Origin of the sequence: Streptomyces sp. 8N706 (assembly GCF_052245415.1) — a bacterium.
GTDB lineage: Bacteria > Actinomycetota > Actinomycetes > Streptomycetales > Streptomycetaceae > Streptomyces.
Genome location: NZ_JBQQBW010000043.1, coordinates 1 through 57,556, shown reverse-complemented (window position 1 = coordinate 57,556; position 57,556 = coordinate 1). Strand labels below are relative to the sequence as shown.

Below are 57,556 nucleotides of genomic sequence, written 5' to 3'. Positions count from 1 at the left end.
ATAGACCTGCTGCTCGGGGCACATGACGACGTCGTGGCCTGCCCGCGCTGCGGCGACCCCGCCCGCGTAGCCACGCCAGGAGGAGACCGCCGCCCCGTCGGCAAGCCCGCCCTGCAGGATCTCGTCCCAGCCGATGAGCCGGCGGCCGCGGTCGGCGAGCCAGCGGTCGAAGTGCCGGATGAACCAGCTCTGCAGCCCGTCCTCGTCCCTCAGCCCCAGCTCCTCGATACGGGCGCGGGCGGCCGGAGATGCCTTCCACTGGTCCTGGGGGCACTCGTCGCCGCCGAGGTGGACGAAGCGGCTGGGGAAGAGGTCGAGGACCTCCTCCAGGACGCCCTCGAAGAAACGGAGGGTGTCGTCGGTGGGGGCGAGGACGTTCGGATTGATGCCCCAGGTCGTCCAGACGCCGGAGGGCGGGGGCGAGGACGCGGCGGGGACATCGACGTTCCCCAGCTCCGGGTAGGCCGCGATGGCCGCCTGCGAGTGGCCGGGAATGTCGATCTCCGGGACGACGGTGACATGCCGCTCGGCGGCGTACGCGACGATCTCCCGGATGTCGTCGTGGGTGTAGTAGCCGCCGTGCGGGCGCTCGTCCCAGAGCGGCGAGGCCCGGTGCCCGTACCGGGTGCGCTCCCGCCAGGCACCGACCTCGGTGAGCCTCGGGTGGCGCCGGATCTCGATCCGCCAGCCCTGGTCGTCGGTGAGGTGCAGGTGCAGCACGTTGAGCTTGTGCGCGGCGAGCAGGTCGACATAGCGCAGCACGCCGTCCTTCGGCATGAAGTGCCGGGCCACATCCAGCATCAGCCCGCGCCAGGCGAAGCGGGGGCTGTCCTCGATCGCCACGCACGGTACGGACCAGCCGCGCCCGGGACGGAGCGGCGCCCGCCGGAAGGCGTCCGCTCCCGGTGAGATCAGCTGACGCAGCGTCTGGGCTCCCCAGAACGCACCGGCCGCGTCGGCGGCCGCGATCTCGACGCGGATGCCGTCCACGCTGAGCCGGTAGCTCTCCGGCCCCAGGTCCCGCGCCACGCGGGGATCGAGGCCCAGCACGATACGGCGGTCGTCCGCACCGCCCGGCAGGAGCGGCAGGCCGGTCGCGGCCCCGACGGTGGACCGCAGCCAGCGGGCGGTCCCTTCCGTGCCGGGCCGGGCCTCGACACACGTCCGGTCGTCGAGGGGGTACGGGGTGCCGGCGGGCCCGTCGTGCACCCGGCGGGGCCGTGGGATCAGCTGCATGCGTTCAGTCCTTCACCGCGCCGCCGAGGCCGGAAACCAGGCGGCGCTGTATGAGGACGAAGAAGACCAGGACGGGCAGGGTCATCACGGTCGACGCCGCCATGATCCCGCCCCAGTCGTTCTCGTCGGGTTTGAAGAAGACGAGCAGGGCCATCGGCAGGGTGGAATTCTCCGTGGCGCTGATGATGAAGGATTTCGCGAACAGGAAGTCGTTCCAGGCGGAGATGAAGGAGAAGACACTCGTCGCCACGAGCCCCGGGAAGACCAGGGGGAAGAGGATCTGCCACAGGAAGCGGGCTCGGCTCGCGCCGTCGAGACAGGCCGCCTCCTCCAATGCCTCGGGCACCGCCTTCACAAAACCGCGGAGCATCCAGATCGCGAAGGGCAGCGAGAAGGCGATATGCGGCAGGATCAGCGAGCCCAGGGTGTTGAGGCCGATGCCCGGCACCGTGCCGCCCAGGTCCCGCATCAGGAAGAACAGCGGAATGGTCAGCGCCTCGACGGGCACCGTCTGGGCGACGAGAAACATGATCAGAAGTGTGGTGCGGAACCGGAAGCGGAAACGCGTCACGGCGGTCGCGGCCAGGAAGGCGATCAGCGCGGAGACGATGACGACCGTGCCCGCGACGGCCAGGCTGTTGAGGAAGTAGCGCCCGAAGTCCTGCTGTTCCAGGACGCGCCGGAAGGCGTCCAGGGAGGGGTGGAGGGTCCAGGGCCGGGGCTCGGCGGACCGCACCTCACCAGCGGGTTTGAACGCCGAGAGGACCATCCAGTAGAGCGGGAAGGCGACCGCGGCGGCGACCAGCAGCGCGGTGGCGTCGGCGGCCGCCCGCCACGGCCGGTGGATCCGCCCGCCTGCCCGCCTCCGTATCGTCCTCCCTGCTTCCGTTCCCCGGTCCGGACCGGTTCCGGAGCCCGTCCTCGGCTGCTCCGGCCCCGTTACGGCCCGCGCCGGCGGCGAGAAGGTCATAGGTCCTCTCCCTGTCGTCGCAGAAGCCGCAGATAAACCAGCGTCACCGCCAGCAGGATCAGCAGCATGACGACGCCGATCGCCGATCCGAGGCTGTACTGCGAGGACGCGAACGCCTTTTGGTAGGCGTAGACATTGAGCACGAGGTTCTGTCCGGCGATACCGCCGCCGTTGGTCATCACATAGATCTGGGTGAAGACCTTGAAGTCCCAGATGATCGACTGGATGGTGACCACGACCAGGATCGGGCGCAGCATCGGTGCCATGACACCGCGCCAGATCCGCCACGCCGAGGCGCCGTCGAGCGAGGCGGCCTCCAGCACCTCACCCGGAATGGCCCTGATGCCCGCGTAGAGCGTCACCATCACGAACGGGAAGGAACACCAGACGACTTCGAGCAGTACGAGCAGAAAGGCGCTGTAGCGGTCGTAGGTCCACGCGTAGCCGTCGAATCCGCTCAGCCCGACAGAGCTCAGGACCTTGTCCACCGGTCCGAAGTCCGGGTCGAAGAGAAACACCCAGACGGTGGAACCGGTGACGGCGGGCATGGCCCAGGCCCCCAGCGCCGCGAGCAGCAGAGCCAGCCGGGGTACGGCCCGTACGCGCGTGAGCAGTACGGCGAGCGCGCAGCCGACGGCGAGGGTCGAGACCACGCAGGCCGCGGCGAACAGCACGGTCGCCAGGAGCACCTGCCAGAACTGTCCGTCGCCGAAGAGCTCCGCGTAGTTGCCCAGGCCGCGGAAGGTGGTCGGTTCACCGCCGCTGACCTGGGCCTGGGTGTACTCGAGAAAGGAGATCAGCCCGAGTTGGTAGATCGGGTAGACCAGCAGCCCGCCCAGGACCACCAGCGCGGGGGCGAGATAGAGCCAGGGCGTCCACCCGCCCCCGCCCGTGACACCGGTTCCGGTACGGGGTGCGGTGGCCGCTGCGGTACGGAGTGCGGACCTCACCGCTGGAAGGCCTCGTCCATCTTCCGGGCCGCGTCCCGTGCGGCCGGTCCCACCTGTTCGTCGCCCCGGACGATCTCCTGGAACATCGTCGGCAGCACCAGCGAGCTGTCGATCTCCGCCCAGCCCGGTGAGGCGGGGACGAACTTCGTACCCGCGTCAAGGGTCTTCACAAAGGGGGCGACGAACGGCTCCTTCCGCGCGACCGCTTCCCGGACATCGGTGAAGGTGGGCAGCGTGCCCATCGCCTCGAAGAGCTTTTCCTGCGTCCTCTTCCCGGCCAGGGTCTTCATCAGGTCCACGGCCAGGGTGCGGTGCGAACTGCTCTTGAGGACGCCGAGGTTGTTGCCGCCGGCGAAGGCGGGAGCGATCTCGCCCGCCGTGACGCCCGGCAGTGGCACGACCGCGTACGTGCCCTTGACCTTGCCGTCCTCCATGGCCTGGTGGCTGAAATCGCCGCCGATCGCCATGGCCGCCTTGCCGGAGGCGAAGGCGGTGACCGTGTCGTTGCCGCCCATCCCCGCACACTTCGCCGCCGGGCAGTTGTCGTCACCGAAGAGCGACGTGTAGGCCTTGATGCCCTTCCGGGCGGCCGGGCTGTCGAGGGCGGACCCGTACGAACCGCCCTTCCGGCGGGCGAGTTCGCCCCCATGGGCCCAGATGAAGGGCAGCGCGCCGTAGGTGTAGGCACCGCCGACCGCGAGTCCGTAGAGCTCGGGCCGCTTCGCGCGGACGGTCCGGGCCGTCTCCGCAAGTCCGGTCAGGGTCGTGGGCGGCTCGAGGCCGAGCTCCTGGAAGACGTCCGTGCGGTAGTACAGCGCCCGTACGCCGACGAACAGCGGGGCGCCGTAGATCTTGCCGCCGACGGTGACCGACTCCCTTGCCGTCGGGTCGGTGTCCTTGGTCTCGGCCCAGTCGCCGAACTCCCCGGTCACGTCCGCGAGTCCGCCGTCCCGGACGTATCCGGCGGTGTCGGTGTTGCCGTACTCGATCAGGTCGGGCGCGCTCTTCGGATCGTTGAAGGCCGCTTTGATCTTCTGGGCGCGGGTGTCGACGGGTATGTACGTGACCTGGACGTCGACGCCCGGGTGCTTTCTGCCGAAGGCGGCGACGGCCTCGTCGACGACCCGCTCCTTCGGTGCGTTGCCGACCTCCTGGAAGAGCCAGACACGCAGGGTGCCGATCTTCTCGTCCCGCTCGGCGCTGTTGTCGGCGGTGGACGGCGCGCAGCCGGTGGCGCTGAGCGCGGCGAGGGTGAGTACCGCCGTCAGGGCGGCGACACGGACGGAGAGCTTCACGAAGGGACTCCCGCGAGTTGGCGTTGCACCTTGCGCAACGAACGTTTCGTGATGCACAACAGGCAGGAGGCTAGGGAGGGTTCACCCCGGCCGACAAGAGGTCTCCACCAGTTCGTGACAGGCGGACGCGGCCCGTGCAACACGAACGGCCCCCGGGACGCGCGTCGCGCACCTCCCAGGGGCCGTTGAAGCACCGCGGCGGACCGGCGCCCCGGCACGGCGCGGCGCGCACGGCCGGACCCGGCGTCACCGCAAGCTACGGCGCGCACGGCCCGACCCAGCGTCATCGCACGGCGAGGCCGGTCCCGACCGGCGAACACGAGCCAAAACACGGCGTGGTCGCCGCCACGATCACGGCCACGCGCCACCGCCCACCAGCACCGATGCGCCGTGGATGCCGTGCTCCGGCGTCGCCGCGGACCGCGGCTGCACCCGGGGGCCGCTGAGTGGCGGCGCCCCCTTGCGCTCCCGGGACGGAAGTGCGGTTCGACGCGCGCCGGCGAGGCGCACCCCAAGCCGGTGCGGCCGCCTGCCGATCGGCGGCCGCGGGCCCACCGAGGCGCTGCCGGCGCTGCGTACGGCCGGGCAGAAGGCCGGACGGGGCCTGCGACGCGGGTGTCCGTCGACACGGACGCCGCCGGCACATCGCCGGCTTCCCGCGGCAACCGGGAGAGGCCGTGCCGGCTCTCTCCCCCGGTTGCGGTCACTTGATCAGGAGCGGGGAAGCCCGTCGACGAGCACGACCAGCGGCCTGGCGGTGTCTCCGCCCTTCCGCGCGTAGAGGGCCCGCTGCTCGCCCCGTACGTCGTACGTGGTCACCAGGCCGCCGTCGAGGAAGGCCGAGGCGGCGGTGACGGCCTCGGTGACCAGGCCGCCGGAGCCCGATCTACCGACGGCGTCCGGACATGTCTCCCCGCAGGGGACCGGCCCTGCGGGGAGAGGGGGCTACTTCTTGTCGCCGCCCTTGCCGCTCTTGTCCTTGTCCTTGTCGCCACCGGCGCCCATGGACTCGTAGATCTCCTTGCACATCGGGCAGACCGGGTACTTCTTGGGGTCGCGCCCGGGGACCCAGACCTTGCCGCACAAAGCGACGACGGGCGTGCCTTCCAGCGCGCTCGCCATGATCTTGTCCTTCTGTACGTAATGGGCGAAGCGCTCGTGGTCGCCGTCGCCGTTCGACACCTGCGGCGTCGGCTCCACAAGGGTGCCGGTCCCTGCCCCGCGCTCGGGCTCAAGAGTGCTCATAACGGCAAGGGTACTCAAACCGCTTGCGCTCAGTTGAGACTCGGGTCGTCCGGATAGGTCGCTACCATCGCCAGCTCATTGCGCTGCCGCCGCAGTACGGCCCGCCACAGCTGCTCGGGATCCGGCGACGACACGTCCCCGGGCTCCGACTCCACCACGTACCACGCACCCTCGACCAGCTCGTCCTCCAGCTGGCCCGGCCCCCAGCCCGCGTAACCGGCGAAGATCCGCAGCGATCCGACCGCCGCCGCCAGCAGCTCCGGCGGCGCCTCCAGGTCCACCAGGCCGATCGCCCCGTGCACCCGCCGCCAGCCCAGCGGCGCCTCTCCCACGACCGTCCCCGTGTCGCCGGGCACCACCGCGACGCCCAGCGCCGAGTCCAGCGACACCGGGCCGCCCTGGAAGACCACCCCCGGTTCCCCGGCCAGCCCGGCCCAGGACTCGAGGATGTCGCCGACCCCCACGGGGGTCGGCCGGTTCAGCACGACGCCCAGCGAGCCCTCCTCGTCGTGGTCGAGGAGCAGCACCACCGCGCGGTCGAAGTTCGGGTCGGCCAGCGCCGGTGTCGCGACTAGCAGCCGTCCTGTGAGGGAGGACACCTCGGTCATGACGACATGATCCCGCACCTTCGCCTTCCGCGGGGAGTCAACAGGACGACACGGCTGATGGCAGCACGGGGCGTACGGCGGCAGCGGGGGCGCGCCGCGGTGACCCTGCGGTGCCCCGGAGCGACGCAGCGTGGCATCACGCACCCACGACGTGCCCGTGGAGCACTCGCCCTTACGGCGGGGGGCCACCCGGCCCGTACCATTTGCTCTGGCCCCTGCCCATCTCCAGGAACGCGAGATCCATGACCGGCACCGACGATGTCCTGCTTGTCCACGGCGGCACCCCGCTCGAGGGCGAGATCCGTGTCCGCGGCGCGAAGAACCTCGTACCCAAGGCCATGGTCGCGGCGCTGCTGGGCAGTGAGCCCAGCCGGCTGCGCAATGTGCCCGACATCCGCGACGTACGGGTCGTGCGCGGGCTGCTGCAACTGCACGGCGTCACCGTCCGGCCCGGCGACGAGCCGGGCGAGCTGATCCTCGATCCGTCCCGCGTCGAGAGCGCCAATGTCGCCGACATCGACGCACACGCCGGTTCCTCCCGTATCCCGATCCTCTTCTGCGGCCCGCTGCTGCACCGTCTGGGCCACGCCTTCATCCCCGGCCTGGGCGGCTGCGACATCGGCGGCCGGCCGGTCGACTTCCACTTCGACGTGCTCCGCCAGTTCGGCGCCATCATCGAGAAGCGGGCCGACGGGCAGTATCTGGAGGCGCCGCACCGGCTGCGCGGCTGCAGGATCCGGCTCCCGTACCCCTCGGTGGGCTCGACCGAGCAGGTGCTGCTGACGGCCGTGCTGGCCGAGGGCGTCACGGAGCTGTCGAACGCGGCCGTGGAGCCGGAGATCGAGGACCTCATCTGCGTGCTGCAGAAGATGGGCGCGATCATCTCCATGGACACCGACCGGACGATCCGGATCACCGGTGTCGAGAAACTGGGCGGCTACAACCACCGCGCGCTGCCGGACCGTCTGGAGGCGGCCTCCTGGGCGAGCGCGGCGCTGGCGACCGAGGGCAACATCTATGTGCGGGGCGCGCAGCAGCGCTCGATGATGACCTTCCTCAACACCTTCCGGAAGGTCGGCGGCGCCTTCGAGATCGGCGACGAGGGCATCCGCTTCTGGCACCCCGGCGGCCCGCTGAACGCGATCGCCCTGGAGACGGACGTCCACCCCGGTTTCCAGACCGACTGGCAGCAGCCCCTGGTGGTGGCCCTGACCCAGGCGTCCGGGCTCTCCATCGTGCACGAGACGGTGTACGAGTCGCGGCTCGGCTTCACCTCCGCGCTGAACCAGATGGGCGCCCACATCCAGCTCTACCGCGAGTGCCTGGGCGGCTCGGCGTGCCGCTTCGGCCAGCGGAACTTCCTGCACTCGGCGGTCGTCTCCGGCCCGACGAAGCTCCAGGGCTCCGACCTGGTGATTCCGGACCTCCGGGGCGGCTTCTCGTATCTGATCGCGGCCCTGGCGGCCCAGGGCACGTCCCGGGTCCACGGCATCGACCTGATCAACCGCGGCTACGAGAACTTCATGAGCAAGCTGGTGGAGCTCGGCGCCAAGGTCGAACTCCCCAACGGCTCGCTGCGCGGCTGACCCGCCGCCGCGGCATGCGGCCATGTGCGGGCCCGGGGCACACCCCGGGCCCGCCGGGCGTGGACGGGCCGCCGGCGAACCGCGGCGGGCGACCCCCGTACGACGAAGGGCGGCCGCCCTCCCGGGGGAGGGCGGCCGCCCTTCGTCGACTGCTGTGGTCCTCTTACTTGCCCTTGGCGGCTTCCTTGAGCTTGGAGCCCGCGGAGACCTTCACGCTGTAGCCGGCCGGGATCTGGATGGGGTCACCGGTCTGCGGGTTGCGCGCGGTACGAGCGGCACGGTGAGTGCGCTCAAAGGTCAGGAAGCCGGGAATGGTGACCTTCTCGTCGCCCTTGGCGACGACCTCACCGATGGTCTCGGCGAGGGCGGCCAGGACGGCGTCCGCGTCCTTGCGGGTCACCTCGGCGCGCTCGGAAAGAGCGGCCACCAGCTCACTGCGGTTCATAGTTACTCCCGTGTTCATCTTGCCAATGAGGCGTGAGATCGAAGCCGATGCTGCCAGGGCCCTCGGACAGTCCCCGGACCCGGGTCTGATGCCAGACCCTCGCGCCCGCGATACGCATCCTGCCCCCACCTGTGGCGGGAAAGCCAATCCGGCACCCTTGCGAGTCACACGAAAAGCGCCACTGCCTCGTTGTGGTGACGCTCCGTCCACACCCGGCAGCACACCGCAGGACTCGCCTCGGGGTTTGCGGCACGTTTTTCTGCCCGTCACCCTATGGGGGGTGTCAGTGCCCCGCGCCCCGCGACGCGCCGTGCCTAGTCCTCCGTAGCCCCTGTCACAGCAGGCCCCGCGGCCTTTGCCGCGTCGCGGACCGCACCGGCGACAGCGCCCGCGACCTTGTCGTTGAAGACGCTGGGGATGATGTAGTTCGGATTGATCTCGTCCTCGGTGACGACATCCGCGATGGCGGCCGCCGCCGCCAGCATCATGTCGGTGTTCACCGTCCGTGACTGGGCGTCCAGCAGACCGCGGAAGACGCCCGGGAAGACGAGTACGTTGTTGATCTGGTTCGGGAAATCGCTACGGCCGGTGGCGACCACGGCGGCGGTCTGCCGGGCCACGGCCGGATCCACCTCGGGGTCCGGGTTGGCGAGAGCGAAGACGATGGCGCCGTCCGCCATCGCCGCGATGTCCTCGCCGTCGAGGACGTTCGGGGCCGAGACGCCGATGAAGACATCCGCGCCCGTCACGGCCTGCTTGAGAGTGCCGGTGACACCTTCGGGGTTGGTGTTGTCGGCGATCCAGCGGAGCGTGGACTCCGGATCGGCGGAGACCAGGTCCGTACGGCCGGCGTGCACGACGCCGTGAATATCGGCGACCACCGCGTGCTTCACGCCGGCGGCGATCAGCAGCTTGAGGATCGCCGTACCGGCCGCGCCCGCGCCGGACATCACGACGCGTACGTCGCCGATGGCCTTGCCGACGACCCGCAGCGCGTTGGTGAGCGCCGCGAGGACGACGATGGCGGTGCCGTGCTGGTCGTCGTGGAACACCGGGATGTCGAGGGCTTCCCGCAGGCGGGCCTCGATCTCGAAGCAGCGCGGTGCGGAGATGTCCTCCAGGTTGATGCCCGCGAATCCGGGCGCGATCGCCTTCACGATCTCGACGATGGCGTCGGTGTCCTGGGTGTCCAGACAGAGCGGCCAGGCGTCGATACCGGCGAACCGCTTGAAGAGGGCCGCTTTGCCCTCCATGACGGGCAGGGCGGCCTTGGGGCCGATGTTGCCCAGGCCCAGCACCGCGGAGCCGTCCGTGACCACGGCGACGGAGTTGCGCTTGATGGTGAGGCGGCGCGCGTCCTCGGGGTTCTCGGCGATCGCCATGCACACCCGGGCGACGCCCGGGGTGTAGATCATGGAGAGGTCGTCACGGTTGCGGATGGGGTGCTTGGACGCCATCTCGATCTTGCCGCCGAGATGCATCAGGAACGTACGGTCGGAGACCTTGCCCAGGTGTACACCCTCGATGCCCCGCAGCTCCGCGACGATCTGGTCGGCGTGCGCGGTGGAGGTCGCACCGACGGTGACGTCGATCCGCAGCTTCTCGTGGCCCGACGCGGTGACGTCGAGACCGATCACCGAGCCGCCGGAGGATTCCACGGCGGTGGTGAGCTGACTGACGGCCGTGCCACTCGCCGGAACCTCCAGCCGGACCGTCATCGAGTAGGAGACGCTGGGCGCCGTTGCCATGGCGGACTTCCTCTGCTTTCCCTTGTTCGCGTTGCGCGCGACCACAGGGTTGCCGGGACGCGCTGTCCGATCGTCGCACCTACCAGCCGGTACACGGTAACCAGGCCCACGTATCGGAAAAGCGCTTTCACTCAGCGAGAGGCCCGGAGGTTCGCATCGCCGCCGGCCCCGAACGCACGAGGGGCGCCCCTCTCCGCTGAGAGGGGCGCCCGTCGTCATCGTCTGGACGGCACCGACCCGCCATGCTCGCCTCGCGGCAAGTGGTCGCTCGAAGCGACTGAGGTTGGGCCCGGGGGCTTGGATCGGGCCGGTGCCACACTCAGGCTAACAAAGAGTCCCCGAAAGTCATTCCTGGTGCGCCAGTTGATCCGACAAGGGCCCCGATCAGCCGCACCTCCGGTCCTTGATCAGCCCTTGTTCCTCGTTGAACCGTCCTTGATCAGCCCATGATCAGCGGTTGCCTGGTCCGGGCATGCTTGATCGGTCCTTGCATGCCGTGATCAGTCCCTGAGCAGATCCGGGACCCCGTGCGCGTCCGGAGCGTCCCGCTCCCCGGAGAGGACCGTCAGACGCTGAGTGGCCCGGGTCAGCGCCACGTACAGCACCCGCAGGCCCGCCGGGGACTCGTCCGCGATCTCGGCGGGCGCGACCACGACCGTCGCGTCGTACTCCAGCCCCTTGGCCTCCAGGCTGCCCAGCGCCACCACTCGCTCACCGAGACCGGACAGCCACCGCCGGGCCTGCTCGCGCCGGTCCATCGCCACGACCACGCCGACCGTCCCGTCCACCTCGTCCAGCAGCCGCTGGGCCTCCTCGCGTACAGCCGTGCCGAGGTCGTCGTCCGCGGCCCCGCCGCGCTTCGCCGCCGCGCCCCGGCTGCCGTTCGCCACCGGGCCCCGGCCGCCGTTCGTTCCCGGGCGCTGTCCCTGGACGGCCACGGCGCGCTGCCCGTTGCCCGTCACGGCGAAGCGGGGCACGGTGCCGGTCGACCGGACCGCCTCCGGGGATTCCATGCCCGGCATGGCCAGAGCGAGGACCTTCGCCGCGACCTCGGCGATCTCGGCCGGGTTGCGGTAGTTCACCGTCAGGGTGAACCGGCGGCGCGGGCGGTGGCCGAGCGCCTCGTCCCGGGCCTCGGCCGCCTCCCCCGGATCGGACCAGGAGCTCTGCGCCGGGTCACCGACGACCGTCCACGTGGCGTGCCGGCCGCGACGGCCCACCAGCCGCCACTGCATCGGGGTGAGGTCCTGCGCCTCGTCGACGATGACATGCGCGTAGTCCGTACGCTCCTCCTCCAGCCGCTCGCCACGGCTGCGGCGGGCCGAGCTGCGGTCGGCGAACGTGGTGACCTCGTCCAGGCCGGTGAGCTGGTCGAGCGGGTCGGCCTCCCGCTTACGGGCGCGGGCCGGCGTGCCCAGCAGCACCTGGAGCTCGTCCAGCAGCGCGACGTCGTGCACGGACAGCGGACCCTGGCCGCTGCTGTCCAGGCGCCCGAGGGAGCGGGCCAGCATCCGCACCTCACGCTGCTCGAGCACCCGCCGGGACCAGCGGCCGAGCCGCCGCTCGTCGGCCATCGCGGCCAGCACCCGGCGCGGGCTCAGCTCGGGCCACCAGGCGTCGAGGAAGTCGACGAAGGAAGGCTCGGTGGAGACGTCCTCGTCGAACGCCTCGCGAGCTTCGGCTGCCAGCTCGGGGTCGGTGTAGCGCTTGCGGGCGCCGGACTTCTCCCACAGGGCGTCGAGGAGGAGGCGCCGGGCGCGCGGGCGCAGCAGGTTGACCGGCGCGGTCCCGCCGAGCGTGGCCTGGCGGATCCGCTGGAGTTCCGCGGCGTCGAGCTCGATACGGCCGCCGAAGGCCACTACCCGGAGCCGCGTGGGCATCCCTCCCCCACCCGCGGCACCCTCGCCCGTGGCCCCCTTGCCCGCCGCGCGCTCGTCCGCCGCCCCGGCCGGCGGCGGCAACTCCAGAGCGCCGCGCGCCGCCTTGCGGAGCACCTTGACCATGCGCGAGGAGCCCTTGATCCGGGCGACGGCCGGCTCGTCGTACGTGGTGGCCTCGGCGCCGTCGACCAGCGAGCCGACCGCGCGGATCGCCACCTGCCCCTCCTCCCCCAGGGACGGCAGGACGCCCTCGGTGTAGGCGACCAGCAGCGGGGTCGGGCTGACGACCAGGATGCCCCCGGCGTAGCGGCGCCGGTCCTGGTAGAGGAGGTACGCGGCGCGGTGCAGCGCGACCGCTGTCTTTCCGGTGCCGGGCCCGCCGCCGACCTCGGTGACGGACGCCGCCGGGGCCCGGATCACCAGGTCCTGTTCCGCCTGGATGGAGGAGACGATGTCCCGCATGGCATGGCTGCGGGCCCGGCCGAGCGCGGCCATCAGCGCGCCGTCGCCGACGACGGGCAGCTCACCGCCGTCCAGGGTCGCGGTCAGCTCGGGTCTCAGCAGGTCGTCCTCGACGCCGAGTACCTTGCGGCCCTTGCTGCGGATCACCCGTCGCCGTACGACCCGGCCGGGCTCCTTGGGGGTCGACCGGTAGAAGGGAGCGGCAGCCGGCGCCCGCCAGTCGATGACGAGCGGGGAGTAGTCGGCGTCGAGCACTCCGAGCCGGCCGATGTGCAGGGTCTCCGCGATCTCGCCGTACGCACCGGAGTCATCGGTCCGTACGGCTTCGTCGGCCGGCTCCACGGAGGTGTACGCGCCATCCGGCCCGCGCTTGCCGTCCTTGCCGGGCAGCAGGTCGATCCGGCCGAAGAGGAAGTCCTCGAACTCGCTGTTGAGGCGGTTGAGGTGCACCCCGGCGCGGAAGACCTGCGCGTCACGCTCGGCGAGCGCGCCGGGCGTACCGACCTGGCCTCGGCGGACGGCGTCGTCCATCAGGAACTCCGCCTCGTGGATCTTCTCCTCGAGACGCCGGTACACCTGGTCGAGGTGGTCCTGCTCGACCCCGATCTCGCGGTCCCGTACCGAATCGACTGCGGCATCCTGCGCGGCCACCCGGGTCCCCCTTCTGACGTGCTGGGCAGCCGTCAACCGTACGCCACGGGGGCGTGACGTGCACGCCTGTGCGTCCGGGTGGAGGGGGAGGGAAACCGGGTGGAGGGGGAGGGAAAAAGAGGAGCGAGGCAGGGGTGCCACGCCGCGGCGGCTTCAGCCGTCGGCACGGCACCCCCGGAGGGGTCAGGCGTCGACCGAGACCAGTCGCTTGCCCTCGAAGGTGCGGACCTCGAAGTGATCGATGTCGCTACGGGCCATGGCCGCGCCGCCGTGGACGTACAGCGGGTGCTTGGCGGTCTCATGGGTGCTGCCCGGGACGCCGTACCCCCAGCGGGGCACACCCCAGGACGTGACGACCTCCTCCTCGCCGGTCTTGGAGACGGCGATGAGGTTGCACCGCTGCGGGCCCTTGACGTTCTTCAGCTCGAGGACGGTGTGGGTGCCCCAGCCCTTCTCCTCGGTACCGACCGTGGCGGCGACCTTGCTGACCGGGTCGGTGGACTCGACCTTGTCGCTCATGTGGTTGAAGAAGGCGTCCTCGGCGGGGCTGGTGGAGTGCGCGTGCGGTCCGCCCGCGACCGTGGATCCGCTGTCCTCCGCGGTCACCACAGTGGCGGCCACGGGACCGCCGATGATCAGGGCGGCGGCCGCCGCGACGAGATAGAGGCCGCGCCGCCGGCGCTGGCGGCGCTTGACCGCCACTTCGTCGACGAGCCGGTCCAGCAGCTGCGGGCTGGGGGTCGCATGGAGGGACGCGGGGTCGGAGACGCCCTGGGGAGCCTGGGCCAGCGTGGCGAGCAGCGGTTCGAGGCCCATGAACTCGTCGAGATGCCGCGCGCAGCGCTCGCAGTAGGCCAGGTGCTCCTCGAATCTTGCCGCGTCCGCAGCGTCCAGCACGCCGAGCGCGTAGGCCCCGACGGCCTCGTGCTCTGATTGGCGCTCGTGCGCGGTCATGCCGTCACTCCTCGTTCCTCGAGCGCGAGCTTCATGGAGCGCAGCGCGTAGAAAACACGGGATCTCACCGTCCCGCTGGGTATGCCGAGTTTCTCTGCCGCTTCATTGACCGTACGACCCTTGAAGTACGTTTCGACGAGCGCCTCCCGGTGCGCGTCGCTGAGGTCGCCCAGGGCATCGGAGAGCGTCATGAGCGACAGGGCTTTGTCAATCTCGTCCTCCGCGGGCATGAGTTCCAGGGGCGAGGGGTCGACTTCCTGCGGACGGGCCTGGCGGCTGCGGTGTCCGTCGATGACGATGCGCCGTGCGACGGTCACGAGCCAGGGCCGCACCGAACCGGTGGCCCGGTTCAGTTGGTCCGCGTTGCGCCAGGCACGTACCAGGGTCTCCTGGACGACATCCTCCGCCCGGTGGCGGTCGCCGGCGACCAAGCGGAGGACGTAGGCAAGAAGCGGACCCGCGTGTTCGCGATAGAGGACCCGCATGAGTTCCTCATCCGGCACGGGGCTGCCGGCCCGCGGTTTTTCGGCCCTATGGCGGGTTCTTGAAGGACGGTGTTCGACCACGGCCGCATCCTTGCGCACCCGAACCTCCTGGTCGAGTCCCAGTTTTGGAGATTGCTGGGAACGGTCATTGGATGGACTCACGAAATGGGGCGGGGGTCCGCAGCCCTCGTCTGCGGCGGACCCCCGCCCGTCCTCGGACCCACTGGCGTGGGGGAACGGTCAGTAGCCCGAGGAGCTTCCGGAACCTCCGCCGTCGTCCTTGCCCGACTCCGACCCACCGTCACGGGCCGTCGCCGTCCAGGTGGGGACAGCGCGGGCGGAGACCGCGACGAGGCGGAAGCGGTGGGACTTGCACATTGCTGACTCCCCCAAGGAAGAGGTGGACGTGGGCTGGTTGCCGCTTCCCCCCTGAGTACGGCCGGGGCGGGCCGGCCACTCAACGGCTCGGAAAAATTCTTGGATGAATTCACCGGGCGGCGGCCCCGGTACGCGGCAACCGCCCTTTCCGTTCAGGGGAGTCGGCATGAGACAGCTCACATGTCAGGGGTGAGTTCCATGCCGGGCCGAATCCGTACTTCTCGGTGAAGAGCTGATGCAGGGGGCGTCAGCTCCATCAACGGGAGGACCCGCCATGAATCGCATCAAGGACCGGCGTCACGCCTTTCGTCTCGGTGCGACCGCATGCGCCACGGCAGCCGGGCTGGCGGCTGCCGTATCTCCGGCCGTCGCACACGACGGCCCGGGCCCGCGCGGCGGGGAGTCCGTCTTCGTCGCGAGCCTGAACGGGGCCAACGAGGTCCCGGCCCCGGGCGGTCCGGCGGTCGGCGACAAGAACGGCTCCGCGCTCGAGTTCGTCCGCGTGCGGGGGAACCAGGTGTCCTTCGCGGTGACGTTCCGCGGCATCGGCCGGCCGACGGCGCTCCATATCCACGAGGGCGGGCGCGGCAGCAACGGTGCGGTGAAGGTGCCGCTGATCTCGAAGAAGACGGCGGGGAAGGGCCGTACGGCCACCGGCTCGGTGACGGTCGGGGACCGGGCGTTCCTCCAGCGGTTCACCAGCGACCCCGGGGCCTTCTACGCCAATCTGCACACGGCCGCGTTCCCCGGCGGCGCGGTCCGCGGCCAGTTCCACAAGGTGACCCAGGAGTTCGACTTCGACGCGGCGCTGTCGAACTTCCAGGCGTCCGTCATCAGGGGCGCCCAGGTCTATGAGTGCACGCGGCAACCGGGCGGGCGTTACGCGTTCGCGCAGCGCGACGTCCGGGCCCTGCTCGCACGCGGCATCGTCCACTCCTTCGTGCGGCCGAACTCCGGCACCCCGCAGTGGGTCGCGCCGGACCGCAGCGCTGTCACGGGCGAGTTGATCTCCAAGACACCGAACGGCGACAGCAACATCCCCGAACTCGACCTGCGGGCCACGCCGTCCGGCCGTGCGCAGGGACTCTTCGCCCGCACCACGGAGATCCTGCGGCTGAACACGGTCGGCGGTGTCGCCCCGGCCGGCAGCTGCGACCCGTACGAGAAGCCGGTCGCCGCCGTGCCGTACCGGGCCGACTACGTCTTCCTCAACGGTTGACGGCACAGAACAGAGCCGGAGCCTGACCAGCCGTCACCGGAACTCGCAGCCCTCGGTCCGTCCCGCCGGGGGCTGCGTCACGCCCGGGTACGGCCTCCGCGTTCAGGCCCTCCGCGTTCAGGCCTCCGCGTACAGCGGACTACGCGTTCGGGGCGTCGGTGGTCGGGGCTTCAGCGTTCGCCGGTCTTGCGGTGAGCTGTCTCAGCCCTGCGCCGCGACGGCCCGCCGCCGGTGCCGGGCGACCCGCTCCCGGTTGCCGCACACCTCGCTGGAACACCATCGGCGGCGCCGCCCCCGCGAGGTGTCGAGATACACCAGCGTGCAGGAGTCGCCTTCGCACTGCCGCAGTTGGCGGCGCGCCGTGGTGTCGGTGAGGAGGTCGATGGCGTCGCGGGCGACTGCGGAGAGCAGGCCCACGCAGTCCGGTGCGGTGGCGAGTCTGCGGACGAGGTCGCCGTCGGTGCCGCGTACGGCCCGCACGGGAGGGGGTGCGGAGGCGGCGGCCAGAGCGTTCAGCGCCTCGATGTCACGGTCGGCCGCGCGGCCGGTGAGCTCCGCTCCCATCACCCGATGGAGAAGGTCACGCAGCGTACGGAAGCGGTCGAGCCAGCCGTCGTCGGCGGCGCCGAGCGGAGCGCCGGGCGGCACCAGCCCCGCTCCGGTCAGCCACGTCCGCAGCCGTTCGGGGCGGTCGAGCCGCTCCACGAGGCAGTCCCCCGCGCCCCGTCCGGGGCGTCGTGTCGCCACCAGGTCCAGGCAGATCCGCCCGGCGTCGTACCGCAGCCCGCCCGAGTCCGACGCCGCCATGTCCCTGCCACTCCTTCAACGAGCCGACACCCCTGGGCTCGCGCGTGGCCCACCCCCACCGTGCCCACCGCGCGCACGGAACCCACTCTCCCGCGGGGTCCACGCCGGGGGGAAGACGGCCGTACGGGACCGGATCGGTCCGGTCGGACCACCGATCCCCCGCCACGCGGTGGGGGGGCGGCGCCGGGAGCACGCCTTACCCGACGGCGCTTCCGACCGATGGCCCGGGGCACGTGGCCGGGGGCACTCCCCCGAGGTGGTCCCAGTCCGGACAGGCCCTGCGCGTCCCCGGATGTGATCCAAGCCGGGACAGGCCCTACGCGTCGCCGTACTTGGTGTCGGCCGCCGGGTCGAGCGCCAGCCGGTAGCCGCGCTTGACCACCGTCTGGATCAGCTTCGGCGCACCCAGCGCCGTACGCAGCCGGGCCATCGCCGTCTCCACCGCGTGCTCGTCACGCCCCGCGCCCGGCAGCGCCCGCAGCAGCTCGGCGCGCGGCACCACCCACCCCGGCCGCCGTGCCAGCGCCCGCAGCAGCGCCATCCCCGCGGGCGGTACGGACCTCAGCTCGCCGTCCACGAGCACCGCGTGCCCCCGGATCTCCACCCGGCGCCCACTGACCGGCAACGACCGGACCCGCCCCGGGAGTGCGACGCACAGCAGCTGAACGAGAGGTCCCAACCGGAAGCGCTCCGGCTGCGCCGTGTCGATGTCGTGTGCCTCCAGCGGCAGCGCGGTCACCGGACCGACGCACGCGGGCAGCACATCGTGCCGCAGTGCGTCCAGGAATTCCTCCAGCATTCCGCGCTCTCGCGCCCGGTCCAGCAGCGACGCCGCCGCGGGGGCGCTGGTGAAGGTCACCGCGTCGAGCGAGCGGCTCACCGTGGCGTCGAGCAGCCGGTCCACCGGGCCGATGTCCTCCGGCGGCATCCAGCGGTAGACGGGTACCCCGACGACCTCTCCGCCCCCGGCGCGCAGTGCCTCGACGAAGCCGGGCAGTGGCTCACCGTGCAGCTGGAGCGCGATCCGGCGACCCTGGACGCCCTCCTCCAGCAGCCGGTCGAGCACCTCGGCCATCGACTCGGAGGCGGGGGACCACTCCTCGGTCAGCCCCGCGGCCCGGATCGCACCGCGCACCTTGGGCCCGCGGGCGAGCAGTTCCACCCCGCGCAGCCGCTCCAACAGGGCTTCCCCGAGCCCCCAGCCGTCGGCTGCCTCGACCCATCCGCGGAAGCCGATGGCGGTGGTGGCGACCACGACGTCCGGCGCGTCGTCGATCAGTTCCTTCGTCGCGGCGAGAAGTTCGGTGTCGTCGGGCAGCGGCACGATCCGCAGCGCCGGTGCGTGCAGCACCACGGCGCCGCGCCTTTGCAGCAGCGTGCCCAGTTCGTCGGCCCGCCGCGCGGCGGTGATACCGACGGTGAAACCGGCGAGCGGCTGCGCGGCGCCCGCCGCACCCGCAGGTGCCCCGGCAGCGCCCCGTGCCCCGGCCGGGGCCGGCGCTTCCGCGCCGCCCGACAGGTGCTCCGCATCCTCGCCGTGCATGCCTCTGCCTCGCTCCGCTGAAGGTGTGTCCTGCCCGGAGCCGCCCGTGCTGCGTACACAGCCGTCCGGCCCCAAGCCCTGTGGCCATCGTGCCAACGCCGGGTGACGCTCGCGGTTCACCAGCATTTCCTGGGTGTTACACCGAAACAGGGACCGCCCGTACGACAGAGGCGTCCGCGCCACCCGCCCCGAGGGCCGGCGCGGCGCGGACGCCCTGGTCGGATGGGGTCACACTTCGGCGTAGCTGAGCCGCTTCGCCGATTCGGCGGTCGTCTCGGTCTGCGGCACCGGCTGCGCCGGGGTCTTACGCAGGTATACCGCCCAGGTCACGGCGAAGCACAACGCGTAGCAGGCGAGGAAGGACACGAACGCCGGGGTGCCGGATCCCCCGGTCATGAAGGACTGGCGGAAGGCCAGGTTGATGCCGAGGCCGCCGAGCGCGCCGACCGCGCCGATCAGGCCCATCGCGGCGCCGGAGAGCCGCCGCCCGTAAGCCGCGGCCTCCTCCCCCGCCAGGCCCCGGGCGACCGCCTTCGCGTGGAAGATCCCCGGGATCATCTTGAATGCGGAGCCATTGCCGAGGCCGCTCAGGACGAAGAGGGCGATGAAGCCGACCAGGAAGACCGGCAGCGACTTCTCCATGGACGCGTAGATCACCACGAGCGTCGCGGCGCCCATGGCGGCGAAGTTCCACAGGGTCACGCGGGCGCCGCCGATCCGGTCCGCGAGGCGGCCGCCGACCGGGCGGATCAGCGAGCCCAGAAGCGGGCCGATGAAGGTGAGCGAGGCGGCCTGCAGCGGCGTACGGGCGAACTGGGTCTGCAGGACCAGGCCGAAGGCGAAGCTGTAGCCGATGAACGAGCCGAAGGTGCCGATGTAGAGGAAGGACATGATCCAGGTGTGCGCGTCCTTGACCGCCTCCTTGGCGGCCCCGGTGTCGTTCTTCACCGGCGCCAGGTTGTCCATCTTCAGCGCGGACAGCGTCGCGGCGACCACGATGAGCGGGATGTAGACGGCGAGCACGAGCCGCGGCTGCGCGGCACCGGCGGTGCTGATGACGAGCAGGCCGATCAGCTGGATGACCGGCACGCCGATGTTGCCGCCGCCCGCGTTCATGCCGAGCGCCCAGCCCTTCTTCCGCAGCGGATAGAAGGAGTTGATGTTGGTCATGGAGGAGGCGAAGTTGCCGCCGCCGACACCGGTGAGCGCCGCGACCAGCAGGAACGTGGTGTACGAGGTGCCCGGCTCCATCACCAGGGCCGCGGCCACCGAGGGCAGCAGCAGGAGCAGGGCGCTGACCACCGTCCAGTTCCGCCCGCCGAACCGGGCGACCGCGAACGTGTAGGGGACGCGGAGCACGGCGCCGACCAGCGTCGGCACGGCGACCAGGAAGAACTTCCCGGCCGGGTCGATCCCGTACTCGGGTCCCATGAAGAGGACCATGACCGACCACAGGGTCCAGATGGAGAAGCCGATGTGCTCGGAGAGGACCGAGAAGATCAGGTTGCGGGTCGCGATCCGCTCGCCCTTCTGTTGCCAGAAGGTGTCGTCCTCCGGGTCCCACTGCTCGATCCAGCGGCCCCCCTTACGCGGTGTGGTCGTCGGAGCAGTCATCACGCCTCCACAAGTATCGGGCCGAGAATAAGCCGGCACTGGCAGACGTTAGGGAGGCCGCGTTTCAGGGCCGTGGCGACAGGTGACGCGTACGAAACCTTGAACTCACCCGTCCGCCATGGATGCTGTGAGAGCCGTCCCGCTCCTCATCCGCGGGCGCCGGTGGGCCACAGCCGCGGCCGGCGCCCGGCCGCGATGTCCTCGGCCCACCCGAAGGCCACGATGAGCAGCGCGATGACCGGACAGGCGAGCAGGAAGGCGGTGATCGTGTACGAGCTCTCGAGCAGCCCGGCGTACGTCGGCCAGTCGCCCGGGAGCTCCCACAGCAGATCGATCAGCGGCACGGCGGCGATGAGCGCGGCCTCGTGCCAGAGATAGATCGTCACCACGCGGTTGTTGGCGAGCGTGACCGGCTTGTCGAGGCGCCGAAGCCGCCCCGGCAGCTCCTGCCAGGACGGGGAGAGGCTCAGCAGAAGCAGACAGAAACCGAAGGACCACAGGGCCTGGGCCAGGGGGATGTCGTTGAGGTCCCAGCCCTCATCCCCCTGGTGTCCCGAGGCCCACCACAGGCCGACGGCCATCAGCACGGGCGCCAGGGAGGGCACGAGATACCCCGGTATACGGCGCAGCAGGCCGTCGTGGTGGGCGAAGCCGAGGATCCAGCACGAGCCGTGGACCGCGAAGTCCGTGACCGCCTCACCGGTGGCGCCGGGGATCTCCACCAGACCGGTCCCCACGACCGACGTCAGGGCGAGCGGGGCGAGCAGGACCGCCCACGGCAGCCGCCGGAACGCCTTCAGCAGCAGCGGCGAGAGCACCACGAACCAGAAGTAGGCCCGCAGATACCAGAGGGGTCCGGCCGCCTGTACGGCCCAGGTGTCCTCCAGCAGGCCGCCCTGGCCGATCTGCGAGGGGTAGGGCGGGGTACCGACCGGTACGACCCAGCAGACGATCCGCACCCACCACCAGACGCCCTCCCCCTTCTCCGGCTGCCAGCCCCCGGCGAACAGGGCGCCCAGCACCACGACGCCGAAGAGCCACAGCGGCAGCAGCAGCCGGCGGACGCGGCTGCGGAGGACACCGAGGGCGGGGCGCCGCAACGAGCGCGCCATCAGTGACCCCGCCAGCGCGAACATCACGCCCATGGAGGGGAAGACCAGCGTCAGCCAGGCCCATCCGAAGGCGTGGTAGACGACGACGCGGACGAGCGCGGCCGTGCGCAGCAGGTCGAGACAGCGGTCACGGCCGGGCCGGTTTCCCGGCCGCGCCACGTCGGACGAGGCGAACCCGTCGTCGGCGGCGGCGTCGGGCGAGGCGGGTCCGGCACCGCTGCCGGCCCGGTGCCGGCCCGGGGACGGCCCCGCGGTGGAACCGACGCTCATGCGACGGGACCCTTCTCCGGAACTCCGCCGGTACGCGCCGGCTCCGCGGCGAGCGGGGCCCCGACCGCTCCGGTGCGGCGCAGCTTCTGCCAGCGCAGCCGGCCGCCGGTCAGGGCGGTGATCCAGGACTGGAGCAGCACCACGTACATCAACTGGCGGTAGAGGATCTGCTGCAGCGGCAGCGAGACGAGATGCGTCATCCGTTCGCCGTCCAGCCGGAAGGCGTACGCGGCGCACACGGCCTGGATGGCCAGGACGCCCAGCCAGGCCAGCACGGTCTTCCCGGTGGGGCCGAAGATCAGGCCGTAGGCGAGAAAGACATCGATCAGCGGGGCCAGCAGCGGGGCGACGACCATGAAGGAGGACACCAGGGGCAGCCCGACCCGGCCGAAGCGGCCGGAGGGCCCGGATTCGACCAGGGCGCGGCGGTGCTTCCAGATCGCCTGCATGGTGCCGTAGCACCACCGGTAGCGCTGCGACCACAGCTGCTGGACGGTCTCGGGCGCCTCGGTCCAGGCGCGGGCCTTCTCGGCGTACACCACGCGCCAGCCGTCCCGGTGCAGGGCCATGGTGATGTCGGTGTCCTCGGCGAGGGTGTCGTCGCTCATCCCGCCGACGCGGTCCAGGGCCTCGCGGCGGAAGGCGCCGACCGCCCCCGGGATGGTGGGCATACAGCGCAGCACGTCGTACATCCGGCGGTCGAGGTTGAAGCCCATCACGTACTCGATGTGCTGCCAGGCGCCGATGAGGGTGTCGCGGTTGCCGACCTTGGCATTCCCGGCGACCGCGCCGACGGACGGATCGCCGAAGGGCTGCACCAGCTCGCGGACGGTCGACGGCTCGAAGACGGTGTCGCCGTCCATCATCACGACGATGTCGTGCGAGGCGTGCGCGATGCCGTTGTTGAGGGCGGCGGGCTTGCCCCCGTTGGGCTGCCGTACGACACGTACGCCCGGAAGGGCGAGCTGTTCGACGATGTCGGCGGTGCCGTCGGCGGACCCGTCGTCGATCACGATGATCTCCGCCGGGTGGTCGCCGGCGGCCAGGGAGCGCACGGTGTTGCTGATGCACTTGGCCTCGTTGTAGGCCGGGACCAGCACGCTGACCGGCTCGGTCACGGGCGGACCCCACCGGAAGCTGCTTCCGCGCCTGCGGCGGGCGTGCGCCCAGGAGAGCAGCAGCATCAGACCGAAGCGGAGCAGGACCAGACCGCCGACGACGGCCAGGAGGACGGTCAGAACATCCATCGCGTCATCGGAGAGTTCCACGGCGAGGACGAACGCCTTGCCCTTCCACAGCTCCGGCCCGGTGACCGCGGTGTGCGCGCTGGGCGCGTTGAGGGCCCGGGTGAGGGTCGGGAACGTGTAGCCCTGGGCCTTCATCCGTGGAATGAGCACGTCCAGGGCGGCCAGCGTCTGGGAGCGGTCGCCGCCGGAGTCGTGCATCAGCACGATGGCACCGTCGCCCCGCTTCTCCGGCAGCGCCCTGCGGACGATCTCGTGGACGCCGGGGCGCGCCCAGTCCTCGCTGTCGGTGTCGATGAAGGCGCTGATGTATCCACGGCTGCCGATGTAGCGGGTCACCGGCCAGGACTTGTTGTCCAGCGCGTCGGCGGTCGCGGAGTAGGGCGGGCGGAAGAGCGAGCTGCGGATCCCGGCGGCTCCGGCCAGCGCGAGCTGGTTCTGGGTGAGTTCCCAGTCGATGCGGGCGGGGGACTGGAAGGAGAGGTCGGGGTGGTTGAAGGTGTGCAGGCCGACCTCATGGCCTTCGGCCACCATCCGCCGTACGAGATCGGGGTACCGGCACGCCATGGTGCCGGTGACGAAGAAGACACCATGGGCACGGTGGTGCTTCAGCTGGTCCAGGATCCTCGGTGTCCAGGTCGGGTCCGGGCCGTCGTCGAAGGTCAGGACGAGCGTCCTGTCCGGGATCTCGTGGCCGGCCGGCTGCCCATCGCCCCGGGCGTCGAGCACCGGGCCCCCGTGCAGAATCCTCTGAGGAACCGCGTCGGCGGGGGCCGAGGGCCGCACCCGGTGGTCGGCGAGGATCTCGCTGTGCACATAGCCGCGCAGCATCAGCATGGCCGACAGCGCGACGAGGAGCAGCGAGGGCAGCAGATAACGCATCGGCAGCCGGCGTCGGCGGCCACCGGTGAGGAAAAACCTCACTGCGACCCGCCTTCCGGGGCCGGCTGCGGGCTCTCGTCGGCGGTCGGATCCGGGGAGGACCCGGCGGACGGCTCCGTGGGATCCTCCGGCGCGGGGTCCGGGTCCGTGCCGGGCACGGGGGCGGGACCGGTGCCGGTGGCGGGCCGGCCGGGTCCGGACGTGGACCCGGGCGCGGTGGGCGCCGTCGAGCCACCGGGAGAGGCCGTGGGACGGCCTCCGTCCCGGACCGACGCGGCCGGCTTCGGGTCGGGCGCGCCGGAGACGGACGGCCGCGACGCTCCACCGGAGGCGGCAGCGGCGGGGCCGGCGGAGACGCCGGAGCCGATGGCGCCGGTGGTCGGACCGGGCGAGGCGCCGGGCTCCGCGGTGGCGGTCTCGTCCGGCGACGTCACCACCGTCTCCCCGGGCTTGTCCTCGTCCGCGCCCGGTATGAGCAGCCAGGGGGCACCGGCGTTGCCCCCGAGCAGCGAATAGACCAGGAGCGCCGCGTAACAGGCGCATCCCGAGCCGAGGACCCAGCCGAACCGGCGCAGCTTCCTTCTGCGCCGTCCGCTGCTGTCGACGAACACCGGTCCGGCAGGCTCCGCGGTGATCGCGCCGTCAGCGGCGCCGTCCCCCTCCCCGGATGCCCCGACCGGTACGCCGACGGGCACCACCGGCAGGGTCTGCGTCGGCGAGCTGTCGTCCAGGCCCGGTTCCCGGCAGGTCGGGGACGCCGCGTCGGCGTCCGGGGTGAGGGCACCCCGGAACAGGGCGCGGTCTCGTAAGTTCTCCACTGATGTACGCACATCCCGAGTGCAGGAGCCGATGGAGGTGCGCACGCGACGTCCCGGGCCTCTGCCGTCGGACCGGGTCTCCCCACCCGGCCCGAGCGCCCCCTACCGCCTTTTATGCCCGGGCGGACAAACGTAGCGCACAGCACCGACACAGCGTGACGAGCCCGGCTCAACGGTCAAAGGTGATCGTTTAATGACAGACAGAAAACCAGACAGAACGAAAAGCTGCCGAAACTACGTCTCGGCCGTCCGTAGGAACGCCTCGTCCGCTTCCGGCAGCCAGGCCCCCTCGGGCCGTTCCAGCCACTGACCGGCCACGCCCAGCGTCCGCGCCGCCTCGAGCAGGGCGTGCAGGCCCGGATGGCGCAGGCCGCGGCGCCAGACCATGGAGACCGGGGACAGCGGCACGGGGTCGGCCAACGGCCGCAGCACCATGCCCGGGACATCGAGGAACTCGCTGCTCGCCAGGACCGACCAGCCCTGTTTCCGTACGACCCGCATGAACTCGGCGTGGCCGTCGATCTCCGGAAACGGCGCGGCCATGACGATGCCCCGGCCCGCGAAGAGACACCTCGCGAGATCGGTCCACTCGGCGGTCGCGGGGTTGCCCGCCCCCGTGTAGAGGGTCTCTCCGGCGAGGGCCCGCACCGGCACCTCGGCCCGCGCTGCGAGTGGATGGCCGTCCGGCAGCAGGACCGCCATGCGCTCGCAGCGCACGGGCCGGTGGTCGAGCCCGGCCGGAGCCGTGGGGCCGAGGCCCGCGAAGCGGCCGAAGGAGACATCCAGCCGTCCGCTCAGGATCTCCTCGGCGGCGCCGGTGAGACCGCTGTGGAAACGGGCCACCAACTCCAGGTCGGGCCTCAGCCGCCGGGCTTCCTCCAGCACCTGGTGCCCCGTGGTGACGGTCGCGCCCACATCGACGAGCAGCGGCCGCGAGCCGTCCGGCACACACGCCGCTACCAGCTCCTCCTGCGCCTCCAGTACGCGCCGCGCGTACGGCAGCAGCCGCTCACCGTCCGCCGTCAGAGCCACCTGCCGGGTGGTGCGGAGGAAAAGATCCGTGCGCAGCTCCCGCTCCAGCCGCCGGATGTCGCGGCTGAGCGCCTGCTGTGCGACATGGAGGCGTGCCGCCGCCCGGGTGAAGTGCAGCTCACCGGCGACGGTGACGAAGGCACGCAGCAGGCGCGGGTCGATGTCTCGGGGCACGCACGGCAGTCAACAACACAGCTGCGTCAATGGCCACCGATCAGGTGTTGGACCAACACCGGCCCCAGCGGAGACGGTTGGCGCATGCCGCACTCCCCCGACTCCCCTCTGCTGACGGTGGTCGGCGACACGCTGGTCGTCGCCGACCGCCGTACGCCCCGGCGCACCGCCGCCCGGCGGCCGGCCGGCCCCCTGGATCCGTACCGCCGTATCTTCGCCCCGCCCGGTGCGGTGGCCTTCACGCTGGCCGGGTTCATGGCCCGGCTGCCCGGGTCGATGCTGGGCGTCAGCATGGTGGTGATGATCGCCGTCGTCCGTGACTCCTACGCCCTGGCCGGGGCGGTCTCGGCCACCGGGGTGGGGGTCACAGCAGCGACTGCGCCCCTGCTCGGTCGGCTGGTGGACCGTCACGGGCAGTCCCGGGTGGCCGTACCGGCGGCACTGGTCTTCGCGGCCGGGGCGACGGCGATGCTGCTGTGCGTGCACTACGACGCCCCGCACTGGGCGCTCTTCCTCGCCTGCGCGGGCTTCTCGGGCGTGCCGGGCGTGGGGGCCATGACCCGCGCCCGCTGGACGGAACTCCACTGGGACGACACCGAGTTGCGGCACACCGCCAACTCCTTCGAGCAGGTCCTCGACGAGATCTGCTTCATGCTGGGCCCGGCTGCGGCGATGCTGCTCTGCACCCTGGCCTTCCCGGAGGCCGGGCTGCTGACCGCTACGGTCCTGCTCACCACGGGCACCCTGCTCTTCGCCGCCCAGCGCGGCACCGAGCCCGCGGTCCGCCCCCAGGGGCCCCGCCGCTCCGCACCGCCCCTGCGCATTCCCGGCCTGAGGGTGGTGCTGGGCACCTTTCTGGCCACCGGAGCCCTCTTCGGCTCAATGGAAGTGGCGACGATCGCCGCGGTGGACTCGATGGGGGGCGGCCCGGCGAGCAGCGCGGTCCTGGCTCTTCAGGCCGCCGGCTCCTGTGGGGCGGGGCTGGTCTTCGGCGCGCTACGGCCGCGTGGCCCGGCGGGGCGGCGCTTCGTCGCGGGGGTGGCCGCCATGGCGCTGGGAGTGCTGCCGCTGACTGTGGCCGACAGCCTTCCGGTACTGGCTGTTCTGCTGGTCGTCGCCGGCATGGCCACGGCCCCGACGATGGTCACCGGCATGACCCTGGTCCAGCAGCTCGTCCCGGGCCAACAGCTCAACGAGGGCATGAACACGGCCTGCACCGCGCTGCTGGTCGGCATCTCGGCGGGCGCGGCCGCGACCGGCCGGACCGTCGAGCACCTCGGTGCCGCCGCGGGCTACTGGGTCCCGGCGACGGCGGGAGCACTGGCCCTGCTGGCCGCCACGGCAGGCCGCGCCCGCCTCCGGCCCGGCCTTCGCCACAGCTGACCGGCCTCCGGCCCGCCTCCGTTCGGACCGGCTGCCCCGTCGCGGCTCGGCCCAGGCTCGGGACTGCCGAAAAAAGGCGACTCCGCACTCTCCGCAGACACCGCCACCCACCACCAGGCGGTGCGGGTGGCAAAGCCCCCGCCACGCGCGGCGCAGCCGCGCAGAAACGACGAAGGCGACGCCGTCTGCCCTTACCGCAGACACACATCACCCATCGCCCACAGGGGGTGCGGGTGGCAAAGCCCCCGCCACGCGCGGCGCAGCCGCGCAGAAACGACGAAGGCGACGCTGTCTGCGCATTCCGCAGACACACGTCGCCTATCGCCTTCGTGGAGATGGCGGGAATCGAACCCGCGTCCAACGATGCGGAAACAGGGCTTCTCCGAGCGCAGTTCGCTGCGATTTTCTCGGCCCCGGAGATCACGCGAACAAGTCTCCGACGGGCCCAGTCACTGTTTGGTTTCCCACCAGCCCCCGTGACCGGGGCTAGTGGTTTAGTTCCCTAGCTGATGCCAGGATCCGGGTCGGGAACAGCCCCGGGCTGACAAGTTCGCTAGTCGCTACTTAGGCAGCGAGGGCGAACTGAGTGCTCTTGTTATCGGCACTTATTGGTTGCGACATATGGTTTACGAGATCATTGCCGCTTCCTCGGCTCGCTTCCCCTGTCTCGACAATCGCTGTCGAAACCGATCATCCCCATGTTCATTTTTCAATCTGCGGCGCCGGGCGCTGTGCACCCGCATGCTGCTGGCGCCATCATACGTGATCAACGCATGGCCGTGCCAGCGTATTCCCGCCTGTGAGCACCGCGGCCGTGCGCCCGGCGCCGGTGCGCCCACCGGCGCCGACCCCACCCCAGGCCCGGGCGGCGGCCACCCCGGGAGTCAGGCCCGCTGCCGCCGCCGCGCGGCCGAGATCGCCCGGTCCGCGTCGCGCCGGTCCTGCTTCTCCCGCAGCGTCTGCCGCTTGTCGTACTCCTTCTTGCCCTTGGCGAGGGCAAGCTCGACCTTGGCCCGGCCGTCCTTGAAGTACAGCGCGAGCGGTACGAGCGTATGGCCCGTCTCCTGCGTCTTGCTCGCCAGCTTGTCGATCTCCGCCCGGTGCAGCAGCAGCTTCCGCTTCCTGCGCGCGCTGTGGTTCGTCCACGTCCCCTGGGTGTACTCGGGGATGTGCACGTTGTGCAGCCACGCCTCGCCGCCGTCGAGCTGCCCGAAGCCGTCCACCAGCGAGGCCCGCCCCTGCCGCAGCGACTTCACCTCGGTGCCGGTCAGCACGAGACCGCACTCGTAGGTGTCGATGATGGTGTAGTCGTGCCGCGCCTTCTTGTTCTGCGCGATCAGTTTGCGACCCGTCTCTTTAGCCATAGCCCGGCCATTCTCGCACTACGCCCCGCCTCCGAGGCCACTCAATACTGTGCGGGCCCGGTCCTCCGCCCCCCGGCGTACGGCCAGGTCGGGGGAGATGCCGCCGCCGTCCACGCTACGCCCGGCCGGAGTGCGGTAGTGACCCACGGTGAGCTCCGCGACCGAGCCGTCCGGCAGCTCGCTCGGCATCTGGACCGAGCCCTTGCCGAAGGTCCGCGAGCCGACGACCACCGCCCGGCCCCGGTCCTGGAGGGCGCCGGTCAGCAGCTCGGCGGCGCTCATGGTTCCCCCGTCGACGAGCACGACCAGCGGCCTGGCGGTGTCTCCGCCCTTCCGCGCGTAGAGGGCCCGCTGCTCGCCCCGTACGTCGTACGTGGTCACCAGGCCGCCGTCGAGGAAGGCGGAGGCGGCGGTGACGGCCTCGGTGACCAGGCCGCCGGAGTTGCCGCGCAGATCCAGCAGGATGCCGTCGCCCTCGGGAGCCTCGCGCACCGCGCGGCGGACCTGCTCGCCGGCGCCCTTGGTGAAGGACTCGACCTTGATCCGGGTGGCGTGGTCCGAGGTCCACCGGCCGGCGGTGACGGTCTCGGTGGCCAGCCGGGTACGGCGCAGGGCCTCGTCCCAGCTCCGTCCGGCGCGCTCGAGGCCGAGTACGACCGGTGTGCCGGCGCCCGCGGGATGACCCTCGCTCTCGTCGCCGCGCAGCCGGGCGACGACATCGGTGACCGGCCGGCCGGTGATGCGCAGGCCGTCGATCGTACGGAGCCCGTCGCCGGCCCTTACACCCGCCAGGGCGGCGGGGCCGCCGGGCTGGACACGGGCCACCTCGATCCGGCCGCCGGGGCCGCCGCGCACCCAGAGCCCCACGCCGACGTACTCCCCGTCCAGAGCCTGCTGGACGCCCTCGTACTCACGGGCGGTGTAGACGGCGCTCCAGCGGTCCCCGCTGCGGCTCACGACCTCTTCGGCCGCCTGCGAACCGGACTTGCCCTCGGCCATCGCCTCGGCTGCGGCCCTGGCGACCTCGGCCCGGTCGGCCCGGTCGGCGGTACTGGCCACCGAACGTGCGGGCAGCCGCGAGGGATTGGCGATCTCACCGCCCCAGATGCCCGCGGCGGCACCGGTGGCGATGACGCATCCGAAGACCAATGTCAGGGCCGCCCCGCGGCGCATGCTGCGGGGCGGGAGGAACGTATACGGGCCCGACATGCGGGTGAGTCTAGGACACCGAAGAGCGCCGTACGGGCGATTGACCGTACGGCGCCCGGGGTACACATCACACCTTGAGGTACTTGCGCAACGCGAAGAAAGCAGCCAACGCGGGCATCAGCAGACCGATGGCGAGCACCAGCGGAAGCTTGGCCAGCACCGCGTCCCAGCCGATGAAGTTGATCAGCTGCATCTTCTCGGCGAGCGCCAGTCCGTGGTCGATCAGGAAGTAACGGCCGATCAGCAGCATCGCGCAGGCGCCGACCGCGCCCAGCAGCCCGGCGAAGGCCGCCTCCATGATGAACGGCATCTGGATGTAGAAGCTGGAGGCGCCGACCAGCCGCATGATGCCGGTCTCACGCCGACGGCTGAACGCCGACACCCGCACCGTGTTGACGATCAGCATCAGCGCGACGACCAGCATCAGCGCCATGACACCCAGGGCGGCGTAGTTCATGCCGTTGAGGAGGTTGAAGAGGTTCTCCAGCAACCCCTTCTGGTCCTGCACCTCCTGCACGCCCGGCCTGCTGGAGAAGGCGCTGGAGATCACCTCGTACTTCTCCGGGTCCTTCAGCTTGATCCGGAAGGACTCCTGCATCTGGTCCGGAGTGAGGGAGCTGGCGAGCGGCGAGTCGCCGAACTGCTCCTTGTAGTGCTTGTACGCCTGGTCACTGGTCTCGAACTGCACGGTGTCGACGACCGGCATGTTCTTGAGATCGGTGCTGATCTCCTGCTTCTGGTCCGCGGTGACCGCGCCCTTGGCGCAGTTGGGATCACTCTCCGCGTCGTTCTTGTTGCAGAGGAAGACCGAGACGTTGACCTTGTCGTACCAGTAGCCCTTCATCGTGCTCACCTGGTCCCGCATGAGCAGCGAACCGCCGAACAGGGCGAGGGAGAGGGCGACGGAGACGATGACCGCGAAGGTCATCGTGAGATTGCGACGGAGACCGACGCTGATCTCCGACAGGACGAACTGGGCGCGCATGATGTCCTTTCAGGGGTGGCGGCCGCGGCTACGGGAGGGGCTCAGTGCTGGTAGCCGTAGACACCGCGCGACTGGTCGCGCACCAGTCGGCCCTTTTCGAGCTCGATGACGCGCTTGCGCATCTGGTCGACGATCTGCTGGTCGTGCGTGGCCATGACGACCGTGGTGCCGGTCCGGTTGATCCGGTCCAGCAGCTTCATGATGCCGACGGAAGTCTGCGGGTCGAGGTTTCCGGTCGGCTCGTCCGCGATCAGCAGCATCGGGCGGTTGACGAACGCCCGCGCGATGGCCACCCGCTGCTGCTCACCACCGGACAGCTCGCCCGGCATACGGTCGTCCTTGCCGCCGAGGCCGACGAGGTCCAGGACCTCGGGGACGGTCTTGCGGATCTGGCCGCGCGGCTTGCCGATCACTTCGAGGGCGAAGGCGACGTTCTCCCCGACCGTCTTGTTGGGGAGCAGCCGGAAGTCCTGGAAGACGGTGCCCAACTGGCGGCGCATCTGCGGCACCTTCCAGTTGGAGAGCCGTGCGAGGTCCTTGCCCAGGACATGCACCGCGCCGTGGCTGGCCCGCTCCTCGCGCAGCAGCAGCCGCAGAAAGGTGGACTTGCCGGATCCCGAGGATCCCACGAGGAAGACGAACTCGCCCTTCTCGATCTCGAGCGAGACGTCACGGAGCGCAGGACGGGTCTGCTTGGCGTAGGTCTTGGAGACGTTGTCGAATCGGATCACGGATGCACCAGGGTCGACCTGTATAGGGGGCACGGGATGCCGAGCTGCGGTTCCCGTCGGTGAGCGTGACCATACGCGAACCCGGACGGGCCGTGCAGTCGCCCGTCGGGGGTTGAGCGGTGATTCACGGCATTATCAGGCACAAACCAGGCATTGACCTCCGACTTCTCGCTCTCCAGGGTTACGGAATCCTGTGAGGCGCGCCGAATCGTGCGGAAGCTGGCACAGTGGTAGGGGGGAACCGGAAGGCTCGCCCCTGCGTTGGCCACAGTGAGGAGGAGATCGCATGACATGCGACCGTCTGGTGTGCGCCAACTGCGCGGCCCCGGTCAGTGAGGGCCGCTGCCCCGTGTGCCGGGCCAGCAGGCAGCGGATGCAGCAGGAGGGCCCCTTCGGCGGGCTGTCTCCGGCGGCGCTGCTCGCCCTGCTGGTGGCGCTGATCGCCGTGGCGGTGCTGGCGCCCGTACTGGCTCAGCAGGGCGCCTGACCCCGCTCCTGGACCGCTTCGGCGTGAAGCCCTGGCCTGGTGTCGGCCCGGTCGGTCCAGCCTGAAGGGCCGGAGCGGCGTCTTCCCGGGTCTCCGGACCCCGGCCGCCCTGCCGTAGCCCTGCGAGAGTCCCGCCCGGAGCCCTGCGTGCTCTGCCGACTCCCTGAGTGTCCCGCTGGGAGCCCTGGGTGCTTCTCCGAGGAGCGTGAGCGCCCCCGCCGGGGGCCTGCGTGCTCTGCCGACAGCCTGGGTGTCCCGCCGACAGCCTGCTGCTCCGCCGACGACCCCGAGTGCCCGCCGAGAGCCCTGCGCACTCCCCATGACCCTGAGTAATCAAGCCGACAGACCTGCGTGCTCTGCCGAGGAGCCTGCGTACCCCGTCGGCGGCCGGTTTTGCTTCTCGGCCCCGGTTCAGCCGTGTCGAGCGGGCGCCCGAGCTCTCCAGGACGCCTCTCCCGGCCTGGGAGACCAGCGGGCCACTCTCCGTATGCCGGACATGCGCGAGGGCCCCGGAACGCCTCAGCGTTCCGGGGCCCCCTCGGTCAGGGCTGTACGGCTATCAGGCCGCCGCGGCGCCACCGCCACGGTTGATCAGGCGCGGCATCATACGGAAGCCGATGCCACCCGCGATCATGGTCGCGGCACCGATCAGCAGGAAGGTGGTCTCGGAGGCACCGGTCTCGGCGAGCTCCTCCTTGGCCTCACCCTGCTGGACGGGCTTGGAGCCGACGCTGTCGGTGTCCGTACCGGCCTCAGCGCCCGAGCCGGCGTTGGGGCCCGGGTTGTTTCCGGCGTCGCCACCGTTGCCGCCACCGTTGCCGTTGGCGTCACCGTTGCCGTTGCCGTTGTCGCCGCCGTTGCCGTTACCGCCACCGTTGCCGTTACCCGGCCCGGAGGGCTCCTCGGTGGGCTGGGTCGGCTCGTCGGTCGGGTCCGTCGGCACGTCCGTGGGGACCTCGGTCGGAATCTCCGTCGGGATCTCGGTGGGGATCTCGTTGGGGATCTCCGTCGGGATCTCGGTGGGCTCCTCGCTCGGTTCGCCGTCGCCCTCGCCGATGCCGACGCCGGCCTCGACGCCACGCTCACCGGCGTGCACGCCGGCATTGATTCCGGCGACCTCGACATCCACGCCGACGGCCTGAGCGGCACCGGCAGCGGTCAGCGACGCACCGGCAGCGATCACCGCACCGGCCGCAATCCGCGCCACGCGCAGCCGCATCTTCTTGGTCATCTGCTTGCTACCCCCAGTAGCTGTTCTCGTCAGTGGAGCAGCCATGCACCGGGCAGCGGCCGCATGGGGGGAATTGATACGGCGGGACAACCCGCCCCGCCCCCGATCACACGCGCCCCAGTCATGGGCATGCCGCGCGTCAGCTTTCCCACTTTTCACATCAGCGTCAAGGTCATTCCGCACGCATTGTCAGCTGTGGGGGAAATGCCGGGCGTTAAGGCAACGTGACTGTGACGAAAAAGGCAACTGCCAGCCCGGGAGTGACAGTTGCCTCGGTCCGCTGGAGCCTACTTCTCCTGCTGCTTGCGCCAGCGGATACCCGCCTCCAGGAAACCGTCGATCTCGCCGTCGAGGACCGACTGCGGGTTGCCGACCTCGAACTCCGTCCTGAGGTCCTTGACCATCTGGTACGGGTGCAAAACGTACGAACGCATCTGGTTGCCCCAGGAGTTGCCGCCGTCGCCCTTGAGCGCGTCCATCTTGGCCTGCTCCTCCTGGCGGCGCCGCTCGAGCAGCTTCGCCTGGAGGACGTTCATGGCGGTCGCCTTGTTCTGGATCTGCGAGCGCTCGTTCTGGCAGGAGACGACGATGCCGGTGGGGATATGGGTCAGCCGCACCGCGGAGTCGGTGGTGTTGACGCCCTGACCGCCCGGGCCGGAGGAGCGGTACACATCGACGCGCAGCTCCGACTCGTCGATCTCGATGTGGTCGGTCTGCTCGACGACCGGCAGCACCTCGACGCCCGCGAACGAGGTCTGGCGGCGCCCCTGGTTGTCGAACGGCGAGATGCGCACGAGGCGGTGGGTGCCCTGCTCGACGGAGAGGGTGCCGTATGCGTACGGGGCCTGGACGGCGAAGGTGGTCGACTTGATGCCGGCCTCCTCCGCGTAGGACGTCTCGTAGACGTCCGTCTTGTAGCCGTGCCGCTCGGCCCAGCGCAGATACATCCGCTGCAGCTGCTCGGCGAAGTCGGCGGCGTCGACGCCGCCCGCCTCGGCGCGGATGTTGACGACCGCCTCGCGGGAGTCGTACTCGCCGGAGAGGAGGGTGCGCACCTCCATCTCCTCGACCGCCTTGCGGACGGAGACCAGCTCGGCGTCGGCCTCGGCGCGGGCGTCCGCGTCGTCCTCGGCCTCGGCGAGCTCGAACAACACCTCGAGGTCGTCGATACGGCCGCGCAGTTCCTCGGCCCGGCGAAGCTGCCCCTGGAGGTAGGAGAGCTTGCTGGTGATCTTCTGCGCGTTCTCCGGGTCGTCCCACAGGGAGGGGGCCGCCGCCTGCTCCTCGAGCAGGGCGATGTCGGCCCTCATCGTGTCGAGGTCCAGGACGGCCTCGATCGACCCCATGGTCGAGGAGAGGGACTTCAGCTCTTCGGATACATCGACGACTGCCACGGGTCCAGCGTAACGGCTGCCGGACGTAGCCCCGGCCGTAGTGCTCCCGGCCTTCTGTACGGGGGCGAAACGTCCCACAATGGGTGGTGAACGGGCCTGGGCTCGCCCGCCCGGCTCGAATATGGCCCCGAAGGGAAGAAGGAGGGTCGCCATGACCGAGAGGAACGAGGAAGGGTCCACCGCACCGAAGCCCCTGCGGCTCCGTACCGGTGCCGAGGGGCCCGTGGACCCCGAGGACCTCGTCAAGCTGACCGGCCGCGATGTGACACCCGAGCGGATCGAGAGGGCCAGGCGCCTCCTCGACGAGAAGGGGGCCGCAGCGGTCGAGCGATACCTCCCCTGAGCGTCTCCGCCTTCCCCGAGCGCTTCACCCCTGAGCGCTTCACCGAAGCGCCCGACCATGAGCGCCCGGCCATGAGTGCCTGACACGTCTCCCCGAGCGCCGGCACCATCTCCGAGCGCCCTGGCGCGCTTCCCGAGCGCTTGGGACCTCCCGGAGTGCGTGGCTCCGTCCCGGGGCCCCGCGTGCGTGCCGCCTCATCCGCCACAGGGACCACCCTGCCCGTACGGGTCAGGGCGTCGCCGAGGCACCCTCGGACCGCTCCACGCCCGGGGGCTCGGAGTCGCTGTCGTCGCCGCTCGCCGCGAGCCAGCCGCCCAACCCCGCCGCGACGGCGAGTGCCACCGCGGCCGCGGCCAGCCTGATCCGACGGCGGCGTACGGCCTCCGAGGCGGAGCGGTGGCGGGCCGAGCCCGGGCGGCGCTCCCCCGCGGCCCGCGGCACGCGAGCGGTGCCGTGGGCGCCGCCCGCGAGTTCGTCCGCGCTCGGCACGCGCATGCTCGTGTGCGTGTCGCGGTTGGAGTCCGGCGCGCTCCCGTGGACCAGCGGTACGGCCCCCCGGCGCGGGGAGGCCCCGGTGCCCTCGGGGCGGTGCGCGCGCTCGTCGTACACCGGGTCGGGTTCGTCGGGCTCGGAGCCCGGCTCGTCCACGTCCAGCGGAGGCATCCCGGCCAGGTCGGGCAGCAGCTCCCGCAGCCGGCCCGCCAGCTCCGCCGCGCGCAGCCGCGAAGCGGGCGACTTGGCGAGGCACTGGACGAGCAGCTGCCACAGCTCGTCGGGGATGCCCGGCAGGGGCGCGACGGTCTCGGTCACATGGCGGCGGAGGATCGCCCCGGGGTAGCCGCCGCCGAACGGTGTGAAACCCGCGAGCAGCTCGTAGAGGACCGTGGCGAGGGCGTAGATGTCGACGGAAGCACGGGGCGGCAGGCCCTCGACGATCTCCGGCGCAAGGTAGTCGGGGGTTCCGATGATCTTCGTGGCCCGGGTGCGGCTGGGCGCGTCGACCAGCCGGGCGATCCCGAAGTCGGTGAGCAGCGCGGGGTGGGCGCCGCCGGGGCCGAGCGGGCCCTGCATGTCCAGCAGGACGTTCTCGGGCTTGACGTCGCGGTGGACGATCCCGGCGGAGTGTGCGGCGGCGAGGCCGTCGGCGACGTCCGCGGCGATGGCGACCGCGGCCTCGGGCGCGAGGCGCCGCTCGCGGTCGAGCCGGGTCCGCAGGTCCGTACCGCGGACGAGGTCCATGACGAGCGCGAGGTCGTTGCCGTCCACGACGAGGTCCCGGACGCCGACGACCCGAGGGTGGGAGAGGCTGAGCAGCGCGGTGCGCTCCTGGACGAACCGGCCGACGAGCTCCTGGTCGGAGGCGAGGTCCTCGCGCAGCAGCTTGATGGCGACGGGGCCCTCGGGGCCCTCCCCCAGCCACACCGTGCCGGCGGATCCCCGGCCCAGGACCTGATGGGCGGTGTACCGACTGCCGATCTTCCGTGCCAAGACTGCTCCGACGTGTCGTGCCCCGGGGCACCGGGGCTGGCGTTGGCGACAAAGCTACGCGGATACCGGGGGGTTGGGTGCCCTGGATGACATCAAGCGTCACTTCTGAGCGGGAAATCACCCCTCAGGAGTCGACAAATCTCCAGACCGCCCTCCGTGTTGCCCAGGCGCGGCGCACCGGGCGCCGGGAAAACGGGGCACCGGTGCGCGAGTTGTCGCACACCGGTGCCGGAGTCTCCACACACGGCGTAATAACCGGCCGCTGGGAAGGGGGAATTACTGCGGGCCGCTGCCGGATCCGGTTTTGTCACCGAGCTGTTCGACCCAGTCCCTCACGCCGCTGATCCAGTCAGTGGTCGCGTCCCAGAAGTCCTTGCCGTCGGCGATCCAGTCCTTGAGCGGGCTGAGTTCCCAGATGAGCCAGGAGGCCACGATCAGGATCACGATGGTGAACAGGCAGCCCTTGAGGCAGCCGAGTCCGGGGATCCGCATCCGGTTGGCGCTGCGGCGCGGCTCCCGGCGCGCGGGCTCGGGCGCGGGAGGACGCGGGGTGTATCTCTGCGGCTGCGGCTCGCGGCGGCGCGGCCGCTGCTGGGGCTGCGGCGGCGGGGCGTACGGCGCCGGGGCGGGGCCCCGGCCCTGCTGCTGCCCGTACGGGGGCTGCTGCGGGGGCGCCGGGCGGCGCTGCGGGCGGCGGCGCAGCGGGTCCTCGCTCGGGTCGAGGTACTGGACCTGCGTCTGCTCGTTGCGGTCGCGGGCGGCGGCCATCTGGCCCTGCCACGGGTGGGGGCCGTCGGGAACGGGCGACATGGCGCGCGTCGGATCCGCGTTCGGCCCCCCACCGGGGCCGTGGCTGTGCTGTATGACCTGGGTGGGGTCGGCGTTCGGCCCGCCGGCGGGCAGGACGCCGGTCGGCGCGTTCGGGTCGTACGAGCCCGCGCCGGAGGGCAGCATCTGGGTGGGGTCCGCGTCCCCGGCGGCCCCGGCCGGGCCCATGTCGGGAACGGGCGCGGGCGTCGGGTCGGGCAGGAGCAGCGCGGCGACCCCGAGGGCGGCCTCGGCCTGCGCCGGGGTGGAGTGCACCCCGACGCCGTCGGCGACCACCCGCAGGGCGCGGGCGAGGTTCTCGGCGCTGGGGCGCCCTTCCGGGCTCTTGCTCAGACAGCGCTCGATGACGGTCCACAGCGGTTCGGGGACCGTGGTGGGGCGGCGGGGCTCCTCGCTGAGGTGCCGGTGCAGCACCTCGAGCGCGGTGGCCCCGGCGAACGGCGGGCGGCCGGTGACCAGCTCGTACAGCAGGATCCCGGCACCGTAGATGTCGACGGCGGAGGTCTGCGGCCGGCCTTCGGCGGACTCCGGCGCGACGTAGGCGGGCGTGCCGACGAACTCCTGGGTCCGGGTCAGGCCGGGTGAGTCCGCCAGCCGGGCGATACCGAAGTCGGTCAGCATCGGGTGCAGCTCGCCGCCGCTCCCCGCGAGCAGGACGTTGGCGGGCTTCAGATCGCGGTGTACGACGCCGTCGGCGTGGCTGGCCGCGAGCGCGTCGGCGATCTGTGCCGTGAGCAGGGCCGCCGCGACGGGCGTGAACGGCCCGTTCTCACGCAGGTATCGGTGCAGGTCGGGGCCGTCGACCAGATCCATGACGAGGGCGAGCAGATCGCCCTCGACGACGAGGTCACGGGTCCGGACGATGTTGCGGTGGGTCAGCCGCAGCAGCACGGACCGCTCGCGCAGAAAGCGCATCACGATGTCCGGGTCGCTCGCCAGCTCCTCCTTGAGGACCTTGATCGCGACGGTCTCCCCGGCATGGCCGGGGACCGCGGCCTCGTCGCCCGCCGCCTCTCGCTGGCTGGCCCGCCAGACGGTGCCTGTGGCTCCGCGCCCGAGCGGCTCCTCGAGGAGATACTTGCTGCCTACCGGCCGCACGTCATGCGCTCCCTGATCGTGGTCCGAAATTCCCGGAGGCCGCCCGAAGACTCTGCGACCGTCCGACCCACTGTAGTGCCGGGCTACGGGAAGCCGACCGGTCTTGACAGGCCGGGGCTTGCCAGGAAGACGCGCGGTCCCGGCAGATGGTTGCCGAGCCGGGGGCGCCCGCTCCGCAGCGTGCTCCCGCAGGGACGAACAGTGAGCGGGAACCGTTCCGTTTCCGGGCGCGGGCAGACCCCGGGGCGCGACCGGGCGCGCGGGGAAACGACGCTCGGTCCTCTGCGGGGCGGTCCGGCGGCGGTTCCGGCCGCGGTCCGGCGGCGGTCCGGGGAGGGGCTGTCCCCCAAAGGGCGATACCGGGGGACCGTAACCCGGACTCCAGCAGTCACTTTTGCGCCGTTGACGGATCAATCAAGATCGGTTGTCGCCGGTCCGAGGGCGAAGTGTCAGTCGCAGGTGCGAGGATGCACCGAGCACGGATGCGGTGGGGAGGGGGCTCCTCACGCCGTGTGACCTGTACGTGCCGAGGTGCCCGTGCGTGGCGGGGGGAGCAGGGCGTCCCCCGGCAACGCACAGCCGGGCAGAAGGGACCGTTGACGGCGATGCAGATTCGGCTGACCGTCCTCGGGCCGCGCGGTGGCCATGCCGCGCGGGCCTGCGATGTGCTCGTCACGGCCCCGCCCGGAACCGCCCTCGCCGCCGTCGCGAGCGGACTCGCGGCCGCTGTCGCCGCGTCCTCCCCTTCCGGCGGCTCCTCCGGATCCGGCGTTTCCGGATCCGGCTCCTCCAGGGCCGGGGCCTCCCGGACGGGTGGCGGATCCGCGGCTTCCGGAGCCCCGGACTCCGCCGGGAGCTCCTCGGGACCGGTCGTGCTCTACGCGGGCACCGAGCGGCTGGACCTCCAGCGCTGCGCCCTGGGGGAGCCGCCGCTGACCGACGGCGCCGTCCTGTCACTGAGCGCCCCGGCCGAGCCCGGCCGGCACCCCGGCGTGCCACCGCTGCCGCCGTCGGACGCCTCGGTGCAGCTGGAGGTGGTCGCCGGACCCGACGCCGGCGGCGTCCATCTGCTGCACGACGGCAGGATCCGCATCGGACGGTCCGCCGAGGCGGACGTACCGCTCGACGACCCCGATGTCTAGCGGCTCCACTGCGCGGTGACGGTCGCGGACGACGGACGGGTCACGGTCGCGGACCTGGACTCGACGAACGGCACGGCGCTGGACGGGGAGCCGGTCGGCACCGTTCCGGCACCGGCCCGTCCGGGCGCGCTGCTCCGGCTCGGGGAGTCCGTCCTGCGGGTGGCCGGTGCTCCGTGGCCGTCGGCCGGCTCGCCGGCAGGTGCGGGCGGTTCCGCCGGTACGGGCGGTTCCGCGGGTTCCGGGGCGGTCGGATCCTGCGGCGCCGGCGGTGCGGGCCGTGCGGCAGGCGTTCCGCTGCCGGACGCCCTGCCGGCACAGCCCGACGGGGAGGGCCACCTCCGGGTCGCCCTCCCGGCACCACCGCCGCCCGCGGGACCGGACGACAGCACGCGGTCCGGCTCCGGCTACGGGCCCGGGGTCGTCCCCGCCGACACACCGCCGTACGGGCCGGGACGGCAGCAGGCGCAGGACCCGCGGGAGGGCACCGGCGCTCACAGCCGGCAGGCCGCCGTGCCCCCCGGCCCCGGAGGCGGGGCCGGGAGCGCCCACGGCACCGGGACCGTGGCGGGCTGGGGCTATTCCCCGTCCCTCGCCGCTCAGCCCCACACGCCGTACGAGACCCCCACGCCGTACGAGACCCACGCGGGACAGCGTGGCCTCGCCTCCGGCGCGGACGGGCTGCCGCGTCCCGTCCGGCGCGAGCGCGGCATAAGTGCCTGGGCACGGCGGCTGGCGGGCGGGCGCGGCGGCGCCCAGGCCCCGTATGCCACGGACCGTCGGGGCGCCCCCGGTGTGGCGCAGGCCTCCTCCGACGCAGGCGAGGAGCGCCGCTGGCCCGACCCCGCCGAGGTCCTGCTGACCGCGCTGGGCCCCGGTTCCCGGCTCTGGGAGCGCGGTCCGGCGCACCCGGACTCGCTGGTCGTCCGGCTCGGCACCGCCGACCGGCCCGGCGGGCCCGCGACCCCCGTCACCCTCGGTCTGCGGGAGATCGGCTCGCTCGGGATCGCGGGCCCGCGGACCCGGCTCTCCGGACTCACCCGCTCCGTGGTGGCGCAGCTGGCGGCGCTGCACTCCCCCTCGGATCTCGAGATCGTCCTGATCAGCACGGACCGGGCTCGTAGCGCGGCGGAGCGGCTGGCGGAGTGGGGCTGGCTCGGCTGGCTGCCACACCTGCGGCCCGCGCACGGCCAGGACTGCCGTCTGCTGCTCGCCCACGACCGGGACCAGGCCTCGGCCCGCACGGCCGAGCTGGTGCGGCGGCTGGACGACGGCCCGCTGGGACCGAGCTGGGTGACCGCGGACCGACGGACGATCACGGAGGCGTCGCAGCGCTACGACGGCCCCTACACCCTGGTGATCGTCGACGGTGACCCCGGTTCGGCCGCCCTGCGGGGGACGACCGCGCGGCTGGCGGCAGGCGGACCCGCGGCCGGTATCCACCTCCTCTGTCTCGCCGAGGCCCCGTCGGCCTCCCCGGCCTCCCCGCTCTCCGCGACGCTGGACGCCGCGCGCGAGGCGTCGCCGCCGTTCTCCGAGTGCGGAGCGGCGGCGCTGCTCAGCGGCGATGTCGCCACCGCGCTGCGGGTGATGCGGCTGGGCCCGGCCGGTCCCGTGAACAACGGCGTGGTCGCGACCGTGGACGCCGTGTCCTGCGCCTGGGCCGAGCGCTTCGCGCGGGCACTGGCGCCGCTGCGGGCGGCGGACGGGGGCGCGGACGGCACCCGCCGGATCGCCGCGCCCCTCCCCCGTACGGCCCGGCTGCTGGACGAGCTGGGGCTGGCGCGGGCCACCCCCGCCTCGCTGATGGCCCGGTGGGCCGCCGCCGCGGACGCAGGCGGGGCCGAGGGGGGCCGCACCTGCGCGGTGCTGGGCGCGGGTCCGCATGGACCGCTCTCCGTGGACCCCGCCACCGAGGGCCCGCACCTCCTCGTCGAGGGCGGGCCCGCCACCGGCAAGACGGAGCTGTTGCGCTCGCTGGCGGCTTCCCTGGCCGCTGCGGACCGGCCCGACCGGGTCGCGCTCGTGCTCGTCGACGGCGGCGGCGCCGAGCGCGGCGAGGGGCTGCGGGTGTGTACGGACCTGCCGCATGTCTCGACGTATCTGGCGGCCACGGACCCCGTCCGGATGCGGGCGTTCGCCCAAGCGCTCGGGACGGAGCTGAAGCGCCGGGCGGAGCTGCTCGGCGATCTGGATTTCGTCGCCTGGCACACCCAGCGGACCGTCGCGGCACGCCTGGTGGCGCCGCGGCGCCCGGGGGACGCTTCAGCCGCAGAACTCCGCGGGGACCTCGAGTCGGCGCCCAGCGGGACGTTGAAGCTGCGCGCACGGGGCGGGGGCACGGCCGCGCCCGGCGGCGACGGTCCCGAGGCGGGGAGCGGCACGGGGGGCAGGAAGGGAGCCGGGGACGGGGCGGTGCTGCCGCGGCTGCTGGTTCTCGTCGACGACTTCGACGAACTCGTGGCCCCGGGCCTGGGCAGCACGGGCCGGCCCGCGGCCGGTTCGGTGGTCCGCGCGCTGGAAACGGTCGCGCGGGAGGGAGCGAGGCTGGGCGTCCATCTGATCGCGGCGACCGGCCGGCCCGACCGTACGGCGGCGACTGCGGCCGCCACGCACGCGGGTCTGCGAATAGCCCTGGAGAAGCTGGCCGCCCGGATCGACGCTCCGGGGTCGTCCCGGCCGGAGGCGAGGGGTGAGGCGGGGGAGCCCTCGACAGGGCGCGGGAGGCTGCAGCGCGGGGACGGTTCGGTGACACCGTTCCAGGCGGGACGGGTCACCGGCCGTATTCCACGGACGGCGACGCTGCGGCCGACCGTGGTGCCCCTGGACTGGGAGCGGATGGGCGACCCGCCGACGCGCCGGCCCGTACGGGAGCTGGGCAACGGCCCGACGGACCTGGCGCTCCTGGCCAGCGCCCTGCAACGCGCGGCCCAGTCGGCCCAGGCGCCCACGGCTCCGCCTCTGCTCTGACCGGTGCTCCGACCGACTCCGACCGGTGCTCCGACCGGCGTGGGTGGAAGCCCCGCTGGGCCCCTGGGCGCCCGCCGGCCCCGCCCGGCCGAGCGGAGCGGCACACCGAGTACGCGTACGGAGAGACGGCCGGGCACGGAACGGCCCCCGGGACGGGTGCGGATACCCGGGGGCGTGTACAGGGATACGGCCGGCGCGGAATGCCGCTGCAGCGTGCGCGGAGTAGTCGGGGGCCGGGCTCGGAGCAGCCGGGGACCGCCCGGGACCGGGCCCCGGCACGGGAGCTGAGTCCTTATCACATCCCGGTCACGATCGGCGAGTTCAGGCCGAATGCGGTATTGCGGCTGCTCGCGTTCCGGGCGTAGGACTGTCGCACGGGACGCACGGAGCACCGATGGCGGCCGTCTGCGGGGTCCGCGCACGGTGGGGTTCCCCAGGGCCGGGCCCAGGGGAGGACGGGGCAGATCATGCGGACAACTCTTCGGACAGCAGGCACCAGGAGCACCGTCGGCACCCATCGGACCGCCGACGCCGGCCGTCGTACCGCTCGCGCCAGGCGCACCACCCGCGCCGCGCTGGCGGTCCTCGCCACGAGCGTGCTCGCTCTCGCCGCCGCCGGCTGTGGCGGCGACGACGGCAAGGCCAAGGGCACCGATGGTGAGGGCGGCGACGGGAAGAAGAGTGCACCGACCGTGCAACTGCCCAAGCTGGACGGCCAGAAGATCCAGGTCGCAGCCGTGTGGACCGGCGCCGAGCAGAAGAACTTCACCAAGGTGCTGGACGAGTTCGAGAAGCGCACGGGCGCCGAGGTCCGTTTCGTACCGACCGGCGACAGCATCTCGACCTTCCTCGGCACGAAGATCGAGGGCGGCGAGCCCCCGGACGTCGCGATGCTGCCGCAGGTGGGCGCGCTCAAACAGTTCGCCGACAAGGGCTGGCTCAAGCCCGTGAACGGCGAGGTCGACGCCCAGCTCGACAAGAACTTCTCGCCCGGCTGGCAGGACCTCGGCGCCCACCAGGGCAAGCAGTACGGCGTCTACTTCAAGGCCGCCAACAAGTCCCTGGTCTGGTACAACAACGCCGCGTTCGAGAACGCGGGGGTCTCCGAGCCCAAGACCTGGAAGGCGTTCCTCTCCACGGCCCGGACGGTCTCCGAGTCCGGTGTCGCACCGGTCTCGGTGGGCGGCGCGGACGGCTGGACCCTCACCGACTGGTTCGAGAACGTCTATCTCTCCCAAGCGGGCCCGGAGAAGTACGACCAGCTGGCCCAGCACAAGATCAAGTGGACCGATCCGTCCGTGAAGAAGGCACTGGAGACACTCGGCGAGCTCTTCGGCGACAAGACCCTGATCGCGGGTGGCGGGAACGGCGCGCTGCAGACCGAGTTCCCCAAGTCCGTCACCCAGACCTTCAGCGGCGGTGACACCCCGGAGGCGGCGATGGTCTTCGAGGGCGACTTCGTCTCGGTGAACATCGCCACCGACACCAAGGCCACGATCGGTAAGGACGCCAAGGTCTTCCCGTTCCCGGCCGTGGGCGACCAGTCGCCGGTCGTCAGCGCCGGCGACGTCGCCGTGGCGCTCAAGGACAGCAGGGGCGCGCAGGCGCTGCTCACCTTCCTGGCCGCCACCGACTCCGCCGAGATCTGGGCGAAGGCCGGTGGCTATCTCTCCCCGAACAAGGAGCTCGACCTCGCCGCGTACCCGAACGACGTCCAGCGCGATATCGCGAAGGCGCTCATCACGGCGGGGGACGACTTCCGCTTCGACATGTCGGACCAGGCCCCGGCGTCCTTCGGCGGCACCAAGGGCGAGGGCGAGTGGAAGGGGCTCCAGGACTTCCTGAAGAACCCCGAGGACGTGGCGGGCGCCCAGCGGAGGCTGGAGGCGGACGCCGCCAAGGCCTACCAGAGCTGACGGGTCGTCACTGATATGACGACAGCGACCGCGGGGGGTGCGGCCGCACCCGGCACGCCTCCCCCCGCCCAGCCCCGGAAGAGTCCCGGCAGGAGCCCCGGCAAGAGCGTGGCGGGTACCCGGCCGTGGGTGGCTGTCTGCTTTCTGCTGCCCGCCCTGGTGCTGCTGGGCGCGCTCGTGGTCTACCCGATCGGGTACTCGGTCGTCCGCAGTCTCTTCGACTCCACCGGCTCAGGATTCGTCGGGCTGGACAACTTCGTCGAGGTCTTCACCGACGAGGACAGCCTCACCGCGGTCCGCAACAACCTCATCTGGGTGGCCGTCGCCCCGGCCGTCTCCACCGCGCTCGGTCTGATCTACGCCGTGCTGACGGAGCGGGTCCGCTGGGGCACCGCCTTCAAGCTGATCGTCTTCATGCCGATGGCGATCTCGATGCTCGCTGCCGGGATCATCTTCCGGCTGGTGTACGAGCAGGACCCGGACCGGGGGGTGGCCAACGCGGTGTGGGTGGGCGTGCACGACACCTTCGCCGAGGCCTCCGCCTACCCGGGCGCCCGGCCCGGCCCGCGGGCGGACTTACGCCCGTCCGGCGGCGGATCGTTCACCACCACCTCGCCCGTGGCGGTGGGGACACCGGCGAATCTGCCGCTGGTCGGCGTGCCGCCCGCGAAGCTGCCCCCGGATGCCGCCGACGCCCGGCCCGCCGGCCGGGAGGCCGGGAAGGTCACGGGCACGGTGTGGCTGGACTTCACCAAGGGCGGAGGCGGCAGACCCCATGTGATCGACCCGGGGGAGAAGGCGCTGTCCGGGATCACGGTCGAGGCGGTCAGGCGCGGCACGGTGGTCGCCACGGCGACGGCGGGCGACGACGGTACGTACGCCCTGCCCGCCGAGGCCGCGGGCGCCGAACTCCGGCTGCCCGCCTCGAACTTCGCCGAGCAGTACAACGGTGTGGACTGGCTGGGCCCCTCTCTGGTCACCCCGGCGATCATCGGCTCGTACATCTGGATGTGGGCGGGCTTCGCGATGGTGCTGATCGCGGCCGGACTGGCGGGCGTACCACGGGAGTTGCTGGAGGCGGCACGGGTCGACGGCGCGAACGAGTGGCAGGTCTTCCGCAGGGTGACGGTCCCGCTCCTCGCGCCCGTGCTCGCGGTCGTCCTGGTCACTCTGATGATCAACGTGCTCAAGATCTTCGACCTGGTGTACGTCATCGCGCCCGGGGCCACGCAGAAGGACGCGAATGTCCTGGCGCTGCAGCAGTATCTGAGGTCCTTCGGCAGCGACGCCGACCAGGGCGTCGGAAACGCCATCGCCGTACTGCTGCTTCTGCTGGTGGTCCCGGTGATGGCCCTCAACATTCGCCGGATCCGGAGGGAGCGCCGCCGATGACCACGTCGACGGATGCGGTGCCCGTGCGCAAGGGCCGGGCGGCGGTGGAGAAGGCCGAGCCGTCGTTGGCCTCCCGGCTGGCGGCGCGGACCGCGGGCGGCCTGACGCAGGTCGTGCTGATCCTCGTCGCACTGTTCTGGCTGATGCCGACCGTGGGTCTGCTGATCTCCTCGCTGCGCGACTCCACCGATATCGCCACCTCCGGCTGGTGGGAGGTCTTCGGCGCCCCCGCGCAGCTGACGACGGCCAACTACGCCGACCTGCTGGGCAATGACGCGATCACCGAGTCGCTGCTGACCACGGTGGTGATCACCGTCCCGTCCACCCTGCTGGTCGTCGTCATCGGCTCGCTGGCGGGATACGCCTTCGCCTGGCTGGAGTTCCCGGGCCGGGACTGGTGGTTCCTGGTCGTGGTCGGCCTGCTGGTGGTGCCCGTCCAGGTGGCGCTGATCCCGGTCTCGAAGCTCTTCAACAGCATGGGGATCTTCGAGACGACGGCCGGTGTGGTCGTCTTCCACACCGCCTTCGGGCTGCCCTTCGCCATCTTCCTGCTGCGGAACTTCTTCGCCGAGATCCCGCGCGAGCTGCTGGAGGCAGCCCGGCTGGACGGGGCGGGCGAGGTCCGGCTGTTCACCCGGGTCGTGATGCCACTCGGCGGACCCGCGATCGCCTCGCTCGGCATCTTCCAGTTCCTGTGGGTATGGAACGACATGCTGGTCGCGCTGATCTTCGCGGACAGCGGCTCGCCGCCCATCACGGTCGCCCTGCAGCAGCAGGTGCGCCAGTTCGGCAACAACATCGATGTGCTGGCAACCGGCGCCTTCGTGTCGATGGTGATACCGCTCGCGGTGTTCTTCGCCTTCCAGCGGCAGTTCGTCACGGGCGTGATGGCGGGCGCGGTGAAGTAGGAGCCGGTGGGGGCGGCGTCACGACGAGCGCCGGCACCGTCAGTCGTGCACGAACAGATGGACGCTGCCGCCGTGCAGCCGTTCCACGCCCTCCCGGTGGAACTGGTCGGAGAGCACGTCCTGCTTGACGCGCTCCACCGCCCCGCGGAACACCCTGCGCTGGTCGGAGTCCTCCCGGTCCAGCAGCCACACCCGGTCGGCCCGCGAGAGCAGCTCCCGCACCCGGGCGGGCGGCAGTTCGGTGCCGAACAGCGTGCCCGACTTCGCCGGTGACGCCTCCAGCGCGATGTCCCGCAGCCCGGCGAAGGCCTGGGGATAGGAGATCGCCGCCTTGCGCCGGGTGCCCGCGAGGAACACCACCGCGTCGCCCGGCCTCGCCTCGTCCCGCACCAGCTGCGCGATCGGCCGCAGGTCGTCCCGTCTGCTCTCCGCCGAGCGGACATGGCGCTGTGCCTCCACCTGCCCGCCGAGCACCAGGGACACCACCAGCGCGCCCGCCAGCGGCATCGCACCCCGCCACGGCACGCGGGCACTCAGCCGGTCGATCCCGGCCGCGACGAGCAGGGACAGCCCCGGCAGCGCGTACAGCACGTACCGCACGTCGTAGAGCGGATACACCTGTGACACCGCGATGAGCAGGGCGGGGGGAACGAGCAGCAGCGGCAGCGCCACCGTCCCCAGCGAGAGCGGTGACACCCCGAAGGCCGGCCGCCGGGGCAGGAACAGCGCTGCCGCCGCGAGCAGCAGGGTCACACAGGCGATCCACCCGGACGGCCCCGAGAAGGACCGTACGAGGCGGACCACCGCGTCCCAGCCCGGCTCGGTGATCCAGGAGATCGCCTCCGTCTGGTCACGGGCCATCCACAGGACCGGTGCCAGGACGACCACCGTGACGGCCGCCGACACGCCCCAGTACCTCCAGGTGCGGGCGGTGCTCCGCGCGGCGAGCAGGACGACCGCGTGCGCGGCCAGCAGAAGGAGAACGAAGGCGTGCAGCAGCACGGTCACCGCGGTGACCAGGGCGTACAGCAGCCACCAGCGGGGATTCCCGCTTGCGCAGCCTCGGACCAGGAGGTACGTGGCGGTGACCGCACCCGCCACGACCAGCGCGTACGACCGCCCCTCCTGGGCGTACAGGCTCACCACCGGTACGACCGCGAACAGCATGCCGGCCATCAGGCCCACCCGGGGGCCGGCCAGCCGGGCGCCGATCCCCGCGACGACGGCCGCGGCACAGCTCATCGCCAGAACGGAAGGGAGCCGCAGCATCACCTCGTCCGCGCGCAGCTCGAGTACGACGTGCATGAGCAGGTAATAGAGGCCGTGCACCGCGTCGAGGTTCTGGAGCAGGTGCCAGAGCTCGGCCGGGGTCCGGCGGGCCGCGGTCCAGGTGGCGGCCTCATCCCCCCACATCCCGCGGAGATTCAGATCCCACAGCCCCAGGGCGGCCATCGTGACCGCCGGGATCAGCCAGGTCGCGACGGGGGTCCGGCGCGTCAGGGAGACGGGCCGGAGGGGAATCCGCATCTCGGTGGTGACCATCGACAAGCTCCTGTTCATCGCACTGTCCCGTCTGTGGTTCGGCACCGACCGCACCTCTCTTGATCCGCCGTCCGGCCACCGTGTGAGCCGTCGCGCCGGGCCTCCGGCTGCGCCGTGCGTACGGGGTGACCGTGCCGCCGCGTACGCCCGCGGCGGAGACCTCGGTGCGCGTACCGCGATTTTTCTTGGTTTGATAAGAAAAAGCGCAGATTGATCGCCCATCACCCGGTCAAGAACGCTCGGGAGACGCAACCCCTGTCATCGAAAGGGACGCTCTTCGCACATGGCAGCAACGCACCGAATGTCGTCCGCGGCGCGGATCAGCGTCATCGTGATCGGCTACAACGACGCCGAGCACATCGCGCACGCGGTGCTGTCCGCCTTGCGCCAAGGCGTGGCCGTCGCCGAGGTGGTGGTGGTCGACGACGCCTCCACCGACACCACGGCCGACGTCCTGGACCACCTGGCCGCCCGCTACCGCCGGGTACGCGTCGTACGCCGCCGCGCCAACAGCGGAGGTTGCGGCACACCGCGCAACGACGGTCTGCGCCATGCCACCGCCCCGTACGTGATGTTCCTCGACAGTGACGACGCTCTGCCGCCCGGCGCCGCCGACGCGCTGCTCTCCGCCGCCGTACGCCATGGCGCACAGGTCGTCGCGGGCGCATGCGTACGCCGGGAGCTGCCCGAGCACCGCGATGTCCCCTGGCAGCGCGCCCTCTTCCGCACGGAGGTGGTGCACGAGTCGCCTGCCGAGCGGCCCCGTCTGGTGCGCGACACCCTGTGCGTCAACAAGCTCTATGAACGCTCCTTTCTGACGGCTCACGGCATCGCGTTCCCCGAGGGCGCCTTCCCCTACGAGGACTTCGTGTTCACCGCCCGGGTGCTCGCCGCCTCGCCCCGGGTCGCACTGATACCCGAGACCGTCTACCACTGGCATGTGCGCCGCTCGGCCGCCCGCCCCTCCATCTCCCTCGACCGCGGCGGGGTGGAGAACTGGCGCAGCCGTCTGGAGGCCCACCGCCGCGCCGTCGAGATCTTCGAGGAGGCCGGGCAGAAGCGGCTGGCACACGAGGCCCGGGTCAAGTTCCTCGACCACGATCTGCGGATGTACGTCCGCGAGTTGGGCACCCGCGGAAACGGCCACCGCGCCGAGTGGTGGCGGCTCACCCGTGAGCACCTCGCCTCCTTCGACGAGTCCGAACTCCTGGCCGCCCGCGCCCCCGCCCGCTGGCTCGCCCGTGTCGTATCCGCGGCCGAGGGCCTGCGCGATCTCGAACGGCTGACCGAGCTCGCCAACCGCCCGGCCCGGTTGCTGCCGCCGTACGCGCGCGTGGCCGGGCGTCCGGTCTGGTCCACGGACCTGCCCGAGGTGGTCCTCGACAGGGTCGACAGCAAGCCCCTGCACCGGCTGCCGGTCAGTATCGACGCCGAACCCGGCATCGGCGGGCGCCCCGGGGTGCTGCGGATCAGGGTGCACGAGATGTACGGGCGGCTGGCCGCCGCCGGCCCCGAGTCCCTGGACATCGAGCTGCGGCACCGCCGGGACGGCCGCCTGGGCCTGGCCAGGGACGCCGTGCTCAACCCGGAACCCGGCCCGGGCCCCGGCCGTGCGGAACCCGGCCTTGAAAGGGTGCCCGACGACAGGCCCCAGGGCGGCGGCGGGCACAGCCCGGAGCTCGCCCGGGACGGCCCGGCAGGCGCGCCAGGCCCGGTAGACCCGGCAGATCCAGCAGGCCCGGTAGACCCGGCAGACGCGTCAGAGCCGGCAGGATCGGCAGGCCCGGCATCCTGGACCGCCGACGTGCTGCTGGACCTGGACGCCCTGGCGTCCCGCGGCGGAGACGGACTCGACGTCTGGGACATACGGGCCCGGCTCCACTGCGCGGAGCGGACGGTTCCTCGCTGTACACCGGCGTCCGCGCCACCGGACCCGGACTTCGGCGTAGGGCCGTCCCGAGCCTCCGCCGTGGCGTCCTGCTGGTCCAGCCGTACGCCACGTCGGGCGGGTCGCTGGCCGTACGCATCGCCCCGGGTCCGAGGGCTGCGGCGGCCGTTGCGGCCCGTAGGGTGCGTCGGCTGATCGGTCGCGGGTGAGCCCCGCCGGCCGGCCCGCGGACCCGTGCCGACGAGCGCTCACCACCACCGGCCGATGAGGGCCCGACCCACCGGCCGACGCGCACCCGGCCACGACCGACGACCGAAGTCCGCCGACCGGGGAGGGCAAGCGGCCTCCGACGCCCGGAGCCACGCCGTGGTCGGGCAGCGGCGCGAGGGGGTGCAGGCCCGCCCGCCGGAGCACGTGCCTCCGCCAGGCGCCGCGGGTGCACGGCGGACCTGCCGCCGGATCACGCGGCGGCGCGGAACCGCGGGGCGGCGGGGCGGCGGGGCGGCGGGGCGGCGGGAACCGCGGGCTCAGCGCTCCAGGAAGGCGAACAGTTCCTCCCACCGCCGGACGACCTCGTCCGTCGAGAAGCGTCGTACGTTCACCCGCGCCGCCTCGCCCATCCGGTCGCGCAGCGCCCGGTCCGACATCAACGTGTCCAGGCGGCGGGCGAGTTCGCTCGTATTGCCGGGGGTGGCCAGCAGCCCGTCCTCTCCGTCGCGGATGATCTCGCGGACGCCGGGTGCGCAGTCGAAGGCCGCGCACGGCACCGCGGCGGCCATGGCCTCCATCAGCGTGAGCGGAAAGCCCTCGCCGCGCGAGGACTGGACGAAGACCGAGCCGCCGCGCAGCACGCCCGGTACGTCGTCCGTGCGGCCCATCCACTCCACCGAGCCGTCCAGGCCGAGGGCCGTGCACTGCTCGCGCAGCATCTCCTCGTCCTCGCCCGAGCCGTAGATCCGCAGCGTCCAGTCGGGGTGCAGCGGCGCGACCTGGGACCAGGTGTCGAGGAGCATGTCGATGCCCTTCTGGTCCATCAGCCGGCCGATGCTGGTCACCACCTTCCCGGTCCGCCGCGAGGGCTCCTCGGGCATGAAGGGCAACGGGTTCGGCATGAAGCCGGTGTTGTCGAGCCCCTGCCGGATCCACAGGTCGGCGTCCTCCTGGGTGAGGACCAGCATGCGGTCGACGTCCCGGTAGAACTGCTTCACGCGGCGGAAGCGGGAGCTGCTACGGGAGTAGTCGTAGGACTCGTGGCTCATACCGATGACCGTCGCCCCCGCGGTGTCCGCGAGAGCCACCCACTCCATCGCCCAGACCTGGGTGACGATGACGACGGCGCCGGGGCGGGCGGCCCGGAACAGCGCGCTGAGCCTGGCTGCCTGTTCCCGCATCCCTGCCGCGCGGGCCTTGCGGCGGCGGTGCTCGACGAGGTCGAACCTGTAGCCGAGGCCGCGCGCGGGGCGGACCGCCGGGGGGCGCGTGTCGTACAGCGTGGTCACGGGGTACGGCAGGTCGCCGCCGAGGTCCTGCCGGATCTCCGGGTCCTCGGGGTGGGCGATGCCGATGAGGTGCACCCGGTGGCCGCGCTCGGTGAAGAGCCGGGCCATCTGATGCGACCAGCTGGTGACCCCGCCCAGCTCGTCGATGCTGTTCGAGACGGAGAAGATGTCGCGACCGCCGCCGTCGGGCCCGCGCTGCTGCACCGTCCCCGTCCGCGGTTCCGTCCCCGTCCCCGTCCGTTGTTCCGCCCCCCGCCGCCGCTCGGTCGTCTGCCGCTGCTCGGTCACGTGCCGCTCCCGGGAGTGAAGAAGGTGTCCACGATTCGGCGGGCGGCGTCGCCCCGGTCGTACTCGCCGAACTCGGCGACGAAGCGGCGGCGGGCCTCCGCGTACTCGGTGTCGGCCGACTTCAGATCCGCGATCGCGGCGAAGAGCTCCTCCTGGTCCATGGCCACCGCGCCCGGCGCCTTCTCCAGCAGGTCGAAGTAGGTGCCGCGGGTCTCCCCCGCGTACTCCTCGTAGTCGAAGGCGAAGAAGATCATCGGCCGGTCGAGGAGCGCGTAGTCGAACAGCACGGAGGAGTAATCCGTGATCAGTCCGTCGGCGAGAGCGAGCAGCGGGGTGACGTCGTGCTGGCCGGTGACGTCGATGACGGTGCCGCGCACGGACGGCGGCAGCACGACATGGTTCAGATAGTGGGGCCGGACCAGCAGGGTGTACCGGTCACCGAAGCGGCGGGCGAACTCCTCCACATCGAAGGGCATCTCGAACCCGCGGACCCGCCCGCCGGTGCCAGTGCGGAACGTCGGTGCGTACAGCAGCACGTGCCGGTCTGCCGGAAGCCCCAGCTCCACGGCGAGGTCGGCGAACGGGCCGCGCTCGCGCACCCCGGACTCCTCCTCCCGGCGGCGGGCGGCGACCAGGGAGTCGTTGCGCGGATAGCCGGTGCGCAGCAGCACGCCGCCCTTCAGCCGGTAGGCGCGGGCCAGGGTGCGGACGTCGTGCTCCGAGCGCACCAGGAAGTGGTCGAAGCGGTCCACCACCTGCTGATACGCCTCCTGGTCCGGGCGGCTGAGCAGCTTGTAGCGAGGCTCGTCGAAGCCCATCCGTTTGAGCGCGGAGCCGTGCCAGGTCTGGATGTAGGTGGTCTCCGGGCGCTTGGTGAGCTTCAGCGGAAAGCCCTGGTTGTCGATCCAGAACTCCGCCTGGGCCAGGGCCCGCAGATACGGCCAGCTCCAGCGGCGTACGAGTGTGGCGTCGGCCGGGAAGCCCTCGGCCCTCCCCCCGGCGTAGGACCAGACGGGCTCGAACTCCACGCCCCGGCGGCGCAACTCCTCGTAGATCGCCCGGGGGCTGTCGCTGTACTGCTTGCCCAGGTGGCTCTCGAAGACGACCAGTCCCTTGCGGACGGGCAGGATCCGCAGCGCCCGGTGGTACGTACGGATCTTGGTGTCACCGGAGTTGAGGGTCCGCCTGACCTTGCGGGCCTTGCGCACACCGGCCTTGGCGAGGCCTCCGGCCGGGCCCGCGATGGCGCCGTCGACGACCTCACGCGCCCGGATCGCCGCTCGCCCCCGGGCGATCAGCTGGAAGGCCAGATGGCCGCGCTTGGAGATCGTGGGCTCCAGACGGTCGGCGACGAGCCGGCTCAGCCTGGGCCGTACGTGCAGGGGTCGGGCCTGGTCGAGGGCCAGTCCGTCGGCGCTGAGCCGGGTCCTCAGCCGCTCGCCGTCGACCCGGAGGAGCAGCCGTACGTCCCACACCTGGTCGATCACCCCGACCGGGCGGAGCCTGCGGGCCAGGTCGGCCTGAGCGGTCCAGTCCAGGGAGTCGCCGGTGTGCCGCAGCGTCTCGAGCGGGAAGTGGAAGGTCTGCAGGCTGCGGCGGCGGGCCCGGAACTCCAGCTGTCCGCTCACCCGCGAGTCGCGCGAGATCCGGCCGAGCGGGTTGACGACGCTGCCGGAGAGGCGGACGGTGCCGTGGCCGTCGTCGGCGTAACCGGTGAGCCGGTTGCGCAGGAACATCTTCCCCAGGGCGCGCATGTGGTAGCCGACGTCGGTGACATCGAGGAGGCGTCGGGCCTCGGGGTCGTCCAGGTGATCGGCGCACCAGTAGATCCGGCCGTCGCGCTCGGCGAGCGGCGAGGAGATCTTGTCGGGGTTCATCAGGGTGTCGGCGGCGGGAAGGAGGTTGTCCCAGTCCTCGCGGGCGAGGAGGTAGGCGCAGATGGCCTGGATGGGCTGCACCTCGTCGTACGCCTTCGGGTCCAGTTCCGCGAGATAGGCGTTCGCGAGCCCGGCGAACCGGTGGCGGTACTCCTGGTCGAGCAGCGGCAGGTCCCGCAGATGCAGGACCAGGTCGTGCTTGAGGAACTTCACATCCTTGTGGAACTTCAGACCGGGCAGCCGCCGCTGGCCCAGCAGAGCGTCGATACGGCGGTGGATCTCCACACGGTGCGCGAAGTTGGCGATCTCGTGCCGGCGGTTGCTGATGGACTTGGCGCCGGTCTTCTCCACGACGTTCCAGAAGTAGACCCGGTTGGGGATGAGGGCGATGCGCCGGGCGGCGAGATAGGCCTGGGCGGAGAAGAGCAGGTCCTCGTAGTGGATGCCGACGGGGAAGAGCAGATTGCTCTCCAGCAGGAAGTCGCGGCGGTAGCACTTGTTGGTCGAGAGGGTGTCGAAGACCAGGAGGTCGGGGAGTTCGGAGACCGATTCGAGGGTCCGGCTGCGGGAGTAGAGCCAGGGGTACCAGTCGACGGTCTTGCCGTGGCGGCTGTCGACATGGACACGGACACAGAGACCGGAGACGAGGTCGGCGCCGGTGCGTTCGGCCGCGTCCAGCATGTTGCGGCAGGCGTTGCGCTCCAGCTCGTCGTCGCTGTCGAGGAACATCACATAGCGGCCGCGGGTCTCGGCGACGCCACGGTTGCGGGGCGCGCCGCACCCGCCGCTGTTGCGGGACAGCCGGAAGGCCCCGACCCGGCCGGGGTGGGCGGCGGCGAGCTCCTGGGCGGTCTCGTACGAGCCGTCGGTGCTGCAGTCGTCGACGATCACGACCTCGACGGAGCGCAGGGTCTGGCCGAGGACCGAGTGGACGGCGGTGGGGAGCCGGTCCGCGTCGTTGTAGACGATCACGACCACGGACACATCGGGTGCCGGCCTCTGGTTCTCGGTCGTATTCATCCGCCCCTCCAGGCAACCAACAGCTCTCCAGCGACATCATAGTAATTACCGGGGAATACCCGATGATGAACCACAAGGAGGGACAAAAGCCATGAGCCCGGTCGTGTGAAGCCACCGCGGAAGGACACCGCAGGCAAGCGGAAGGACACCCGGAGACAAGCGGACAAGGGGTCGCGATCCCGGCCGGGACCTCCTTTGCCACCGCCGCCGCCTCGGAGTGCCCTGTCCTGATACGGCATCGGACCACCCCCTCCGCACCGGCGCGGCGCTCCCCGCGCTCATCACGGCGGCGATGACCGGCGGCGACGCCACCCTTGCCGCCGGGGGCGTTCTCCGGCAGGGGGCATGGAACCCGGCTCCGGCAGGGGTGCCGCGCTGCGCCGCGAGGGCCCCGGCTCGCGGCCCTCGGCTGCGGCGGCACGCCCGCGCCCCCTCGCTCCACCGCCCGCCGGACGGGTCGTACCGGACGCGGCCCGCCGGCCGGACGGACGGGTAGAGCCGCATCCCGGCCCACCCGCACGGGGCGGCGTCCCCGCTCCACCGGCCGGACGAGTGGGACCGCATCGCGGTCCACTCATACGCAACGGCGTCCACGGCTTCGGCTCCGACTCGGCCTCCGCACACCCGCCGGGGGGCAGCCGCCCGCGATCGCAGCGGAGCTGAAAGTTTTTCATGAACACAAGGGCAACTAACCGGCAATCCCGATAGTCAAGATAGCGAAACCTCACATGTCATGAATGATCAACTCTGGTCAATATCCGCTTCTTTACGAGGAGTAGCACCCCACATGCTCACGACTGGCCGCTCCGGCGCTCCGCGCTTCAGCATCGTCGTCCCGGTGTACAAGGTGCAGGGTTACCTGCGTGAGTGCCTCGACTCGGTCCTCGCCCAGAGCTTCACGGATTTCGAGGTCATCGCCGTGGACGACCGCTCCCCGGACGCGAGTGGTCCGATCCTGGACGAGTACGCCGCCCGTGACGACCGGGTCGTGGTGATCCACCGCGAGCACAACGGCGGTATAGGCCAGGCCCGCAACACCGGTGTGGAGCGGGCCAGAGGTGACTATCTGCTCTTCCTCGACAGCGACGACACCTTCACGCCGGACGCGCTGGAAGCCATGGCCCGGCGCCTGGGCGAGACCGGCGACCCGGAGATCCTGCTCTTCGACCACGTACGGACGTACTGGTGGGACAAGCGGCAGCCGAGCGCCACCGCCGAACTGCTCGCCGAGGCAGGCGAGGAGGTCTTCCGGCCCGCGGACCGCACCGAGTTCTTCAGGATGTTCGCGGTGGTCTGGAACCGGGCCTTCCGGCGGGACTTCTTCACCGGCAACGGCTTCCGCTACACGGACGGCCTCTACGAGGACGCCCTGATGGTCTACACGACCATGCTGACCGCCGAGCGCGTCGCCTGCCTGCCCCATGTGTGCGTGGAGTACCGGCAGCGCCGCCAGGGCAACTCCATGCAGACCCCCGGCCGTAAGCACTTCACCATCTTCGAGCAGTACCAGCGGTTGTTCGACTTCCTGGACTCCCGGCCCGACCTGGACCGGCTCCGGCCCATGATGTTCGAACGCATGGTGAGCCACTTCCTGTTCACCTTCGCCCGCACCAGCCGCGTCGTACCCGCCGACCGGCCGGAGTTCTTCCGGCGCGCGGCCGCGATGTACCGGCGCCATCAGCCCGTCGGCTTCGTACCGCCGGCAGGTCTGCTGGGCACCAAGTTCCAGGCGCTCGGCCGCGGTTCGTACTCCTCCTTCCAGGCGCTGAAGCTGGTCAACAAGACCCGGGTGACCGTCCGCGGCGGTCTGAAGAAGGCCCGGCGTACGGTCGGGCGGCGCGCCTTCTCCGGCCTGTACCAGATGCACAGCAAGCGGCCCCTCGACCCGCACCTCGCCGTCTACGCCGCGTACTGGAACCGGGGGGTCGCCTGCAATCCTGCGGCGATCTACCACAAGGCGGCCGAACTGGCACCGCGGATCCACGGCGTATGGGTGGTCCGTAAGGGCCTGGAGGACACCGTCCCCGCGGGCGTGGACCATGTGGTGGCCGGCTCGCCCCGCTACTGGGAGGTCATGGCCCGCGCGACCTACTTCGTCAACAACGTCAACTTCCCCGACGACATCGTCAAACGCCCCGGGCAGATCCATCTGCAGACCCACCACGGCACCCCGCTGAAGCGGATGGGCATCGAGCAGCAGCGCTACCCTGCCGCCGCGAAGGGCATGAGCTTCCGCAAGCTGTTGGAGCGCGCCGACCGCTGGGACTTCAGCGTCTCCTCCAACCAGCACTCCACCGAGAACTGGGAGCGGGTCTACCCCTGCTCCTTCGAGTCGGTCGACGCCGGATACCCGCGCAACGACGTCTTCTTCACCGCCACCGCCGCCGACGTTCTGGCCGCCCGCGAACGACTGGGCATACCCCCCGGGAAGACCGCGGTGCTCTACGCGCCCACCGTCCGCGACTACCAGGCGGGCTTTGTGCCCCGGATGGATCTGGAGAAGGTCACCCGCGGGCTCGGGCCCGATGTCGTCCTGCTGGTGCGCACGCACTACTTCTACGGCGAGGACACCGCCCTCCAGCGGCTGGAGCGGCAGGGCGCACTGATCGACGTCTCGCGCCATCCCGTCGTCGAGGAGCTGTGCCTGGCCGCGGACGCCCTGATCACCGACTACTCCTCGATCATGTTCGACTACGCCTGCCTGGACCGGCCGATCATCACCTACGCCGACGACTGGGACGTCTATGTGAAGTCCCGCGGGGTCACCTTCGATCTGCTCTCCGGCCGGCCCGGCGAGACGCCCGGAGCGGTGGCCGCCGACGAGGACGAACTCATCGAGGTCTTCCGCGGCGGCGCCTGGGACGGCGAGCCCGCCGCGGCCCTCCGCACGGCGTTCCGTGAGCGCTTCTGCCAGTACGACGACGGGCACGCCGCCGAGCGTGTCGTACGCCGGGTCTTCCTCGGCGAG

Annotated in this window: 41 protein-coding genes, 1 other RNA gene and 2 pseudogenes; 12 read left to right on the top strand and 32 right to left on the bottom strand. The window is 71.6% G+C overall.

The genetic code is table 11. The annotated features are described in order from the left end of the window. The 7 genes and pseudogenes from ACTWQE_RS18270 to ACTWQE_RS18240 form a co-directional block, all read right to left on the bottom strand. Positions 1–1,236, bottom strand: a 1,236-nt coding sequence (locus ACTWQE_RS18270) for a beta-N-acetylhexosaminidase (RefSeq protein ID WP_443330026.1), incomplete at its 3' end; no start/stop codon positions are given. A gap of 4 nt (positions 1,237–1,240) precedes the next feature. Beyond that, entirely contained in the window at positions 1,241–2,206 is a 966-nt protein-coding gene (locus ACTWQE_RS18265) for a carbohydrate ABC transporter permease (protein WP_443330025.1), read from the bottom strand. Continuing rightward, entirely contained in the window at positions 2,203–3,156 is a 954-nt protein-coding gene (locus ACTWQE_RS18260; RefSeq protein WP_443330024.1) for a carbohydrate ABC transporter permease, read from the bottom strand. The genes ACTWQE_RS18265 and ACTWQE_RS18260 overlap by 4 nt, the downstream gene beginning before the upstream one ends. Next, complete coding sequence (locus ACTWQE_RS18255) at positions 3,153–4,451, bottom strand: extracellular solute-binding protein (RefSeq protein WP_443330023.1); 1,299 nt, start codon at positions 4,449–4,451, stop codon at positions 3,153–3,155. Before ACTWQE_RS18255 ends, ACTWQE_RS18260 begins: the two co-directional genes overlap by 4 nt. 726 nt (positions 4,452–5,177) lie before the next feature. Further along, positions 5,178–5,339: pseudogene (locus ACTWQE_RS18250) on the bottom strand (S41 family peptidase); the annotation flags it as partial. 57 nt (positions 5,340–5,396) lie between these two features. Further along, positions 5,397–5,696 carry a DUF3039 domain-containing protein gene (locus ACTWQE_RS18245; protein ID WP_443330022.1) on the bottom strand — a complete coding sequence of 100 codons (300 nt, stop codon included), beginning with the start codon at positions 5,694–5,696 and terminating at the stop codon, positions 5,397–5,399. Positions 5,697–5,725: 29 nt separating this feature from the next. Further along, positions 5,726–6,304: a YqgE/AlgH family protein gene (locus ACTWQE_RS18240; protein ID WP_443330021.1), complete on the bottom strand. Its 579-nt coding sequence runs from the start codon at positions 6,302–6,304 to the stop codon at positions 5,726–5,728. A 242-nt stretch (positions 6,305–6,546) separates the two neighbouring features. Between ACTWQE_RS18240 and murA the strand changes: the two genes are divergently transcribed. After that, on the top strand, positions 6,547–7,890 hold the full coding sequence (gene murA, locus ACTWQE_RS18235) for a UDP-N-acetylglucosamine 1-carboxyvinyltransferase (RefSeq protein WP_443330020.1): 1,344 nt from the start codon (positions 6,547–6,549) through the stop codon (positions 7,888–7,890). 163 nt (positions 7,891–8,053) lie between these two features. Here murA and ACTWQE_RS18230 read toward each other — a convergent pair whose 3' ends face one another. From ACTWQE_RS18230 to ACTWQE_RS18205, 6 genes are all read right to left on the bottom strand, one after another. Further along, entirely contained in the window at positions 8,054–8,335 is a 282-nt protein-coding gene (locus ACTWQE_RS18230; RefSeq protein ID WP_030875040.1) for an HU family DNA-binding protein, read from the bottom strand. A gap of 314 nt (positions 8,336–8,649) precedes the next feature. Beyond that, positions 8,650–10,083, bottom strand: coding sequence for an NAD-dependent malic enzyme (locus ACTWQE_RS18225; protein WP_443330019.1), 1,434 nt, complete (start codon positions 10,081–10,083; stop codon positions 8,650–8,652). A 500-nt stretch (positions 10,084–10,583) separates the two neighbouring features. After that, positions 10,584–13,076: a HelD family protein gene (locus ACTWQE_RS18220; RefSeq protein WP_443330018.1), complete on the bottom strand. Its 2,493-nt coding sequence runs from the start codon at positions 13,074–13,076 to the stop codon at positions 10,584–10,586. Positions 13,077–13,259: 183 nt separating this feature from the next. Further along, positions 13,260–14,030 carry a zf-HC2 domain-containing protein gene (locus ACTWQE_RS18215; RefSeq protein ID WP_443330017.1) on the bottom strand — a complete coding sequence of 257 codons (771 nt, stop codon included), beginning with the start codon at positions 14,028–14,030 and terminating at the stop codon, positions 13,260–13,262. Beyond that, positions 14,027–14,614 (bottom strand): sigma-70 family RNA polymerase sigma factor, encoded by a 588-nt coding sequence (locus tag ACTWQE_RS18210; protein ID WP_443330016.1) that lies wholly within the window; start codon positions 14,612–14,614, stop codon positions 14,027–14,029. The genes ACTWQE_RS18215 and ACTWQE_RS18210 overlap by 4 nt, the downstream gene beginning before the upstream one ends. A gap of 141 nt (positions 14,615–14,755) precedes the next feature. Further along, positions 14,756–14,893: a hypothetical protein gene (locus ACTWQE_RS18205; RefSeq protein WP_443330015.1), complete on the bottom strand. Its 138-nt coding sequence runs from the start codon at positions 14,891–14,893 to the stop codon at positions 14,756–14,758. A 274-nt stretch (positions 14,894–15,167) separates the two neighbouring features. On the opposite strand from ACTWQE_RS18205, the gene ACTWQE_RS18200 reads away from it, so the two are divergent. Next, positions 15,168–16,112: a CHRD domain-containing protein gene (locus tag ACTWQE_RS18200; protein ID WP_443330014.1), complete on the top strand. Its 945-nt coding sequence runs from the start codon at positions 15,168–15,170 to the stop codon at positions 16,110–16,112. Between the two features lie 201 nt (positions 16,113–16,313). On the opposite strand, the gene ACTWQE_RS18195 is transcribed toward ACTWQE_RS18200, so the two are convergent. From ACTWQE_RS18195 to ACTWQE_RS18165, 7 genes are all read right to left on the bottom strand, one after another. Next, positions 16,314–16,919 carry a CGNR zinc finger domain-containing protein gene (locus tag ACTWQE_RS18195; RefSeq protein ID WP_443330013.1) on the bottom strand — a complete coding sequence of 202 codons (606 nt, stop codon included), beginning with the start codon at positions 16,917–16,919 and terminating at the stop codon, positions 16,314–16,316. Positions 16,920–17,235: 316 nt separating this feature from the next. Further along, positions 17,236–18,462: a uroporphyrinogen-III synthase gene (locus ACTWQE_RS18190; RefSeq protein ID WP_443330012.1), complete on the bottom strand. Its 1,227-nt coding sequence runs from the start codon at positions 18,460–18,462 to the stop codon at positions 17,236–17,238. Between the two features lie 228 nt (positions 18,463–18,690). Then, the gene (locus tag ACTWQE_RS18185) at positions 18,691–20,076 is read right to left on the bottom strand and encodes a nitrate/nitrite transporter (protein WP_443330011.1); all 1,386 of its coding nucleotides are present in this window, start codon (positions 20,074–20,076) and stop codon (positions 18,691–18,693) included. Positions 20,077–20,222: 146 nt separating this feature from the next. After that, a complete protein-coding gene (locus ACTWQE_RS18180) occupies positions 20,223–21,458 on the bottom strand; it encodes an acyltransferase family protein (RefSeq protein WP_443330010.1) in 1,236 nt (411 codons plus the stop codon). Further along, positions 21,455–23,584, bottom strand: coding sequence for a bifunctional polysaccharide deacetylase/glycosyltransferase family 2 protein (locus tag ACTWQE_RS18175; RefSeq protein ID WP_443330028.1), 2,130 nt, complete (start codon positions 23,582–23,584; stop codon positions 21,455–21,457). Before ACTWQE_RS18175 ends, ACTWQE_RS18180 begins: the two co-directional genes overlap by 4 nt. 38 nt (positions 23,585–23,622) lie before the next feature. Further along, positions 23,623–24,414, bottom strand: a complete 792-nt coding sequence (locus ACTWQE_RS18170) for a hypothetical protein (RefSeq protein WP_443330009.1) — start codon at positions 24,412–24,414, stop codon at positions 23,623–23,625. 222 nt (positions 24,415–24,636) lie between these two features. After that, positions 24,637–25,608 carry a LysR family transcriptional regulator gene (locus ACTWQE_RS18165; protein WP_443330008.1) on the bottom strand — a complete coding sequence of 324 codons (972 nt, stop codon included), beginning with the start codon at positions 25,606–25,608 and terminating at the stop codon, positions 24,637–24,639. An 84-nt stretch (positions 25,609–25,692) separates the two neighbouring features. On the opposite strand from ACTWQE_RS18165, the gene ACTWQE_RS18160 reads away from it, so the two are divergent. Next, positions 25,693–26,991, top strand: coding sequence for an MFS transporter (locus tag ACTWQE_RS18160; RefSeq protein WP_443330007.1), 1,299 nt, complete (start codon positions 25,693–25,695; stop codon positions 26,989–26,991). A 327-nt stretch (positions 26,992–27,318) separates the two neighbouring features. Here ACTWQE_RS18160 and ssrA read toward each other — a convergent pair. The 5 genes from ssrA to ftsE form a co-directional block, all read right to left on the bottom strand. Further along, positions 27,319–27,689, bottom strand: a transfer-messenger RNA (tmRNA) gene (gene ssrA, locus ACTWQE_RS18155). Between the two features lie 186 nt (positions 27,690–27,875). After that, positions 27,876–28,355: an SsrA-binding protein SmpB gene (gene smpB, locus ACTWQE_RS18150; protein ID WP_443330006.1), complete on the bottom strand. Its 480-nt coding sequence runs from the start codon at positions 28,353–28,355 to the stop codon at positions 27,876–27,878. Between the two features lie 18 nt (positions 28,356–28,373). After that, the gene (locus ACTWQE_RS18145; RefSeq protein ID WP_443330005.1) at positions 28,374–29,564 is read right to left on the bottom strand and encodes a S41 family peptidase; all 1,191 of its coding nucleotides are present in this window, start codon (positions 29,562–29,564) and stop codon (positions 28,374–28,376) included. Positions 29,565–29,631: 67 nt separating this feature from the next. Then, a complete protein-coding gene (gene ftsX, locus ACTWQE_RS18140) occupies positions 29,632–30,549 on the bottom strand; it encodes a permease-like cell division protein FtsX (RefSeq protein WP_443330004.1) in 918 nt (305 codons plus the stop codon). Between the two features lie 41 nt (positions 30,550–30,590). Next, the gene (gene ftsE / locus ACTWQE_RS18135; RefSeq protein ID WP_443330003.1) at positions 30,591–31,280 is read right to left on the bottom strand and encodes a cell division ATP-binding protein FtsE; all 690 of its coding nucleotides are present in this window, start codon (positions 31,278–31,280) and stop codon (positions 30,591–30,593) included. Between the two features lie 286 nt (positions 31,281–31,566). Between ftsE and ACTWQE_RS18130 the strand changes: the two genes are divergently transcribed. Then, on the top strand, positions 31,567–31,767 hold the full coding sequence (locus tag ACTWQE_RS18130; RefSeq protein ID WP_443330002.1) for a hypothetical protein: 201 nt from the start codon (positions 31,567–31,569) through the stop codon (positions 31,765–31,767). A gap of 559 nt (positions 31,768–32,326) precedes the next feature. On the opposite strand, the gene ACTWQE_RS18125 is transcribed toward ACTWQE_RS18130, so the two are convergent. Both ACTWQE_RS18125 and prfB read right to left on the bottom strand, forming a co-directional pair. Continuing rightward, positions 32,327–32,998: a hypothetical protein gene (locus tag ACTWQE_RS18125; protein ID WP_443330001.1), complete on the bottom strand. Its 672-nt coding sequence runs from the start codon at positions 32,996–32,998 to the stop codon at positions 32,327–32,329. A 287-nt stretch (positions 32,999–33,285) separates the two neighbouring features. Then, positions 33,286–34,392, bottom strand: coding sequence for a peptide chain release factor 2 (gene prfB, locus ACTWQE_RS18120; protein WP_443330000.1), 1,107 nt, complete (start codon positions 34,390–34,392; stop codon positions 33,286–33,288). Between the two features lie 151 nt (positions 34,393–34,543). Between prfB and ACTWQE_RS18115 the strand changes: the two genes are divergently transcribed. Beyond that, a complete protein-coding gene (locus tag ACTWQE_RS18115; protein ID WP_443329999.1) occupies positions 34,544–34,735 on the top strand; it encodes a hypothetical protein in 192 nt (63 codons plus the stop codon). A 228-nt stretch (positions 34,736–34,963) separates the two neighbouring features. Here ACTWQE_RS18115 and ACTWQE_RS18110 read toward each other — a convergent pair whose 3' ends face one another. Further along, positions 34,964–36,223, bottom strand: a complete 1,260-nt coding sequence (locus tag ACTWQE_RS18110) for a serine/threonine-protein kinase (protein WP_443329998.1) — start codon at positions 36,221–36,223, stop codon at positions 34,964–34,966. Between the two features lie 276 nt (positions 36,224–36,499). After that, entirely contained in the window at positions 36,500–38,149 is a 1,650-nt protein-coding gene (locus ACTWQE_RS18105; RefSeq protein ID WP_443329997.1) for a serine/threonine-protein kinase, read from the bottom strand. Between the two features lie 605 nt (positions 38,150–38,754). On the opposite strand from ACTWQE_RS18105, the pseudogene ACTWQE_RS18100 reads away from it, so the two are divergent. From ACTWQE_RS18100 to ACTWQE_RS18085, 4 genes and pseudogenes are all read left to right on the top strand, one after another. Continuing rightward, positions 38,755–42,258 (top strand): annotated as a pseudogene (locus ACTWQE_RS18100) (FtsK/SpoIIIE domain-containing protein). A 467-nt stretch (positions 42,259–42,725) separates the two neighbouring features. Further along, positions 42,726–44,174: an ABC transporter substrate-binding protein gene (locus ACTWQE_RS18095; RefSeq protein WP_443329996.1), complete on the top strand. Its 1,449-nt coding sequence runs from the start codon at positions 42,726–42,728 to the stop codon at positions 44,172–44,174. A gap of 15 nt (positions 44,175–44,189) precedes the next feature. Next, a complete protein-coding gene (locus tag ACTWQE_RS18090; RefSeq protein ID WP_443329995.1) occupies positions 44,190–45,566 on the top strand; it encodes a carbohydrate ABC transporter permease in 1,377 nt (458 codons plus the stop codon). Beyond that, positions 45,563–46,474, top strand: coding sequence for a carbohydrate ABC transporter permease (locus ACTWQE_RS18085; protein WP_443329994.1), 912 nt, complete (start codon positions 45,563–45,565; stop codon positions 46,472–46,474). Before ACTWQE_RS18090 ends, ACTWQE_RS18085 begins: the two co-directional genes overlap by 4 nt. Positions 46,475–46,513: 39 nt before the next feature. Here ACTWQE_RS18085 and ACTWQE_RS18080 read toward each other — a convergent pair whose 3' ends face one another. Next, positions 46,514–48,016: a glycosyltransferase family 39 protein gene (locus ACTWQE_RS18080; protein ID WP_443329993.1), complete on the bottom strand. Its 1,503-nt coding sequence runs from the start codon at positions 48,014–48,016 to the stop codon at positions 46,514–46,516. Here ACTWQE_RS18080 and ACTWQE_RS18075 point away from each other — a divergent pair. Together ACTWQE_RS18075 and ACTWQE_RS18070 are read left to right on the top strand one after the other, a co-directional pair. After that, positions 48,009–48,230: a hypothetical protein gene (locus ACTWQE_RS18075; protein WP_443329992.1), complete on the top strand. Its 222-nt coding sequence runs from the start codon at positions 48,009–48,011 to the stop codon at positions 48,228–48,230. The genes ACTWQE_RS18080 and ACTWQE_RS18075 overlap by 8 nt on opposite strands. A 69-nt stretch (positions 48,231–48,299) precedes the next feature. Next, on the top strand, positions 48,300–50,099 hold the full coding sequence (locus ACTWQE_RS18070; RefSeq protein WP_443329991.1) for a glycosyltransferase: 1,800 nt from the start codon (positions 48,300–48,302) through the stop codon (positions 50,097–50,099). Between the two features lie 332 nt (positions 50,100–50,431). On the opposite strand, the gene ACTWQE_RS18065 is transcribed toward ACTWQE_RS18070, so the two are convergent. Beyond that, positions 50,432–51,607: a glycosyltransferase gene (locus ACTWQE_RS18065; RefSeq protein WP_443330027.1), complete on the bottom strand. Its 1,176-nt coding sequence runs from the start codon at positions 51,605–51,607 to the stop codon at positions 50,432–50,434. An 80-nt stretch (positions 51,608–51,687) separates the two neighbouring features. After that, on the bottom strand, positions 51,688–54,588 hold the full coding sequence (locus ACTWQE_RS18060; RefSeq protein WP_443329990.1) for a bifunctional glycosyltransferase/CDP-glycerol:glycerophosphate glycerophosphotransferase: 2,901 nt from the start codon (positions 54,586–54,588) through the stop codon (positions 51,688–51,690). A gap of 787 nt (positions 54,589–55,375) precedes the next feature. Here ACTWQE_RS18060 and ACTWQE_RS18055 point away from each other — a divergent pair. Next, a partial coding sequence (locus ACTWQE_RS18055; protein WP_443329989.1) for a bifunctional glycosyltransferase/CDP-glycerol:glycerophosphate glycerophosphotransferase occupies positions 55,376–57,556 on the top strand: 2,181 nt, incomplete at its 3' end.

Excerpts from the sequence above, each read along its gene's own strand:
- ACTWQE_RS18145 (WP_443330005.1), bottom strand. The coding sequence starts at position 29,564 with ATGTCGGGCCCGTATACGTTCCTCCCGCCCCGCAGCATGCGCCGCGGG.
- ACTWQE_RS18160 (WP_443330007.1), top strand. The coding sequence starts at position 25,693 with ATGCCGCACTCCCCCGACTCCCCTCTGCTGACGGTGGTCGGCGACACG.
- ftsX (WP_443330004.1), bottom strand. The coding sequence starts at position 30,549 with ATGCGCGCCCAGTTCGTCCTGTCGGAGATCAGCGTCGGTCTCCGTCGC.
- murA (WP_443330020.1), top strand. The coding sequence starts at position 6,547 with ATGACCGGCACCGACGATGTCCTGCTTGTCCACGGCGGCACCCCGCTC.
- ACTWQE_RS18095 (WP_443329996.1), top strand. The coding sequence starts at position 42,726 with ATGCGGACAACTCTTCGGACAGCAGGCACCAGGAGCACCGTCGGCACC.
- smpB (WP_443330006.1), bottom strand. The coding sequence starts at position 28,355 with ATGGCTAAAGAGACGGGTCGCAAACTGATCGCGCAGAACAAGAAGGCG.
- ACTWQE_RS18070 (WP_443329991.1), top strand. The coding sequence starts at position 48,300 with ATGGCAGCAACGCACCGAATGTCGTCCGCGGCGCGGATCAGCGTCATC.
- ACTWQE_RS18200 (WP_443330014.1), top strand. The coding sequence starts at position 15,168 with ATGAATCGCATCAAGGACCGGCGTCACGCCTTTCGTCTCGGTGCGACC.
- ACTWQE_RS18215 (WP_443330017.1), bottom strand. The coding sequence starts at position 14,030 with ATGACCGCGCACGAGCGCCAATCAGAGCACGAGGCCGTCGGGGCCTAC.
- ACTWQE_RS18190 (WP_443330012.1), bottom strand. The coding sequence starts at position 18,462 with ATGCACGGCGAGGATGCGGAGCACCTGTCGGGCGGCGCGGAAGCGCCG.
- ACTWQE_RS18115 (WP_443329999.1), top strand. The coding sequence starts at position 34,544 with ATGACCGAGAGGAACGAGGAAGGGTCCACCGCACCGAAGCCCCTGCGG.
- ACTWQE_RS18195 (WP_443330013.1), bottom strand. The coding sequence starts at position 16,919 with ATGGCGGCGTCGGACTCGGGCGGGCTGCGGTACGACGCCGGGCGGATC.
- ACTWQE_RS18240 (WP_443330021.1), bottom strand. The coding sequence starts at position 6,304 with ATGACCGAGGTGTCCTCCCTCACAGGACGGCTGCTAGTCGCGACACCG.
- ACTWQE_RS18090 (WP_443329995.1), top strand. The coding sequence starts at position 44,190 with ATGACGACAGCGACCGCGGGGGGTGCGGCCGCACCCGGCACGCCTCCC.
- ACTWQE_RS18130 (WP_443330002.1), top strand. The coding sequence starts at position 31,567 with ATGACATGCGACCGTCTGGTGTGCGCCAACTGCGCGGCCCCGGTCAGT.
- ACTWQE_RS18185 (WP_443330011.1), bottom strand. The coding sequence starts at position 20,076 with ATGACTGCTCCGACGACCACACCGCGTAAGGGGGGCCGCTGGATCGAG.
- ACTWQE_RS18205 (WP_443330015.1), bottom strand. The coding sequence starts at position 14,893 with ATGTGCAAGTCCCACCGCTTCCGCCTCGTCGCGGTCTCCGCCCGCGCT.
- ACTWQE_RS18085 (WP_443329994.1), top strand. The coding sequence starts at position 45,563 with ATGACCACGTCGACGGATGCGGTGCCCGTGCGCAAGGGCCGGGCGGCG.
- ACTWQE_RS18175 (WP_443330028.1), bottom strand. The coding sequence starts at position 23,584 with ATGCGTTATCTGCTGCCCTCGCTGCTCCTCGTCGCGCTGTCGGCCATG.
- ACTWQE_RS18230 (WP_030875040.1), bottom strand. The coding sequence starts at position 8,335 with ATGAACCGCAGTGAGCTGGTGGCCGCTCTTTCCGAGCGCGCCGAGGTG.
- ACTWQE_RS18180 (WP_443330010.1), bottom strand. The coding sequence starts at position 21,458 with ATGAGCGTCGGTTCCACCGCGGGGCCGTCCCCGGGCCGGCACCGGGCC.
- ACTWQE_RS18125 (WP_443330001.1), bottom strand. The coding sequence starts at position 32,998 with ATGACCAAGAAGATGCGGCTGCGCGTGGCGCGGATTGCGGCCGGTGCG.
- ACTWQE_RS18060 (WP_443329990.1), bottom strand. The coding sequence starts at position 54,588 with ATGAATACGACCGAGAACCAGAGGCCGGCACCCGATGTGTCCGTGGTC.
- ACTWQE_RS18080 (WP_443329993.1), bottom strand. The coding sequence starts at position 48,016 with ATGGTCACCACCGAGATGCGGATTCCCCTCCGGCCCGTCTCCCTGACG.
- ACTWQE_RS18265 (WP_443330025.1), bottom strand. The coding sequence starts at position 2,206 with ATGACCTTCTCGCCGCCGGCGCGGGCCGTAACGGGGCCGGAGCAGCCG.
- ACTWQE_RS18225 (WP_443330019.1), bottom strand. The coding sequence starts at position 10,083 with ATGGCAACGGCGCCCAGCGTCTCCTACTCGATGACGGTCCGGCTGGAG.
- ACTWQE_RS18245 (WP_443330022.1), bottom strand. The coding sequence starts at position 5,696 with ATGAGCACTCTTGAGCCCGAGCGCGGGGCAGGGACCGGCACCCTTGTG.